Here is a 54,421-nt window from a genome sequence, read left to right as displayed (position 1 = left end):
TTCTCCCCGATGCCGAGCTGCGCCTGGTCCCCGACTGGTGCCCGCCGTCGCGCGCGGCCCAGTGGCTGGAGCAATTGCTCGAACAGACGCCCTGGGAACAGACCATCGTGCACCTGCACGGGCGCGATTACCCGGTGCCGCGCCTGGTCAACTGGTACGGCGATCCCGAGGCTTTCTATACCTATTCCGGCCAGACCCACGCGCCGCTGCCCTGGACGCCGCTGCTGGCGGAAATCCGCTCGGCGGTGGAACAGGCCGCCGGCCAGCGTTTCAACGGCGTGCTGCTCAACTACTACCGCGATGGCCAGGACTCCATGGGCTGGCACAGCGACGACGAGCCGGAACTGGGGCGCAACCCGGTGGTGGCCTCGCTGAACCTTGGCGGTACGCGGCGCTTCGATCTGCGGCGCAAGGGGCGAAACACAATCGAACACTCCATCGAGTTGTCCGGCGGATCGCTGCTGGTCATGTCTGGCGCGACACAGCATTATTGGCAACATCAGGTTGCCAAGACGCGCCGTCCGGTTGCTCCGCGCCTGAATCTGACTTTCCGCCTGGTGCACGCCCTGCCATGAGCAACGACGACAAGCTGATCGACTTCACCGCCGAGCGCGACAAGCGCATCCACGACGTGCACGAAAAGCGTCTGCAGGACGTGCGCAAGGCCTTCGAGCAGGCGCTGCCGCTGGGCAAGCCGCGCAAGAAGGGCAAGAGCAAGCCCAAGAAACGCTGATTTACCCCCTCCCAGGGCCGCAAGACCCCGCTCTGCGCGGCTTCCCGCCGCACCCGACACCCTCCGGAACTTGACCTGCGTCAGTGCTCCGGCCCTCCCCGGAAAGCGCCTGGTCGACCATTGATCCAGGTCAATTGGTCCCGCCCGGCCGCCGGTAATCTGCACACATCCCCAGACGATGTAGGCAACAGGAGGCCAGCATCATGTTCATCGACGAAGTGGTTCTCGCAGGCGTCCTTACCGTTGGCCTCATGGTTCTGTTCTTCGGTGGGGTCGGAATTTTCATCTGGAAGGACAGCCACAAGAAGGGCTGATCCTTACGGATACACAGAGCACGCAAGGCACTTCGGGCGACTTAGGTCGCCCGTTTTTTTTGCCTCGACGAAAGTCGGGATGACATATTGTTAGCCTGCTAATAATATTATCGACAACGATTCCGTCATCCCCGTTGCCGGCTATCTTTAAGCGATAGATCCGGACCCTTTCGAGAGACCGCGTGCGACCTACGCTACAGGCATTCCTCGCGCCGGATACGCTGGCGCTGAAATTCGCGATCAAGACCCTCCTGGCCGGCGGCCTGGCGCTCTGGTGCGCCTTCCGTTTCGACCTGGAGCAGCCGCAGTGGGCGCTGATGACGGTGTTCATCGTGTCCCAGCCGTTGTCGGGGATGGTCGTGGCCAAGGGCATCTTCCGGCTGATCGGGACCCTGATCGGCACGGTCATGTCGGTGGTGATGCTCGCGCTGTTCGCCCAGACGCCCTGGCTGTTCCTGCTGGCCATCTCGCTTTGGCTCGGCCTCTGTACCGCCGCTTCCACTTCCCTGCGCAACCACGTCTCTTACGCGTTCGTGCTATCGGGCTATACCGTGGCGATCATCGGTCTGCCGGCAATCAGTCACCCGCTGGATGTCTTCGACCAGGCTGTGGCGCGCAGTACGGAAATCTGCCTGGGGATTCTCTGCGCTTCGGCGGTCAGCGCCATCCTCTGGCCGCGCCGCGTCGAGGCCAACCTGGACAAGCAGGCCCACGCCACCTGGCTCACCGGCATGCAGGCCGCGCGCAGTGAGATCGATGCCGACGCGCGGCAGATAAAGGGACTGCTGCAGGCGCTGGGCAAGATCGTCGAAGTCGATGTGCAGCGTGACCACGCCTGGTTCGAGGGCTACCGCGGGCGGATGCGTTCGCGTGCGCTGCGGATTCTTTCCCGCGACCTGCTCAGCCTGCTGCGCACCGCACGCGGTGTGGCCCGCCAGCGCAGCGTGCTGGATGCCGAGGACCGCGCGCGCCTGCAACCCTGGTTCGAGGAGCTGCGCGCTACCCTGGAGGACCCGCAAGTCGAAGCCATGCGCTCGCTGCAGGAGCGGTTGCAGGAGGCCGGCCTGAATGAAAGCTACTCCAACGACCTGCGCTACTGCCTGACCCGCTGCGCGCTGCTGCTGCTCAAGGCGCTGAACTCGGAGAAGACTATGCGCGCGGTGGCGGACGGGCGGGTGGACGATGTCGCCACCGGCACCCTGTCCTGGCACCGCGACTGGCTCATGGCGCTGTTCTATGGCCTGCGCAGCGCGCTGGCGCTGCTGGGAATGTCGGCCTTCTGGATGGCCACCGCCTGGCCGGCGGCTACCGGCGGCATGTTGCTCGCGGCGGTAATCTGCAGCCTGTTCGCCAACCGCGACAACGCCGTCACCATCGGCCTGGGCTTCCTGCGCGGCATCCTCTACGCGATTCCGGCGGCCGCCATCGTCAGCCAATGGCTGCTGCCACAGTGGAACGGTTTCCCGCTGCTCTGCCTGGCGCTGGGCGTGCCGCTGTTCTTCGCCCTGCTGGGCATGGCCACGCCGGCGCTGGCGGGTACGGCGACGTCCTTCTCGATCCACTTCATCACCCTGGTGGCGCCGAGCAACGTGATGAAGTACGACCTGGCCAACCTGCTCAATTCGGCGCAGGGCATCGTCATCGGCGTCGGCTTCGCCGTGCTGGTGTTCCGCCTGCTCACGCTGCCGGCGGACTGGCTCAACCGGCGGCTGATCCAGGCCACCTGCGAAGACCTCGGACGCCTGACCCGGCGGCCGCTGGCCGAAGCCGAGAGCTGGTTCGGCGGGCGCATGGCCGACCGCCTGATCCGCCTGGCGCGGCACTACACCCTGTTGCCGAAGGAGGAGCAGCGGCGCTGGCAGGATGGTCTGTTGGCGCTGGACCTGGGCAACGAGCTGATCCATCTGCGTTCCTGCCTCAGCGGCGCCCAGGGGCAGTTGCGCAAGCGGCGCGACCAGTTCCTCGGCGCGCTGGGCAGCGTGCTGGAAAAAGGCCCCGGAGGCGGGCGCGAGCAGCGCCTGGAAAGCCTCTGCCCGCCTCTGGAAGAAGCCCTCGCGCACGATCTGCAGGGCGACAACGAACCCAACCGCCTGGCCCGTGCCGCGCTGGCGCAATTGCGCCATACCTGGCGCCAGTGGTGCCGTCTGGAGGACGCCAATGGGACTGCATGAGTTCGGCTGGGGCGGAGTGTTCCTGAGCCCGCTGTTCATCTATGCGGTGCTTGCCCTGGGCCTGACGGTCGTATTGCGCCTGCTGCTGCAGGCCACCCCCTTCGGGCGCTGGATCTGGCACGAGGCGCTGTTCGACTGCGCGTTGTTCGTGCTGATTCTCTGCGCCATCACCTGGGCGCTCAGCGCAGCGCCTTGAGAGGAGAAGCTGTATGCGCGGATACCTTCGCGTAACCGTCACCATCGTCCTGGTCATTGCCGCCGTCCTGGCCGGTACCTGGCTGTGGCGCTACTACATGCTGTCGCCCTGGACCCGAGATGCGCGCGTGCGTGCCGACGTGGTGGTGATAGCTCCGGACGTTTCCGGCTGGGTCACCGACCTCGCCGTGCAGGACAACCAGCAGGTCAAGGCTGGCGACCTGATCATGCGCATTGACCACGAGCGCTACGCGGCGAACCTGGAGCAGGCCAAGGCCCTGGCCGAGACCCGGCACCAGCAGTACCTGCTGCGCGTGAGCGAGGCTTCGCGGCGCAGCAAGCTGGGCATCGCGGCGATCAGCGCGGAGGACAAGGAAACCGCGCAGATCAATGCTTCCATCGCCAAGAGCGAATACGACGAGGCACAGGCCCAGGTGCGCCTGGCACAACTGAACCTGACTCGCAGCGAGATGCGCGCCCCGCGCGACGGGCAGATCACCAACCTGCGGCTGGCCCAGGGCAACTATGTGCAGGCCGGCCAGGCGATGATGGCGCTGGTGGATCAGAAGTCCTTCTATGTCACCGCCTACTTCGAGGAAACCAAGTTGCCCGGCATTCGCATCGGCCAGCCGGCGCGAGTGGTGCTGATGAGCGGCGACATCGCCATCGAAGGCACGGTGGAAAGCATCAGCAGCGGCATCACCGACCGCAACGCGATCCCCGACAGCCAGCTGCTGGCCAACGTCGAACCGACCTTCAACTGGGTGCGCCTGGCCCAGCGCATCCCGGTGCGTATCCACCTCGACAAGGTGCCCGAGGGCGTACATCTGAGCGCCGGCATGACCGCCAGCGTCACCGTAAAACCGTGAGCGGGGCGTCTGCCCGCTCGCGCTGCAGCCAGCAGGACAAGGACGCGCAGAAGATCGACGCGGTGACCAGCGAGACGCCCACCCAGGGCGTCCAGGCGATGCCGGCCAGGCTGATCACCGCACCGCCCAGCGCTGCGCCGAGGGCCACGCCCAGGTGCATGGCCGAGGTGTTCAGCGCCACCCCGGCGCTGCCGCTGACCGGGTCGCTGGCCAGCAGGTAGCTCTGCACCGCCGGCGAGATCATCCAGCTGATGGTGCTCCAGACCATCAGCGCACCGAGCAGCAGCCACGGGTTGCCGAGGCTCAGCGGGATTGCCAGCATCGCCAGGGCGAACAGCGCCGGCACCACCAGCAGCGCGCGGCGATGGCCGAGGTGGTCGCTCAGCCAGCCGCCCAGGTAGCCGCCACCGATGGCCGCCAGGCCGATCAGCAGCAGGGTGAGCGCGATGCCCTGGCTGTCGGTGATCCCGGCGACCTGCTGGAACCACGGGGTGATGTAGGCGAACAGGGTGAAGTGCCCGCCCAGCAGCAGGATCGACACCAGTTGTGCCAGGTTCAGCGCCGGGTTGCGCAGCTGGCGCTGGTAGGCCGCGCCATTGGCCGGGCTATCCAGCGAGCGGCGGGGCAGGGCGATCCGCAGCAGCGCGGCCAGCGGCAGCGAGTAGAGGGCAATGGCGGCGAAGATCCAGCGCCAGCCGAACCCGTCATTGACCAGCACGCCGGCCGGTACGCCGAACACCAGCGAGCCGCTGATGCCCATGAAGATCAGGCCGATGGCGCGCCCGCGCTGGGCCGGCGGCGCCAGCTCCACCGCCAGCAGGCTGGCCTGCATGATCAGCAGCCCGCAGCAGGCGGCCATGCCGATGCGCATCAGCAGCAGCGAAACGTAGCCGGGACTCAGCGCAGCGCCCGCGTTGAACGCGGCGAATACCAGCAGGGTGATGACCAGCAGCCGGCGGCAGTCGGCGCCACGGGTGAGCCAGCCGAGCAAGGGCGCGGCGATGGCGAAGCTCAGGGAGAACAGGCTGGTGAGCTGCCCGGCGAGACTGAGGGAGACGTGCAGATCGGCGGCGAGCGAGGGCAGGATGCCGGTGAGGATGGCCTCGGCGAGGCCCGCGGCGAAGGTGCAGAAGGACAGCAACAGCAGTCGAAGGTCCATGGCGGCTCCGATTCCCGGTGAGGGGTTTCGGGCACGAAGCCTTCGGTTATCCCAAATGGATGTGGTGTGACGGGGGCAGGGTAGTCGAGGGAGAAACTGTATACAAGTTTCCGGGGCCGGACGGCCGGCCCCGGAACGCGCCTCAGCCGATGGTGATCGGCGGCAGGGCGGGCAGTTCGATGTTGAGCTTCTCGGTCGGCGCCATGACTTCGGCCTCGCCTTTGACCACGGCCTTGCCGTCCTGATTGAGCACGGTGGTGCTGATGCGCACGCGGTTCTTCGGCAGTTTCTCCAGCACTTCCAGCTCTACTGTCAGTTCGTCGCCGAGCTTCACCGGGCGGGTGAAGCTCAAGTTCTGGCCGAGGTAGATGGTGCCCGGGCCGGGCAGGGTGGTGGCTATCGCTGCGCTGATCAGCGCGCCGGTGAGCATGCCGTGGGCGATGCGCTCCTTGAACTGGGTGGTGGCGGCGTACTCGGCGTCCAGGTGTACCGGGTTGCGGTCGCCGGAGACCTCGGCGAACAACTGGATGTCACGCTCGGTGACGCTGCGCTGGAAGTTGGCCTTCTGGCCGACTTCGAGTTCTTCGTAAGGGACGTTCTGCACGGAAGTCATAGGGGCTCCTCGGTTCTCTCGACCTGCGGGACGGGGCAGTGCGCCGCCAGCCAGTCGATCAGGTTGCGGGTGACCTCGTCGCGGTTGCTCTCGTTGAACAACTCGTGGCGAGCGTCGGGATAAATCTTCAGTTGGACGTCACGAACCCCGGCCCGGGTCATCGCCTGGGCAAGATCGTTCAGGCGCTTGCCCTGGCTCACGGGGTCGCGCTCACCGCCGATCACCATCACCGGCAGGTCGCTGCGGATGCGCGACAGGTGCTCGACGGGCGTTATATCCGCCAGACCGCCGAGCAGGTCCACCCATAGCTGGTTGCTGCAGCGGAAGCCGCAGAGCGGATCGGCGACGTATTTGTCGGCTTCAACGGGGTCTCGGCTGAGCCAGTCAAAGGCGGTGCGGTTGGGTTTGAAGGCCTTGTTGAACGAGCCGAAGGACAGGAAGTCGATCACCGCGCTGCGCCCCAGCGGGCCCTGGCGCCAGCGCTCGAAGCGGGCGATCACGCGGGCGCTGTTGTACAGCGCCACCGGCTGGTAGTTGGAGCCGGACAGCACCGCCGCCTTCACGCTGGCGCTGTGCTGCATCAGGTAGGCGCTGCCGATGTAGCTGCCCATGCTGTGGCCGAGCAGGATGATCGGCAGGTCCGGGTGTTCCTCGCGCACATGCTGATTCAGGGTATGCAGGTCGCCGATCACCTTGCCCCAGCCCCCACGGTCGGCGTAGTGGCCTAGCTCGCCGTTCTCGGCGGTGCGGCCGTGGCCGCGCTGGTCGATGGCGTAGAGGTGGTAGCCGGCTGCGTTCAGCGCAAGCCCCAGGCGCTCGTAGCGGCCGGCGTGCTCGGCCATGCCGTGGGACAGCATCAGGGCGCCGCGGGACGGGCCTTCCGGCGCCCAGTGGCGGGTGTAGAGCGGTGTCTCGTCGCTGGCGGCAAGCCAGTAGGCGGCGTAGGGCATGGGGTCCATCCTGTTTCTTGTTCGTCGATTCTTATTGGAATGGGGCCATGGAGCGGGCCAGACGGGGCGATTCTGCCACGCCGGGACATCTCCTGTATGGATTGCCGACAGCACACGGCCGTTGTCGTGTAAGTCCCGTCCTAGGCGGCCGTCGGCTCTATCCCGCGCCATGCCGGGATGGTGGCGCAAGATTCACGCAGTCTATGACGCCGCCTGGAGTCTTTGCGATGACCAAAGGAACTGCTAGCTTCCGTCGAATGACCGCAATGACGGTTCGGTTTCGCTCAGGTATGAGGACAAGAATAAATGCAACCTGATTTCTGGAACGACAAACGCCCGGCCGGCGTGCCCAGCGACATTGACCTGACCGCCTACAAATCGGTGGTGGAAGTCTTCGAGCGCTCCTGCAAGAAATTCGCCGACCGTCCGGCCTTCAGCAACATGGGCGTGACCCTGACCTACGCCGAGCTGGACCGCCTGTCCGCCGCCTTCGGCGCCTACCTGCAGAAGCACACCGATCTCAAGCCCGGCGACCGCATCGCCGTGCAGATGCCGAACATCCTGCAATACCCCATCGCCGTGTTCGGCGCCCTGCGCGCCGGCCTCATTGTGGTCAACACCAACCCGCTCTACACCGCCCGCGAAATGCGCCACCAGTTCAAGGATTCCGGCGCCCGTGCGCTGGTCTACGTGAACCTGTTCGGCAAGCTGGTGCAGGAAGTGCTGCCCGATACCGGCATCGAATACCTGATCGAGGCGCAGATGGGCGACCTGCAGCCCGCGCTCAAAGGGCTGCTGGTCAACACCGTGGTCAAGCACGTGAAGAAGATGGTGCCGGAGTACAACCTGCCCCAGGCCGTCTCCTTCAAGGCCGCCCTGCGCCAGGGCCGTGGCCATGGCCTGCAGCCGGTCAAGGTCGGCCTGGAAGACATCGCGGTGTTGCAGTACACCGGCGGCACCACCGGCGTGGCCAAGGGCGCCATGCTTACCCACGGCAACCTGGTGGCGAACATGCAGCAGGTGCACGCCTGTCTGCAGCAGCACGGCCCGGACGGCAAGCCGCTGATGCAGGTCGGCAACGAGGTGATGATCGCGCCGCTGCCGCTGTACCACATCTATGCCTTCACCGCGAACTGCATGTGCATGATGGTCAACGGCAACCACAACGTGCTGATCAGCAACCCGCGCGACATTCCCGGCTTCATCAAGGAGCTGAAGAAGTGGCGCTTCTCCGCGCTGCTGGGCCTGAACACCCTGTTCGTCGCCCTGATGGACCGCCCGGAATTCAAGGAGCTGGACTTCTCCAACCTGAAGGTCACCAACTCCGGCGGCACCGCGCTGGTCACCGCCACCGCTGAGCGCTGGAAGGCCATGACTGGTTGCACCGTGGTGGAAGGCTACGGCCTCACCGAAACTTCCCCGGTGGTCAGCACCAACCCCTACGGTGATGCCGCGCGCCTGGGCACCGTCGGCCTGCCGGTGCCGGGCACCGCGCTGAAAGTCATCGACGACGACGGCAACGACGTCGGTCTGGGCGAGCGCGGCGAGCTGTGCGTGAAGGGCCCGCAGGTCATGAAGGGCTACTGGCAGCGCCCGGACGCCACCGCCGAGGTCCTGGATGCCGAAGGTTGGCTGCGCACCGGCGACATCGCGGTGATCGACCCGGACGGCTTCACCCGCATCGTCGACCGCAAGAAGGACCTGATCATCGTCTCCGGCTTCAACGTCTACCCCAACGAGATCGAGGACGTGGTCATGGCCCACCCGAAAGTCGCCAACTGCGCGGCCGTCGGCGTGCCGGACGAGAAATCCGGCGAGGCCGTGAAGCTGTTCGTGGTGGCCCGCGAGGGCGGTGTGACCGTCGAGGAGCTCAAGGCCTACTGCAAGGAAAACTTCACCGGCTACAAGGTGCCCAAGCACATCGTGCTCAAGGATGCCTTGCCGATGACGCCGGTGGGCAAGATCCTGCGCCGCGAGCTGCGCGAAACCGCCTGAGGCGAGCGTGAATGAAAAAGGGGGCTGATCCACGATCAGCCCCCTTTTTTATGGGTGACGGATTGTTGGCCGGGGCCGCTCAACCACCACAGCCGCCGCAGCAGCCGTCTTTCTTGCGCAGGATTTCGTAGAGATCGTCCTTGAGCTGCAGCTTCTGCTTCTTCAGCGCCTCGATGGCGTCGTGGGAGGCAGGGGTGATGCCGGCTTCCATGTTCTTGATCTCCTGGTCGAGATCGTTGTGGCTATGGAAGAGCCTGGCGAAATGCGGGTCTTCAGCTTTCAGGCGGGTAATCTTTTCGCGGTATTCGGGAAACATGAGGGTTCTCCAGGAGAGTGCACCAGCACTTTGCGAGATCCCGACCCGGAGAGTGTTGAGGCAGATCATTGAAGACGCCGCGTGGGGCAGGGCGAAATCGCCTGATCGAACTCCGACGATATACCCTGTCACGGCGACCGGTCCGAGGAGCACTTTCCGTTCTTTTTTCCGGTTTCATTTCTCTGAAATCCACTTTGTCGGACAATCCAACAAGGCTGCGAGCCTTCTGGCACGGGCTTTTCCGACGAGTGGAGCGATGGTGACCAGAAAGCCTGTCTCTGGTCATTTTTCTTACTGACAAGGCTGTGTTTGGTGCTGGTCGCTGTTTCTCAAAGCTGCTAATCTCGGCCCGCTTTTCGCTCCCCGAGCAGGGGAAAGCGACATAAACACAACAAAGAACCGCGAACGCGGTAAAGATGAGCTGTTGCTTAGGAGTGGGCTTCCATGACCGACAATTTCTGGAAGGACAAATACCCAGTGGGGATCGCTGCCGAGATCAACGCTGACCAGTACCCGAACATCCTCGCGGTACTCAAAGAATCCTGCCAACGTTTTGCAGACAAGCCTGCCTTCAGCAACCTGGGCAAGACCCTGACCTACGGTGAGATGTACAAGCTCTCCGGGGACTTCGCCGCCTACCTGCAACAGAACACCGATCTCAAGCCCGGCGACCGCATCGCCGTGCAGCTGCCCAACGTGCTCCAGTACCCGGTCGTGGTCTTCGGCGCCATGCGCGCCGGCCTGGTCGTGGTCAACACCAACCCGCTTTACACCGCGCGGGAAATGGAGCACCAGTTCAACGACTCCGGCGCCAAGGCGCTGGTGTGCCTGGCGAACATGGCGCACCTGGCCGAGGAAGTGCTGCCCAAGACCGGCATCCGCAACGTCATCGTCACCGAAGTGGGTGACATGCTGCCGCCGCTCAAGCGCTTCATCGTCAATTTCGTGGTCAAGAACATCAAGAAGATGGTTCCGGCCTACAACATCCCCAATGCGCAGAAGCTCACCGATGTCCTGGCCAAGGGCCGTGGCAAGGCGGTGAAGGAAGTCTCGCCGCACAACGACGACGTCGCCGTGCTGCAGTACACCGGTGGCACCACCGGCGTGGCCAAGGGCGCGATGCTGACCCACCGCAACCTGGTCGCCAACATGCTGCAGTGCAAGGCACTGATGGGCGCCAACCTCAATGAAGGTTGCGAGATCCTCATCACCCCGCTGCCGCTGTACCACATCTACGCCTTCACCTTCCATTGCATGGCGATGATGCTCACCGGCAACCACAACATCCTGGTGACCAACCCGCGCGACCTGGCCAGCATGGTCAAGGAACTCTCGCAGTGGAAGTTCACCGGCTTCGTCGGCCTGAACACCCTGTTCGTCGGCCTGTGCAACAACGAAGGCTTCCGCAAGCTGGACTTCTCCGCACTGAAGCTGACCCTCTCCGGCGGCATGGCCCTGCAACAGGCCGCTGCCGAGCGCTGGAAGGACGTCACCGGCTGCGCCATCTGCGAAGGTTACGGCATGACCGAAACCAGCCCGGTGGTCTCGGTGAACCCGTTCCAGAACATCCAGATCGGCACCATCGGTATCCCGGTTCCGTCGACCCAGTGCAAGGTCATCAGCGATGACGGCCAGGACCTGCCGCTGGGCGAGCGCGGCGAGCTGTGCGTCAAGGGCCCGCAGGTGATGAAGGGCTACTGGCAGCGCCAGGAAGCCACCGACGAGATCCTCGACAAGGCCGGCTGGCTGCGTACCGGCGACATCGCGATCATCCAGGAAGACGGCTACATGCGTATCGTCGACCGCAAGAAGGACATGATCCTGGTGTCGGGCTTCAACGTGTACCCCAACGAGCTGGAAGACGTGCTCGCCACCCTGCCGGGCGTGCTGCAGTGCGCCGCCATTGGCATCCCGGACGAGAAGTCCGGCGAGGCGATCAAGGTCTTCGTGGTGTCCAAGCCGGGCGTCACCCTGACCAAGGAGCAAGTCATGCAGCACATGCACGACAACCTCACCGGCTACAAGCGTCCCAAGTCCGTGGAGTTCCGCGACAGCCTGCCGACCACCAACGTCGGCAAGATCCTGCGCCGCGAATTGCGCGACGAAGAGCTCAAGAAGATCAGGGCCTGAGCCGATAGATAAGAAACCCGCCGCAAGGCGGGTTTTTTGATGGGGCAAGGAAGCCATGTCCCTTATCTGCCTGAGGTGAACGCCTTGAACACTGCCCTCCGTTTGCGCGCCAAGGTCCTGCTCCTGGCCATCGTGCCGATCCTCCTCCTGACCCTGCTGTTGTGTGCCATTTCCACCGTTGCCCTGAAGCAGCTGGCGAGCCAGCAGGAAGCGCAGATCCGCGAGAACCTCACCCAGGACCGCGAAGCCCAGTTGAAGAACTTCGTCGACGTGGCGCTGGCCGCCATTGGCCCGGTCTACCAGGCCGCTACCCAGGGTGATGCCCAGGCGCGCGAACAGGGCATCGCGATCCTCAAACGTCTCGAATACGGCAAGGGCGGCTACTTCTGGGGCTACGACACCCGCTCCGTTCGCGTCTTCCAGGGCACCAGCGACGAGCGCCTGGGCGAGGACTTCAGCACCTATCGCGATCCCAATGGCGTCTACGCCATCCGCGAACTGGTGGCGGCGGGCCAGAGTGGCCAGCATTACGTGCGCTACAGCTTCACGCTGCCGGGCGGCAACGCCATCGTGCCGAAGATCGGCTATGCGCACTTCCTGCCCAAGTGGAACCTGGTGTTCGGCACCTCGCTGAACCTCGACGACGTCGAGCGTGAAGTGAAGGAGGCCGGCGCCGCCTTCGACGCCAAGATCGACAACCTGCTGCTGCTCATGGGCGGCGCGGCGCTGGCGCTGCTGGTGGTGATCGGCGTGCTCGCCGGGCTGTTCAGCCGCACCATCGTCCAGCCCATCGTGCAGGTGCGCGACAACCTCGACGACATGGCCGCCGGAGACGGCAACCTGACTCACCGCCTGAACCTCGGTCGCCATGACGAGCTGGGCGAGCTGGCCGGCTCGTTCAACCGCTTCGTCGAGAAGATCCACGTACTGGTCCAGCAGGTCGCCGGTACCACCCAGCAGTTGTCCGGGCTGGTGGGCGACGTGGCCCAGCAGGCGCAGCGCTCCGAGCGCGCGATGGATGGCCAGCGCCACGAGACCGACCAGGTCGCCACCGCCATCAACGAGATGACCGCCGCCGCCCAGGAAGTGGCGCGCAGCGCGCAACAGGCGGCCGATGCCGCCCAGCAGACCGATCGCGAAGGCCAGGCGGCCAAGCGCGAAGTGGACCTGTGCGTCGCGCAGATCAACGACCTGGCGGGCGAGGTGCGCAGCAGCAGCGACTCCCTCGACACCCTGCGCCAGGATGTTCAGGGCATCGTCGGCGTGCTGGAAGTGATCCGCTCCATTGCCGAGCAGACCAACCTGCTGGCGCTCAACGCCGCCATCGAAGCCGCCCGTGCCGGCGAGGCCGGACGTGGTTTCGCCGTGGTCGCCGACGAAGTCCGCGCCCTGGCCAGCCGCACCCAGCAGAGCACCGGGGAAATCCAGCAGATGATCGACCGCCTGCGCGGCACCACGGAAGGCTCGGTGAGTGCCATGCAGCGCGCCAGCGACATGGCCGAGCGCACCCGTGGCCAGGCGAACCAGGCCGGCCAGTCGCTGGATGCCATCGCCCAGCTGATCGGCACCATCAACTCGATGAACGCGCAGATCGCCAGCGCCGCCGAGGAGCAGACCGCGGTGGCCGAGGAGATCAACCGCAGCGTGCACCAGATTGCCGGGGGCGTGGACAGCGTGGCGGACGACGCGGCCAAGGGCGCGCGCACCGCGACCGAACTGAACGGACTGGGAGAGCGCCTGCGCCAGCTGGTCGGCCAGTTCCGCATCTGATCCGGCGGGGCGCAACGCCCCGCCAAACCGGGTCGCCAAGCAATCGGATTGGCGGCCCGTGCCGGTCTTTTGCGACAATTCCCGAATTGTCGCCATGACAGCCCATTCCAGGGACCGGCTCCGCACCTGCTCGCGCCGCTCCCGCCTGATGCCCGCGAAGCCGATGACCACAGACAGTACGCCGACCCCCGAACAGCTCCTGCAGCGCATGGATCACGCGATGATCCGCGACCGCCATCGCCTGCGCCGGCAGCTCCACGAACTGCGCAAGCACCCCGACGAGGCCAAGCTCGCCCAGTGGGCCGAGCGCTTCCAGGCCTCCTGCGCCAAGGCCGAGGCGCGTCGTGCGAGCATCCCGAAGATCCGCTACGACGACAGCCTGCCCATCGCCGCCAAGCGCGACGAGATCAAGGCCGCGCTGGAAAAGAGCCAGGTGGTGGTAATCGCCGGCGAGACCGGCTCGGGCAAGACCACCCAGCTGCCGAAGATCTGCCTGGAGCTGGGCCGCGGCACCCACGGCCTGATCGGCCACACCCAGCCGCGCCGGCTGGCCGCGCGCAGCGTGGCCACCCGCGTCGCCGAGGAGATCGGCACGCCGCTGGGTTCGCTGGTTGGCTACCAGGTGCGTTTCGAAGACCAGAGCGACGACAGCACACTGATCAAGCTGATGACCGACGGCATCCTGCTGGCCGAGACCCAACATGACCGTTACCTCGAGCGCTACGACACGATCATCGTCGACGAAGCCCACGAACGCAGCCTGAACATCGACTTCCTGCTCGGCTTCCTGAAGACCCTGCTGCACCGCCGGCCGGACCTGAAGCTGATCATCACCTCGGCGACCATCGACCTGGAACGCTTCTCCAAGCACTTTGGCGATGCGCCCATCGTCGAGGTCTCGGGGCGCACCTACCCGGTGGACACCTGGTACCGTCCGCTGGCGGCGGAAGTGGACGAGGACGGCGAAGCGCTGTTCGACGACCTCTCCGTGGACCAGGGCATCCTCCGCGCGCTGGACGAGATCGCCGCCCACGAGCGCGAAATCGGCAAGCGCCCCGGCGACGTGCTGGTGTTCCTCCCCGGCGAGCGCGAGATTCGCGACGCTGCCGACATGCTGCGCAAGGCCAACCTGCGCCATACCGAGGTGCTGCCGCTCTATGCGCGGCTGACGCCGGCCGAGCAGCAGAAGATCTTCGCGCCGATGCCGGGGCGCAAGATCGTGCTCGCCACCAACGTCGCGGAAACCTCGCTGACGGTGCCGGGCATCCGCTACGTGATCGACAGCGGCACCGCGCGGATCAGCCGCTACAGCTACCGCGCCAAGGTCCAGCGCCTGCCCATCGAAGCCGTTTCGCAAGCCAGCGCCAATCAGCGCAAGGGCCGTTGCGGCCGGGTCGAACCGGGCATCTGCGTGCGCCTGTACAGCGAGGAAGACTTCAACGGGCGCCCGGCCTTCACCGATCCGGAAATCCTGCGTACCAACCTCGCGGCGGTGATCCTGCAGATGCTGCACCTGCGCCTGGGTGACATCGAGGCCTTCCCCTTCATCGAGCCGCCGGACGGCAAGGCGATCAACGACGGCTTCACCCTGCTGCAGGAGCTCTCGGCGGTGAACCGCGAGGGCCAGCTGACGCCGCTGGGCCGCCAGCTGGCGCGCCTGCCCATCGACCCGCGGCTGGGCCGCATGCTGCTGGAAGCGGCGCAACTGGGCAGCTTGCCGGAAGTGCTCACCGTGGCCAGCGCGCTGTCCGTGCAGGACCCGCGCGAGCGGCCGATGGACCGCCAGCAGGCCGCCGACCAGGCACACGCGCAGTGGAAGGACCCGGACTCGGACTTCGCCGCGCTGATCAACCTCTGGCGCGGCTTCGAGGAGCAGCGCCAGGCGCTGGGCTCCAACCCGCTGCGCAACTGGTGCCGGAAGAACTTCCTGAATTACCTGCGCCTTCGCGAGTGGCGTGATGCGCACCGCCAGCTGACGCTGATCTGCCGTGAGCTGCAGCTGCCCTTCGGCTCCAAGTCGGAAGGCGCCCAGCGCAAGAGCGAGCCCGCTCGCGAACAGCCCAGGCAGCACGACAACCGTGGCCGCCAGCCGGTCGCCAAGGCGGACGAGCCAAAGGCCCGCGACATCGACTACGCCGCCGTGCACAAGGCGATCCTCTCCGGCCTGCTCAGCCAGATAGGCCAGAAGGCGGAGGAGGGCGATTACCTCGGCGCGCGCCAGAGGCGTTTCTGGATTCACCCCTCCAGCGTGATCGGCCGTAAGAAGCCGCAGTGGATTATGGCCGCCGAGCTGGTGGAGACCACCAAGCTGTTTGCCCGCATGGTCGCGAAGATCGAGCCGGACTGGCTGGAGCCGCTGGCCGGGCACCTGGTGAAGAAAAACTACCTGGAGCCGCACTGGGAAAAACGCCGTGGCCAGGTGGTGGCCTACGAACAGGTCACCCTCTACGGCCTGATCATCATCGGCCGTCGCCCGGTGAACTACGGCCCGATCGACGCGCCGGTGTCCCGCGAGATGTTCATCCGCGAGGCGCTGGTGCGTGGCGAGATCAACAGCCGCGCCAAGTGCCTGGCAGCCAACCGCCAGTTGCTGGAGAAGCTCGACGAGCTGGAAGCCAAGGCACGCCGGCGCGACATCCTCGCCGACGAGGAAACCCTGTTCGCCTATTACGACGAGCGCCTGCCGGCAGACATCTACCAGTCCGCCAGCTTCGAGAAGTGGTACGAGCGTGAGCACAGGCAGCAGCCGGACCTGCTGATCATGCGCGAGGAAGACGTCCTCGCCCGCGACGCCAGCGAAGTCACCGCCGGCCTCTACCCGGACCGCCTGCGCCTGGGCGACCTGCAGCTGCCGCTCACCTACCACTTCGAGCCCGGCCACGTGCGGGACGGCGTGACCGTGCGCGTGCCGGCTCCGCTGCTGCCGCAGCTGCCCGCCGAACGCCTGGAATGGCTGGTGCCGGGGCTGCTGGAGGCCAAGTGCATCGAGCTGGTGCGCAGCCTGCCGAAGGCGATCCGCAAGAATTTCGTGCCGGTGCCGGACTTCGTCCGCGCCGCGCTGGGCAAGATGGTCTTCGCCGAGGGCGGGTTGTCCGAATCCCTCGGCCGCGAGCTGCAGCGCATGACCGGCAGCCGCGTACCGGAAGAAGCCTGGGCGGAGGCCGAGACTCAGGTGGAAAGCCACCTGCGGATGAACATCGAAGTGGTCGACGCCCGTGGCAAGTTCCTCGGCGAAGGCCGCGACCTCGTTGAACTCACCGCGCGCTTCGCCGAGGCCAGCCAGGCCGCGCTGGCGATCCCGCAGGCGGACAAGCCGCAGAAGCCGGTGGAAGCCAAGGGCTTTGGCGAAGTCGCGGAGAAGCTCCAGCAGAAGGTCGCCGGGCTGTCGATGACGGTCTACCCGGCGCTGGTGGAAGAGGCCGGCGTGGTGAAGGAAAACCGTTTCCCGACCCAGGCCGAGGCCGACTACCAGCACCGCCGCGCCCTGCAGCGCCTGCTGCTGCAACAGCTCGCGGAGCCGGCCAAGTTCCTGCGCAGCAAGCTGCCGGGCCAGACCGACATGGGCCTGCTCTACCGCGAACTGGGCCGCGTCGAGTCGCTGGTGGAGGACATCCTGCTGGCCAGCCTGGAGAGCGCCATTCTCGACGGCGAAAGCAACCTGCCGCGCGATGGCGCCGGGCTCGCGTCGCTGGCCGAGAAGAAGCGCGGCGCCTGGACCGAACACGCCGAGCGCATCGCCCGTCTGACCCTGGAAATCCTCAAGCTCTGGCACGGCCTGCAGAAGCGCTTCAAAGGCAAGGTCGACCTAGCCATGACGGTGCCGCTGAACGACGTGAAGGGGCAGCTGGCCAAGCTGGTCTACCCAGGCTTCGTCCGCGATACGCCGCTGGAATGGCTGAAGGAATACCCGCGCTACCTGAAGGCGGTCGAGCAGCGTCTGGACAAGGTCGCCGGGCAGGTCCAGCGCGACCGCGTGTGGAGCGGCGAGATGGCCGGCTACTGGGAACAGTACTCGGCGCGCCTGGCCAAGCACGCCCAGGAAGGCAAGCGCGACCCGGAACTGGTGATGTACCGCTGGATGCTGGAGGAATACCGCGTCTCGCTGTTCGCCCAGCAATTGGGGACGAAGGTGCCGGTGTCGGACAAGCGCCTGTCGAAGCAGTGGAGCCAGGTCGAGGCCTGACCTGTGGAGTCCCCTGTAGGAGCGCGCCATGCCCGCGATTCGCGCGCATGGCGCGCTCCTACAGGAAATATTCCGAGGTCAGTCGCGCTTGGGGATGTTCAGCCCGCGCTGCACCGCCGGCCGTGCGAGGAATTTCTCCAGCACACGCTTCACGTTGTGGAAGCTGTCGAAACCCACCAGATCGCCGGCCTCGTAGAAACCGACCAGGTTGCGGATCCACGGGAAGGTGGCGATGTCGGCGATGGTGTAGCGTTCGCCCATGATCCAGTCGCGGCCTTCGAGGTGGCGGTCGAGCACGCTCAGCAGGCGCTTGGACTCGTCCACGTAGCGCTGCAGCGGGCGCTTGTCCTCGTAGTCCTTGCCGGCGAATTTGTTGAAGAAGCCGATCTGGCCGAACATCGGGCCGATCCCGCCCATCTGGAACATCAGCCATTGCAGGGTTTCATAGCGGCCGCTGGCGCCGGGGGCGATCAGCGAGTCGGTCTTGTCGGCGAGGTAGACCAGGATCGCGCCGGACTCGAACAACGCCAGGGGTTTTCCGTCCGGGCCGTTGGGGTCGAGGATCGCCGGGATCTTGTTGTTCGGGTTCAGCGAGAGGAATTCCGGGGACATCTGGTCGTTGCGCTCGAAGCTGACCAGGTGCGGCTCGTAGGGCAGGCCGAGCTCTTCCAGCATGATCGACACCTTCACGCCGTTGGGCGTGGGCAGCGAGTACAGCTGCAGGCGGTCAGGGTGTTCGGCGGGCCATTTGCGGGTGATGAGGAACGCGGAAAGGTCTGACATGCATACTCCGGTCAGGTGAGCGGGATCTTGAGTCGGCCCTCAGGATAGCCCTCCGCGCGGCCACGGTCATGACCCGTGCGCGACAAACCGGTATGGTGCGGCCCTTAGACAAGCAACCGGCCCCCGACGCGGTCACCAGACAAGGAACCCAGCATGAGCCTGCAAGGCACTTACGATCCGCAGAACATCTTCGCCCAGATCATTCGTGGCGAGGCCCCCTGCTTCAAGCTGTACGAGGACGACGACGTGCTCGCCTTCCTCGACCTGTTCCCGCAGTCCTACGGCCATGCCCTGGTGATTCCGAAGAATTCCCCGGCGCGCAACATCCTCGAAGTCGACCCCGATGCACTGGCCAAGGTGATGCGCGTGGTGCAGCGCCTGACCGGTGTGATCGTCGAGGAGCTCAATCCCGATGGCGTGCAGGTCGCCCAGTTCAACGGCGCGCCGGCCGGCCAGACGGTGTTCCACATCCACGTGCACATCGTCCCGCGCTATGCCGGCGAGGGCCTGGGCATCCACGCGGCGAACAAGGCCGATGCGGGGGAGCTGGAGAAGCTGCAGGCGCGCCTCGTTGCCCGCCTGAACGGCTGAGGCGCACCCGGGCTGGCGGTTACTCGACCGCCGGCTTGATGTCGAAACCGGTGCGGTTGTCGCTGACGATGCGGAAGGCGTTGTTGCCGCCCGGCTCGAGCGGCACCAGCAATTCACGGCGCAGCATGGCCTTGCTACAAAGGCCGTCGCCGTCCTTGTCGCCGATGATGCCGACCACGTGCTTGCCCACCGGCACGTGGAAGCTGGCCGACTCACCCTTGCCGATGCGCGCGGCTATCTCATGGTCGATGGTGAGGGCGACGAAGCAGCCGCCGCCAATGTAGCCCACGTCGCGGGTGACATCGACCTGGACGCTGTCCTTGCCCGGTTGCTGGTAGGCCAGCAGGCGGTCGGTGGGGACGGGTTGGACTTCATCGCTCTGGTACGAAGCACAGCCGGAAAGCGCGAGCAGGGACAGGACGGCAAGGATCGAACGCATAGACTTCCTCCATGGACAATGCAGCCTAGGCTAGCCCATCCGACCGGTTTCCGTCGGCTGGGCTACGCGCTGTGGGAAATTGGAGTAGTCTTCAGCACATGTGATTCGGGCTGGAGTGCCCGAGTGCCGCCATTCAGGCCGATCCGCCGGGCGGTCGAGCCAAGGAGCAGGGCTGATGCACCGCAACAGCGATCCCGACCATCTGTTCGACTCCAGTGCCGGACCTACCGGGCTGGAAGAGGCAGACCATCGCCTGCTGATGCGGCTGATCTTCGGTTGCACCGGGGCGACCCTGGGGCTGTTCTCGATCCTGCAGTACCTCGCTGGCAATCTCTGGTTGGCTGGCGCTGAACTGGTCACCTGCGGGCTGCTGCTGTGGGCGGCGCACCGGCTGCAGCGTGTGCGTCGGCTGGTGCCGTGGATCATCGCCTACCTGCTGCCGACCTTCTGTTTCATCCTCTACATCATCGTCATGCCCAACGCCTCGGCGTCGGCCTTCGTTTGGGTCTACCTGATGCCGGTGATGGCCTACCTGCTGCTGGGCAAATGGCGTGGCTTCCTGCTCGCCGTGCCGTTCATGCTGATCGCCACGCTGATGTACCTGCACGCCAACCACCTGCGCCTGGATGCACCGGGGCTGATCGACATCGGCAACGGCATCTTCTGTGGCGTGCTGGTGATTGCCTTCATGCACGTCTATGAAGAGCGCCGCGCTGCCGCCTACAAGCAACTACGGCACCTGGCGCTGACCGATGCGCTGACCGGCGTGGCCAGCCGCGAGAGCTTCCAGCGTGCGCTGAGGCGCTGTATCCAGGAGGCGGCCCGCTATGAGACACGGCTGGTGCTGGTGGTGCTGGATGTCGATCACTTCAAGAACATCAACGACCAGTGGGGCCACGATGCCGGCGACAAGGCATTGCAGCACCTGTGCAACCGCCTGCGCCACCGCCTGCGCGCCACCGACCTGATCGGCCGGCTGGGTGGCGAGGAGTTCGGCCTGTTGCTGCCCTTCACCGATCGCTTCGACGCCAAGCCGCTGGTGGAATCCCTGCGCCGCGACATCGACGAGGCGCCGCTGATGTACCACGGAGAGCGCATCGAGATTTCCGCCACCTTCGGCCTTGCCGAGTGGCCGGGCGACGGTCTGGATGCCGATGAGCTTTACCGCTGCACCGACCGCCGCCTATATCGCGGCAAGGCCGAGGGGCGCAACCGGCTGGTCTACAGCGACCCCGCCTGAGCGCGCTTCGCTACCAGCGGCTCGGTGAGGCGCGCATAGGCCGTGCGTACCTGGCGCGCCATCTTCCGCTCCACCCATTCGTAGCTCAGCCAGGACAGCAGCAGGATCGCCGGTACGGCGACGCTCAGCGTCTGGTAGGGAGTCAGGCCCAGCCGCTCATGCAGCCAGTAGGCGGCCAGCCAGAGCACGATCACATGCAGCAGGTACACCGAATAGGACCAGTCGCCCAGCGCATGCAGCACTTTGCTGCGCTCGAACAGCGGCTCCAGTGCCACGCACGCGGCCAGCAGAGCGGCGGCGGGCAGGCCCCAGGTCAGCAGGCGCCAGGGGTGATCGGCGGGGAACGCCGCGATGGTCGTCACCGCAAGGGCTGCCGTCACCAGTGCCAGCGGGCGTGGCCAGTTCAGCCAGCCACGCCGGTACAGCGCCGCCAGGCCCAGGCCGAGGAGGAACTCGAAGATGATCGGATTGCGGTAGAAGTTGCTGAGCCAGGGTTCGCGCGCCAGCACCTGCGCCACCAGCAGCACCAGGGCGGTCACCAGCCAGGGCCGCCAGCGCTCGGCGACCAGGAAGGAGAGGGCGAACAGGCCGTAGAAAAGCATCTCGAAATTCAGCGTCCAGCCCACCGGCAGCACCGGGTACAGGCCGAAACCACCGGGATTTTCGCTGGGGATGAACAGCAGCGAGAGCAGCAACGACTTGCCGCCGACGCCGTAGATCGGCATCACGTCGGCGAAGGCGTAGATGATCAGGGCGGTGATCGCCGTGTACAGCCAGTACGCCGGGGCGACACGGGCCAGGCGCTGGACCAGGAAGGTCACTGGTGACATCGGCCGGCCGGCACTGGAGAGGTGGATCACGAAGCCGCTGAGGACGAAGAAGATGTCCACCCCGACCTGGCCACGGGTGGAAAGGAGCTTGCCGCCGAGGCTGTCGGCGCGGAAGTCGAAGAACACTTGCATGAAGTGATGGAACACCACCAGCCAGGCGGCCAGTGCCCGCAGTGCCTGAAGCGAAACCAGCATGGGTGGGCGAGTCCTCCGTCGGTGGATAAAAGAAAGAGGCGCGACTTTGCGCGCCCCTTTCCTCGACAGTCGGGTGTCGCCGATCGTTCACCGGGCCTGCTGGACGGTCGCGGCCGGCATCGCCGGCTCACGTTCCAGGCGCAGGCACAGCAGCGCCGTGATGATGGCCGCCACCGGCAGCGCGGCGCCGACCCAGGGCAGCGCGGCGAGGCCGGGCCCGTGGTCGATGGTCATGCCGCCGAGCCAGGCACCCAGCGCATTGCCCAGGTTGAAGGCAGCGATATTGAAACTGGCCGCGACACTCTGGCCGGCGCCGTGGGCCTTCTCCAGCACCCACATCTGCAGAGGCGGCACGGTGGCGAACCCGGCGGCGCCGAGCAGAGCGATGAAGATGACCACGGCAACCCGGTTTTCCAGCGCGAAGCTCATCAGCCCCATGACCACCGCCAGCGCGACCAGGCTGCCGAGCAGGGCGGGCACCAGTTTGCGGTCGGCGAGCTTGCCGCCCAGCAGGTTGCCCAGCACCAGGCCGCCGCCGAACACCAGTAGCACCGGCGACACCGCACTTTCGGAGAAGCCGGCGAGACGGGTCAGCAGCGGCGACACGTAGCTGAACACGGTGAACACGCCGCCGAAGCCGAGCACGGTCGTCAGCAGGCCGAGCAGCACGGCCGGGCGCTTCAGCACGCGGAAGTCATCGCGCAGGTTGCCGGCGGCCGGCGGTGCGCTTTGGCGCGGCAGGTAGATCGCCAGGATCGCCAGGGCCAGCACGCCGATTCCGGTTACCACCCAGAACGCCGCACGCCAGCCATAGAGCTGACCGAGCCAGGTGCCCAGCGGTACGCCGAGGATGGTGGCGACAGTGAGGCCGGTGAACATCAGCGCGATGGCCGAGGCGCGGCGTTCGGCCGGCACCAGGCTGGTGGCGACCACCGAGCCGACGCCGAAGAAAGTGCCATGGGCGAAGGAGGTCAGCACCCGCGCTGCCATCAGCGTGGCGTAATCCGGCGCCAGGGCACAGGCGAGGTTGCCGAGGGTGAAGATCACCATCAGCCCGAGCAGGGTGCGGCGTTGCGGCCAGCGCGCGGTGAGAGCTGTGAGCAGCGGCGCGCCGAGCACTACGCCCAGCGCGTAGCCGGAAATCAGCAGGCCGGCGGCGGAGATGGACACGCCGAAATCATGGCCAACCTCCAGCAGCAATCCCATGATCACGAATTCGGTAACGCCGATGCCAAAGGCACCGGCGGTCAAGGCATACAAGGCAATGGGCACGTGGGCTCTCCCGGATGATTCGTAGAATGGCTGCCACCTTATCCCCGTGCGAATTACTGATATAGACTGCTTGTAAGCAAATCACCTATGAATTGAATTCAATATGGCCCGCCCTGACGTCAACCGCTTCGGCGAAATGGAAGTGTTCATCCGCGTGGTGGAAACCGGGGGTTTTACCGCCGCCGCGCAGCAGTGCGGGATGACGCCCTCGGCAGTGAGCAAGCTGGTGGCGCGCCTGGAAGATCGCCTTGGTGCGCGGCTGTTCAACCGTTCCACCCGGCGCCAGCAACTTACGGCTGAAGGCGCGGCGTTCTACGAACGCAGCCTGCGCATCCTCGCCGATCTGGACGAAGCCGAGCGCGAGGCTTCGGTCAGCGCCGAGCCGCAGGGCAGGGTGCGCATCAGTTGCAACCTGCCGGTGGGCCGGCAGTTCCTGATCCCGGCACTGCCGCTGTTCTTCGAGCGCTATCCGGGCGTCAGTCTCGACCTGCAACTGACCGATGAAGTGGTGGACCTGCTGGAAGTGCGTGCTGATGTCGCTGTGCGCAGCGGCCCACTGCGGGACTCGCGGTTGGTGGCGCGTTCGCTGGGGGAGTCCGGACACAAGATAGTCGCCGCGCCCGAGTATCTGGCGCTGCACGGTGCGCCGCAGCATCCGCGCGAGCTGGGCGAGCACAACTGCGTGGGTTTCAGCTACCGCCGCGTCGAGCCGGACTGGCCATTCCTGGACAAGCCGGCGGATGCCCCCGAACCCAGCGGCAACCTGCTGGCCAGCGACGGCGACAGCGTGCGCCACCTGGCGCTGGCCGGGTTGGGTCTGGCGCGTCTGGCAGAATTCCAGGTACGCGAGGATATCGCTGCCGGACGGCTGGTGGCGGTGCTGGAGGACTTCAATCCTGGCGACCGCAAACCCATGCACGCGCTCTACCTGGGCAAGCCGGGTCACCTGCCGGCGCGAGTGCGCGCGGTGCTCGACTTCCTCGCCGAGCACGTGCGCATCGACTGACTCAGGCGGCTTCGAGCAGCGCCAGGGTGTCTGCCGCGCCCATAATCTTTGCCGCGGCCAGCGCCGTCAGGCCGCTGGCGTCGCGGGCCTCGCGGTCGGCGCCGTGTTCCAGCAGGCAGCGCACGATCTCCGGGCGATTGAACATCGCCGCCATCATCAATGCGGTCTTGCCATCGGGGGAGACGCCTTCCACCTGCGCGCCCCGGCTGAGCAGCAGGCGCACCATCTCCAGATCGCCCTTGAAAGCGGCCCCGGCCAGCGGCGTCTGCCCGGCGTTGTTGCGCAGGTCCGGGTCGGCGCCGTGGTCGAGCAGCACGCCAACGGTGTCGTGGTGGCCGTAATAGCTGGCCAGCATCAGCAGGCTGTCGCCCTTGTGGTTGCGCAGGTTGGCCGGCAGGCCCTGCTGCAGCAGTTCGGTCAGGCGCGGGGTATCACCCTGGCGGGCCAGGTCGATCACCTGGTTGGCGAATTCCAGGGTCTGTTCGTCCATTTCCGGGCGGTTCGCGGCACTCATCCTGAAGTCTCCTTGGCAAAGTCGGGAATGCACTGAAGGATAAGGACTGGCGCGCTTCGGCGCGCCAACACTGTGCCTATGGTGACGGTGGAAAATTTCAATCCGTTGCTCCAGGGCAGGCGTGGCGTGATTTATGTCCATGATCTTGCGCAAATGCCGCCCTCGCACGGCGACTTTTCGGCGAAAATTGCAGCATAATCAGCGATCAGCGGTTGCACCTGGGGTGAAACCGCAAACCGCCGGGCGGGCAAAGGTGCCCACCGTCGGTGGGAGTGGCACACTGCCCTGTTGCGGGGATCGCCATCCCTAAGCCTTCGCGCCAGGACGCGGAGCGACGAATATCCAGTGCCGGCCAATGGGCGGGCACCTTGATGCCTAACCTTGCCGCCCGGCCCGGCGGCGCAGATTGAGAAGAGGATTGACCGTGCATAAAGTCGTGATCAGCGGAACCGGCCTGTATACCCCGCCGTTCAGCATCTCCAACGATGAACTGGTGGAATCCTTCAACAGCTACGTCCGCAGTCACAACGAGCAGAATGCCGAAGCCATCGCCAGGGGCGAAGTCGAAGCGCTGTCCGAGTCCAGCTCGGCGTTCATCGAAAAGGCTTCCGGTATCAAGAGCCGCTTCGTGGTGAACAAGGAAGGCATCCTCGATCCGCAGCGCATGGCGCCGCGCATTCCGGAGCGCTCCAACGAAGACTGGGGCATCCTCTGCGAGATGGCGACTGCCGCCGCCAAGCAGGCCCTGCAGCGTGCCGGCCGCACCCCCGAAGACATCGACGGGGTGATCGTCGCCTGCTCCAACCTGCAGCGCGCCTACCCGGCCGTGGCCATCGAAGTGCAGGCTGCCCTCGGCATCCAGGGCTTCGGCTACGACATGAACGTCGCCTGCTCCTCGGCCACCTTCGGCATCCAGGCCGCCGTGAACAGCGTGCAACTGGGCCAGGCCCGCGCGATCCTCATGGTCAACCCGGAGATCTGCACCGGCCACCTGAACTTCCGCGATCGCGACAGCCACTTCATCTTCGGCGACGCCGCCACCGCCGTGGTCATCGAGCGTGCCGACCAGGCCACCAGCGAGCACCAGTTCGACGTGGTCAGCACCAAGCTGCTGACCCAGTTCTCCAACAACATCCGCAACAACTTCGGCTTCCTCAACCGCGCCGCGGAAGAGGGCATCGGCAGCCGTGACAAGCTGTTCGTGCAGGAAGGCCGCAAGGTGTTCAAGGACGTCTGCCCGATGGTGGCCGAGCTGATCGGCGAGCACCTGGCGCAGAACGACATCCCGGTCAGCGACGTGAAGCGCTACTGGCTGCACCAGGCCAACCTGAACATGAACCTGCTGATCACCCGCAAGCTGATCGGCCGCGATGCCGAGGCCCACGAAGCACCGGTGATCCTCGATACCTACGCCAACACCAGCTCCGCCGGTTCGGTCATCGCCTTCCACAAGTACCAGGACGACCTGCCCGCCGGCTCCATCGGCGTGCTGAGCTCCTTCGGCGCCGGCTACTCCATCGGCAGCGTGATCCTGCGCAAGCGCTGATCGTGCCCGCCGACGACAGCGAGCTGTTGTCGCGCCTGCTGGCCGGTGACCAGCAGGCCTTCCGCACCCTGGTAGCCACCTACCAGGGTGCGATGCGCGCCGTGGCCATTGCCATCATCGGCGCCGCCCATGCCGATGAAGTGGTGCAGGATGCCTGGCTGGCCGCCGTGCGCAACCTCGATGGCTTCCAGGGGCGCTCCAGCCTCAAGACCTGGCTGCTGACCATCACCGCCAATACCGCCAAATCGCGCCTGCGCAAGGTCCGCCGCGACGTTTCGCTTGACGACCTGCCCGCGCCCCACGGCAGCCTCGACGAAACCCGCTTCGCCGCCGACGGCCACTGGAGCCCGGCGCCGCTGGCCTGGCACGAGGACTCGCCCGAAGCCCTGCTGGCCGAGGACGAACTGCGCCTGTGCCTGGAAAAGACCCTGCTCAGCCTCTCCGAACTGCAGCGCAGCGTATTGCTGCTGCGCGAACGCCAGGGGCTGGAGTTGGAAGAGATCTGTAATCTGCTGGAGGTTTCGCTCTCCAATGTCCGGGTGCTGCTGCACCGTGCGCGACTGAAGGTGTTTGCCACCGTGGAGCACTTCGAGGAGACCGGGGAATGCTGACCTGCAAGGAACTGGTGGCACGCTCCAGCGACCTGCTGGACGAACAGCTGGGCTGGCGCGAGAAACTTGCGCTGCGCCGGCATCTCCTGCTGTGCCGCAACTGCCGGCGCTATCTGCGACAGATGCGTCTGGCCCAGGCCACCCTGCGCCTGCTGCCGGAACCGCCGCGCCCCGACTCGGAACGCCTGGCCGACCACCTCGCCGAGCTGCGCCGCGACAGCTCGCGGCGCTGAATCATTCGGACCTGTGCAGTCGGCGCGGGATGAGCACCTCGTAGCGTTTGCCGGATACGTCCGTGCGATGACGGTCCTGCAGCCGAATCCTCAGCCCAGACTTTGCGCTCGCCACGCATCCAACCCGCCCGACAGTGCCCACGTCCGCGGGTGTCCGAACGCCTGCAGCCGCTCCGCCAGCATCGCCGCGGAAAGCTCGTGGGGACAGGCGCAATAGATCACCACGTCCTTGTCCTCCAGGCTGCCACGCAGCTCGTCCAGCGCCCCGTCTAGGCGGAAGGCGATGGAGCCGGGAATCGCCTCGTCGTCGAACTGCGCACGTACATCGAGAATCAGTGGCGGCTCGCCCGCGTCCAGGCGCGCCCGCAGCTCGTCGACGCTGATGCGCGGAATCCGCGAGGTGCGCTTGAGCAGGCTGAAGCGCTGCCAGAGCTTCCAGGCGATGAACAGCGTGAAGCCGCCGAGCAGTGCCGCGACGCCAACACTGGCGTACTCGGTGAGCAAGTCGATGATGCGGTCCACCGCGCTGCTGAAAATACTCCCGAGCAACAGCGCGGAGCCCGCCCAGAGTGCCGCGCCGGCGCAGTCGTAGGCGAGGAAGCGCGGTAGCGGCGTGCGCGTCATGCCGGCCATGGTGGTGGTCAGCGCGCTGGCGCCGGGGAGGAAGCGCGAGATCAGCAGCGCGCGCGGCCCGACACGCAGGTAAAGGCTCTGGCTCTGACGAATGCAACTGTCCGGCGACAGCGAGACCTTGCACACGCTGCGCAGCATGAAGCCGCCATAGCGCCGCCCGGCGCAGAACCAGATCAGGTCGGCGATCAGGCAGGCGCAGACGGCCACTGCCAGTGCCTGGCCCAGCGGCACGCCGCTGCCTTGCAGCGCCAGAGCGCCAGCGACGATCAGCGCCGGGTAGGCCGGGATCGGCAGGCCCAACTGCTCGAGCAGGACGTTGAAGAACAGCAAGGTGAGGCCGTGCTGCTGGATCAGGGGTTGCAGTTCGTGCATGGGAAAGCCTGAGCGGGAACGGTCTTCCTGGGGAAGTCGACAGCATACCGGTAAAGCGGACTTCAGAAAGGCCTGAAGGCCTAGTGGGACATGGCTTAGGACCTTTATGCCATAAGGAAATCAAAAGTTCCTTTGTAATAAAAGTTTTATCTACGAGCAACTGATCTGAAATAACCCCTCGCCAAGATTCCCAGCAACACAAACGGGGGCCGCCAGAACGGCCTGTGCGAGTCCTTGGGGGGCGCGCAGCAGCCAGGCACTCGGCGTGTTCAACGCAAATACCATTAAGGGGAATCTTCGATGATCCGTAAGCACTTCGCCGGTTACGCCGCCACTGCCCTGGCACTGGCCGTTTCCGCCCAGGCTTTCGCAGGCACAGTCACCACCGATGGCGCCGATATCGTAATCAAGACCAAAGGCGGTCTTGAAGTCGGCACCACCGACAAGGAATTCAGCTTCAAGCTTGGTGGCCGTCTGCAAGCGGATTACAGCCGCTTCGATGGTTTCTACACCAAGAACGGCAACAACGGTGACGGCGCCTACTTCCGCCGCGCCTACCTGGAACTGGGCGGCACTGTCTACAAAGACTGGAAATACCAGATCAACTACGACATGTCCCACAACTCCGGTAACGCTGACAACGGTTACTTCGACGAAGCTTCCTTCAGCTACACCGGCTTCAGCCCGGTCACCCTGAAGTTCGGCCGCTTCGACCCGGACTTCGGTCTGGAAAAAGCTACCAGCTCCAAGTGGGTCACCGCCACCGAGCGTACCAGCGCCTACGAACTGGCTGACTGGATCAACACCCACCAGGACGGTATGGGTGCCCAGGTTGGCGGCGTCGTCGCCAACATGGCTTACCTGGACGCCGGCGTTTACGCCAAGGACGCCGACGACACCGACGGCGACAGCGTCAAGCAGTTCAACTTCCGTGGCGTGTTCGCTCCGCTGAACACCGACGGCAACGTCCTGCACGTTGGTGTGGACTACGCCTACCGTGACTTGGATGACACCGCCTTCGACTCCCGCATCCGTCCGCGTCTTGGCATGCGTGGCATCGCCACCAACGGCGGTAACGACGCTGGCGACAACGGCAACCGCGCTACCTTCGGCGGCGCCACCCTGAGCCCGGCCGGTTCCTACAAGGACGACTCCACCTGGGGTGCTGAATTCGCCTACGCCATCGGCCCGTTCTCCGCTCAGGCCGAATACCTGAAGCGCAAGCTGAAGGCTGATGCCGACGCTTACGAAGACATCAAGGCTGACGGTTACTACGGCCAACTGGCCTACACCATCACCGGTGAATCCCGCGTGTACAAGCTCGATGGCGCCAAGTTCGACACCATCAAGCCGTCCAACAAGGAAATCGGTGCCTGGGAAGTCTTCTACCGTTACGACCACATCAAAGTTGATGACCCGAACGTGGTCGTGGCTACCGCCACCCGCGACGTGGGCGACACCAAGGCCAGCACCAACACCATCGGTGTGAACTGGTACGCCAACGAAGCCGTGAAGGTCTCCCTGGACTACGTTCACGTCAGCACCGACGGCATCCGCAATGCCAACGGCGACGACGACGGCAACGGTGTCGTGACCCGTCTGCAGTACGTGTTCTAAGAACGACCGCTCTACCGTTTGACTCCTTTGTGTAAACCCCGCCTCGGCGGGGTTTTTTTATGGGAGTTGGACAGTCAATCTGTAGGAGCGAGCTTGCTCCTGCAGGGGTTGCCTCAGCGGAAACCGGGCCCCGCTGACCGTCGGCGGAATTCGAACTCGAGCAGCTCATCGAACGGATTGCCCATTTCCAGCCGCGTCCAGCCCAGCTTGATGAGAAAAGCCAGTGCCGTCGGGTTGTCCGGCCTCACGCTGGCCCGCCACAAGGGGCAGCCCTGCAGTTCCGGCCGGCTCATCACCAGGGTCATCACCGCGCGCCCGACACCCGAGCCGCGTAACTCCGGGCGCACGGCAAGATCGGTGACGAAGTAGTACGGATGCGCCGCAGTGGGCAGGCAAACCCCCACCACCGCGATCAGTTGGCCGCCACGCAGAATGCTGTACTGGGCCTTGTCCGCATCCTTCAGCACCTGTTCCAGCCAATAGCGGTCCATCGGGCCCAGTTGTGCATCGAGCAGCGGATCCTTGAACCAGCTTTCGTACGGCGGGATGTCACCCAGCTGGAAAGGGCGAATCTGCATGCGGGCGCTCTCCGGTGCACCTTTGGGAAGTTTCACACTCGCATCTGCTGGGCGATTGCGTCAATCGACCCTGAGCGCTCGCGTCATTGAGGCCGCGCGCAGCCAGCACCTACCCTGCGGGCACTCAACCCACCGGGAGTCGACCATGCTGCGCAATCACTTCGAGACCGAGCACAACCTGTTCCGCGATGCCTTCCGATCCTTCCTCAACAAGGAGGTGGTGCCTCACCAGGATGAATGGGAGGAAGCCGGCGTGGTGGACCGCAGTGTCTGGCGCAAGGCGGGGGAGATGGGCTTCCTGCTGCCCTGGGCGGAAGAGGAGTACGGCGGAACCGCTCTGAAGGATTTCCGCTACGAACAGATCATGTGTGAGGAACTGGCCGCCATCAACGAGCCGGGCTTCATGATCCCGCTGCACTCGGCGCTGTGCGGTCCCTACATCGCCGAGTACGGCAACGCCGAGCAGAAGGCCCGCTGGCTGCCGGGGATCATCCGTGGCGAAAGCATCCTGGCGGTGGCGATGACCGAGCCGTCCGCCGGCTCCGACCTGGCCGGCATGCGCACCACGGCGGTGGACAAGGGCGACCACTTCGTCCTCAACGGTTCCAAGGTGTTCATCTCCAACGGCCTGCTGGCGGACCTGGTGATAGTCGCGGCCAAGACCGACCCGGCGAACAAGCACGCCATGGGCCTGTTCGTGGTCGAGCGTGGCATGGAAGGCTTCGAGCGAGGGCGCAACCTGAAGAAGCTGGGCATGAAGAGCCAGGACACCGCCGAACTGTTCTTCAACAACGTGAAAGTGCCGAAGGAGAACCTGCTGGGTGATGCCAAGGGCGGCTTCTTCTACCTGATGAACATGCTGGCCCAGGAGCGCCTGACCAACGCCTGCGGCGCGGTGGCCGGCGCCGAGGCGGCGCTGAACGCGACCGTCGACTACGTGAAGGAGCGCAAGGCCTTCGACCGCCCGGTGGCGCACTTCCAGAACACCCGCTTCAAGCTCGCCGAGATGCGCACGCAGATCGACGTGGCACAGGTCTTCACCGATCGCTGCGTGATGGACCACAACCAGAAGAAGCTCACCCCCGAAGTGGCCGCGGAGGCCAAGCTGTTCACCACCGAGCTGCTGTGCAAGGTGGTCGATGAAGGCGTGCAACTGCACGGCGGCTGGGGTTACATGTGGGAGTATCCGATCTGCAAGATGTACGCGAACGCGCGCATCCAGCGCATCTTCGCCGGTACGTCGGAGATCATGAAAGAGATCATCAGCCGCGGCATGAAGCTCTGAGGCGCGGCGCCCACGCATCGTTTGAGCGAAACAGGAGTACCCATGAACGGCCCGCTCGCCTCACTGAAGATCCTCGATTTTTCCACCCTGCTGCCGGGGCCGTTCGCCTCGCTGCTGCTGGCCGACATGGGCGCCCAGGTGCTGCGCGTGGAATCCCCTTCACGCATGGATCTGGTCCGCGTTCTGCCGCCGCATGTGGACGGTACCTCCGCCAGTCACGCCTACCTCAACCGCAACAAGCGCTGCATCGCGCTGGACCTGAAGCAGGCCGAGGCGGTGGAGGTGGTGAAGCAACTGGTGCAGGAATACGACATCGTCCTGGAGCAGTTCCGCCCCGGCGTGATGGACAAGCTGGGCGTGGGCTACGAGGCGCTCAAGGCGATCAACCCGAAGCTGATCTACGTATCGATCACCGGCTACGGCCAGACCGGGCCGCTGCGCGACCGCGCCGGGCATGACATCAACTACCTGGCCCTGGCCGGCGTCGCCAGCTACACCGGCCGCCGCGAGAGCGGCCCGCTGCCGCTGGGCGTGCAACTGGCGGACATCGGCGGCGGGTCGCTGCACGGCGTGATGGGCTTGCTCGCGGCGGTCATCCAACGGCAGCAGACGGGGGAGGGGCAGCAGGTCGATGTGAGCATGACCGACTGCGCCTTCAGTCTGCATGGCATGGCTGGCGCGGGCTATCTCGCGGCGGGGGTGGAGCCGGAGATGGAAGGCCTCGCGCTCAATGGCGGCAGCTTCTACGACTACTATCGGACCCGCGATGGCCGCTGGTTCTCGGTGGGTAGCCTGGAGCCGCAATTCATGCAGCAGTTCTGCGCCGCCATCGGTCGCCCGGAGCTGGCTGCGCGTGGATTGTCGCCCAGGCCGGAAGAGCAGCAGGCGCTCAAGCGCGAGATTGCCATCGAGTTCGAGAAGCACGATTTCGCCCAGTGGCAGGAGCGCTTCGCCGCGCTGGATGCCTGCGTCGAGCCGATGCTGTCGCTGGCCGAGGCGGTGGAGCATCCGCAATTGATCGAGCGCGGCGTGGTCACCCGGGTGCCCAACGGCATGGGTGGCGAGCAACGGCAGATGGCTTGCCCGATCCGTTTCTCCGCTGGCCTGCCCGAGCCGCGCCATATTGGCGCTGCGCTGGGGGCGCATACGGCAGAAGTGATGGCGGAACTGGGTTATACCGACGAGCAGGTCGCAGCGCTAAAGGTCGCGAAGGTCATTGCCTGAACCACCTCACTCGCGGCGGGTTTCACCGGTGAAGATCAGCGTCGCTCGGCAGCGCCGACAGTAGTAGCGGCGGCCCTGGGCGACCAGGTTGTGGCGCTGGGCGGAGAAGGGGAATTCATTGCCTTCGCCGCAGTGGCAGCGATACAGGTAGCGGGTGGAGCGGCGGCGCTTGATCTCGTAGGTATGGCAGCGATCGGGGGGCAGGCCGTAGATGCCGCGCATGATCAGCTGCCATTCCTCGCCATGCGGGCGAATGCGCGGGCCGAACATCTGGTGGGCAATCAGGTGCGCCACTTCATGGGCCACGGTCTGCTGCAGGAAGTGTTCGTGGTTTTCCCGGTACAGCTGCGGGTTGAAGCGCAGCAGGTTTTCATCCAGGTGGGCGACGCCGGCCTTCTGGCCGCGTAGCCGGAAGCTGACTTCCGGGCGGGGAAAGCGCCGCTGGAAGAAGGCTTCGGCCTGCTGGTAGCAGGCTTCGACGCGAGCGTTGAGCTGTTCAGGCATACAGTAGTTCTCCGACGGGGGCAGATTATGCCGCAGTCGGAGCACGGGTGGAGGATTTCTCGCGGCCACTCGTCCGGGGTGCAGGTTCAGGCAAGCCGGGCGAGTTTCAGGCAAGCACGCAAAAGAAAACCGGGCCGCTGGGGCCCGGTTTTCCGTTCGTGTCGCGCAATCAGGTGTATTCCGGGCCGACGCCGCTGCCCCAGAGGATGACCGACAGGGCCATCATCGCCACCAGCACCACCAGTCCCACCGCCAGCACCGAGCTGGAGAACAGGAACCCTTCATCCTTGTGAATGTTCATGAAGGTCGGGATGCCGACGTAGAGCAGGTAGACGGTGTAGCAGATCGCGGCGGTGCCGATGATCATGCCCAGCCACAGGTGCGGGTAGAGCGCCGCCAGGCCGCCGATGAACAGCGGGGTAGCGGTGTACGCGGCGAAAACTATGCATTGGGTCAGCGATGGCGATGCGTCGTAGGTACGTGCCATCCAGTGAATGAAAGCGCCCATGATGGCGACGCCGGCGAGCATGGCGATGTAGGTCATGATGGTCAGCTGGATCGCACTGGCAGCCGTCAGCTTGACCGGTCCCGCATTGCCTAGAACCCAGCCGACCTGCGTGGTGCCGATGTAGGCGGAAATGACCGGGATGGCAGCGAGGATCAGGACGTGCGTCAGGTACATGTGGCTGATGGATTCTTCTTCGCCACGGATGTCCTGCCATTCCTGATCGGGATGGGTGAAGAGCCCCCACACATGATGGATCATGTCAGCATTCTCCTCTTCTTATAGAAGGTCGCCCCCCAGCGAGGCGCCGAATGCGCGTAGCCAGCGTCATCCGGTGCCCGGCCGACCTATGCGACCTTAAGTCGCAGTATAGGAATGGCTGCAGACCACGTCGTCCGTGGGGTTAGAGCAAATGGAAGTTTCACGGGCGGCTGTAATAGCGCTCCAGAATTTCCATGGCCTTGTTGATCGACTGCAGGCGCGTCGTGCTGCCGCCCCGGTCGGGGTGGTGCTGGCTGACCAACTGGCGGTAGCGCAGCTTGATCAGCGCGTAGTCCACCGGGCCGTCTTCCAGTTCGAACAGGGCCAGCGCTGCGGCCTTTTCCTCGTTGCCCTGCATGCGCGTCCAGAAGCTTTCCAGCAACTTCTCCACGTCGCGCTCGGTGGTTTCCTTCAGGTGTTTCTCGTCGAGGTAGTAGGCGCGCAGGGTGTCTTGCTCGCCGAGTGCCTGTACACCGCTCACATAAGGAGAGAGACGAATCTGCAACGGGCCGATCTCCAGGTGCGCGGCGTTTTCCTCCCAGAGCCGGTCGCGCAGACGATACAGCGCGTTGAACACCAGGAAATGGGTGCGGAACAGCACCAGCTTGTCGGTCAGTGGCAGGTTGGGCACATGGGTGGAATGCCGAGCCTTCAATTGCTGGATCAGCAGGAACTCGGAGATTCCTTCAGGCGCTTCCCGCAGCAGTTGCAAGAGCTGGTCTGTCAGGTCGAGGGAAGGGTCGAGATCGGGTGTCATGCTGTCAGATTAGCAGTAGCCCGATAGAGGGGCTGGGGTACGCGTCGCTTTGCGCGTAAAATGACCGGCTTTTCGTCTTGCCCTTCGGATTCCAGAGCACCATGGCCAGCACCCTTTCGGTCAACCAGAACAAACTGCAGAAACGCCTGCGCCGCCAGGTTGGCGAAGCGGTCACCGACTTCAACATGATCGAGGACGGTGACAAGGTGATGGTCTGCCTGTCCGGCGGCAAGGACAGCTACACGCTGCTGGACATCCTGCTGTACCTGCAGAAGGTGGCGCCGATCCAGTTCGAGATCGTCGCGGTGAACATGGACCAGAAGCAGCCGGGCTTCCCCGAGCACGTGCTGCCGGCGTACCTGGAGTCCGTCGGCGTGCAGTACCACATCATCGAGAAGGACACCTACTCGGTGGTGAAGGAGAAGATCCCGGAGGGCAAGACCACCTGCTCGCTGTGCTCGCGCCTGCGCCGTGGCACCCTCTATACCTACGCCGACGAGATCGGCGCGACCAAGATGGCGCTGGGGCACCACCGCGACGACATCCTGGAAACCTTCTTCCTTAATATGTTCTACGGCGGCACCCTCAAGGCCATGCCGCCCAAGCTGCTGTCCGACGATGGCCGCAACGTGGTGATCCGTCCGCTGGCGTACTGCAATGAGAAGGACATCGAGGCCTACTCGGTGCTCAAGGAATTTCCGATCATCCCGTGCAACCTGTGCGGCTCGCAGGAAAATCTGCAGCGGCAGGTGGTCAAGGAAATGTTGCTGGACTGGGAGCGCAAGTCGCCGGGCCGCACCGAAATCATGTTCCGCGCCCTGCAGAACGTGGTGCCGTCGCAACTGGCCGATCGTAACCTGTTTGACTTCAACAGCCTGCGCATCGACGAGAGCGCCACCCCGCGCTTCCTCGACGTGATGAACCTGTAAGACCTTGCAAGGACGCTCGATGCGCGATTACCAGTGGCTGTACGAATACTGCCTGAATCGCTTCGGCTCGGTCGAAGCGCTGGAAGCTCGCCTGCCACACGCCAGGTCGCCAGCGGAGCTGGCGGCGGTCGGCGATGATCGTTATCTGTCGCTGATCAGCCTGCGCATCTTCCGCGCCGGGCTCAAGCACAGTCTGGTGGACGCCAAGTGGCCGGCCTTCGAGGAAGCCTTCTTCGGCTTCGATCCGGAGAAGGTCGTGCTGATGGGAGGCGAGCGCCTGGAAAACCTGATGCAGGACACCCGGCTGATCCGTCACCTGGGCAAGCTCAAGAGCGTGCCGCGCAATGCCCAGTTCGTCCTCGACATCGCCCGCGAACACGGCAGCTTCGGCAGACTGATGGCCGACTGGCCCTCCTGCGACATCGTTGGTCTGTGGAAGCTGCTGGCCAAGCGGGGCAATCAGTTGGGTGGCATGTCCGCGCCGAGATTCCTGCGCATGGCCGGCAAGGACACCTTCGTTCTGAGCGATGATGTGGTCGCGGCGCTCAAGGCCCAGGAAATCGTCGACAAGACGCCGACCAGCCTGAAGGACCTGGCGCTGGTACAAACTGCGTTCAATACGTGGCAGGAACAAAGTGGCCGTCCGCTGTGCCATATCTCGATGATGCTGTCGTACACGGTCAACCACTGACGCGCGGCCCGGCCGCGGAGGAAGGGCGCATGGATTCGGCCATCGAACGCACCGGCGCGGCACTGGCTCGCGCCGAGCGCATCCTGGTGATCACCGGTGCAGGACTCTCCGCCGATTCGGGAATGCCGACCTATCGCGGCCTGGGCGGTCTTTACAATGGACGCACGGCAGAAGGGATACCCATCGAGGTGGCGATCTCCGGTCCAATGCTGCGAAAGGATCCCGCGCTGTGCTGGAAATACCTGGCGGAACTGGGCAAGGCCTGCCTGAATGCGCAACCCAACGCCGGCCACGATGCCATCGCGGAACTGCAACGGCTCAAGCCGGAGTGCTGGGTGCTGACGCAGAACATTGATGGCTTCCACCGCCGCGCCGGCTCGCCCCCGGAGCGGCTGATCGAGATCCATGGCGAGCTGGCGCCGCTGTACTGCCAGTCGTGCGGATTGGAGAGCACCGAACTGGCCGGACATTTGGATGCCCCGCTACCACCGAAATGCGCGCGCTGTGCAGGCGTATTGCGCCCGCCGGTCGTGCTGTTCGAAGAGATGCTGCCGGAAGAGGCGATCGACACGCTCTATGCGCAATTGCGCAAGGGATTCGACGCCGTTCTGCTGGTAGGAACCACTGCGAGCTTTCCCTATATCATCGAGCCGGTGCTGCGCACGCGGGATGCGGGAGGCTTTACCGCCGAGGTAAATCCGGGTCTGACCGACCTCAGTTCGGTGGTCGAAGAAAGAATGGTTGGTCGAGCCTTAGACATTATGCCGCGCCTGCTAAGTCACATTCCTCGATAAAAAACTTGCATTGCCCCCATTGAGCGGGCAAATTAGCCCGCTAATAAATGGAGCTAATGAGACACGGTCGTGCCCATGCTTAAACGCTTAGCACCCCTCGTGCCCATGAGTTTCGTTCTGCTGCTGGCAGCTTGTGCCAGCCATTCGCCGGAATCGCAGCCGAACCAGGTCGCTTCAGTGCCTGCTACTCGAGCAGCGTTCCAGGTCAATCAGCACAACATAGCGCTGATGAATGAGTCGCAGGACGAGGGGGCCAAAAACGATAACGGCAGTTCGACTGCCCATGTATCCGACATTCTGGACCGCGCGTTTTCGCTGATCGGTACTCCCTACCGCTTTGGTGGGAAGTCGGAGCGGACCGGCTTCGACTGCAGCGGCTTCGTGGGCTATCTGTTCCGCGAAGAAGCAGGCATCAGCCTGCCGCGCTCCACGCGTGAGATGATCAACATGGACGTCCCGCTGGTCTCGAAAGCAGACCTGCAGCCGGGCGACCTGATCTTCTTCAACAACCGTGGTCGTGGTCGAGTCAGCCACGCCGGCATCTACATCGGTGACGGACAGTTCATCCACTCCGCCAGCCGCCGTGGCGGTGGTGTGCGGGTTGATAGCCTGGACGAGAGCTACTGGCGCTTGAGCTACATGGAAGCCAAGCGTGTACTCGAGCCCGGCTACGAGCCGAAGACGGTGACCCGCTGAACTTAAAGTTTCACTTTAAGTATTGCGCTCAAGTTACTGTTGGTACAAAGTGATGGCACTCCTTGACGGGATGCCATCACATGCTCGTTCCTCAGCGCATCATTCTCCTTGCTGCTCTCGCTTCGCTGGCCGCCTGCGCCAGTCGCACTCCGCCGTCGCCGCCTCCGGTGGTGAACGCGCCCGCTGCTCCCGTCTACAACACGCAGGCTGCTGACGATGTCCTGATCCGTGCCATTGGCCTGGTCGGTACTCCGTATCGCTGGGGCGGCAACACGCCCGACGGCGGATTCGATTGCAGCGGCCTGATCGGCTACGTCTACCGCGATGCCACCGGCCTGATGCTGCCGCGTTCTACCCGCGAGATGATCACCCTGCGCGCGCCCACCGTCGGCCGCGAGTCCCTACAGAGTGGCGATTTGGTGTTCTTTGCCACCAGCGGTGGACGTGGCGTCAGCCATGCGGGTATCTATGTCGGGGAAGGGCGCTTCGTTCATGCGCCCAGAACGGGCGGGACCGTACGCCTGGACAGCCTCGACAGCGCCTATTGGCAGAAAGCCTTCCTGGAAGCCAAGCGCGTCCTTGCCGTGCAGAGTCTCGCCCTCCATCCCTGATCCTCAGGAGGGCCCATGACCACCCGCACGCTGAACCTGGACGACTCGCTTTACCAATACCTTCTCGACGTTTCCCTGCGTGATACACCCGTCAAGGCGCGCCTGCGCGCCGAGACCGCCAGTCTGCCGATGTCCCGTTGGCAGGTCGCCCCGGAGCAGGGGCAGTTCCTTGCCCTGCTGGTCAGGCTGACCGGCGCCAAACGCATCCTCGAGATCGGCACGTTCACCGGCTACAGCGCCTTGTGCATGGCCGAAGCTTTGCCAGAAGGCGGCCACATCCTCTGCTGTGATCTTCCTGGTGAGTACAACGAAATCGCTCGAGGTTACTGGCGTGACGCTGGCGTCGATTCGCGCATCGAACTGTGCCTCGGCCCCGCTCTGGCCACGTTGGAGGCCCTGGTGGCTGGCGATCAGCAAGGCAGCTTCGACCTGGTCTTCATCGACGCGGACAAGGCGAACTATCCCGCCTATCTGGAGCACGCCCTCACCCTGCTGCGCGAGGGCGGCCTGGTGATCTTCGACAACGTGCTGTGGAGTGGACGGGTGCTGGAGGCGAGTCCTGAAAGTGCGGACACGCGGGCGATCCAGCAACTCAACCTGGCGCTGAAGATGGATGAGCGTGTGGATTACTCGCTGGTGCCGATTGGCGATGGCATGAGCCTCTGCCGCAAGCGCTGAAATCCAGGCAGAAAAGGCACGCCAGTTGGCGTGCCTTTTTCATTTCCAGCGCCTGAATCAGGCTACGTCGACCAGAATCACTTCGCTGTCTTCCAGCGCCGTGACCTTCACCACCACCTCGTCGGCGATGGCGGCACCGTCGCGGGCCAGCAGTTCGACGCCATTGACCTCGACCTTGCCGGTTGCCGGTACCAGGTAGGCGCGGCGACCGTTGCCCAGTTCATACTCGGCGGTCTGGCCGGCCTTCAGGGTGGCGGCGACCATACGGCCTTCGGCACGGATGCGCAGGGCGTCGGCGTCGTTCTCATAGCCGCTGGCCAGGGTCACGAAGCGCCCGGCGCGGTCGCCCTTCGGGAAGGGTTTGGCGCCCCAGGACGGCGTGCCCCCGCGTACCGAGGGGATGATCCAGATCTGGAAGATCTTGGTGACATCCTTCTCCAGGTTGTACTCGGAGTGCACGATGCCCGAGCCAGCGCTCATCACCTGCACATCGCCCGCTTCAGTACGGCCCTTGTTGCCCAGGCTGTCCTGGTGGGTGATCGCACCCTGGCGGACGTAGGTGATGATTTCCATCTCGCGGTGCGGGTGTGGCGGGAAGCCGGTGCCGGCGGCGATTTCGTCATCGTTCCAGACGCGGAGGTTGCCCCAGTCCATGCGCTCGGCGTCGTAGTATTCGGCGAAGGAGAAGTGGTGCTTGGCGTTGAGCCAGCCGTGGTTGGCGCCGCCGAGTTGCTGGAAGGGTCTGCGTTCGATCATGACTTAGTCCTCGTGGGGCGCGGCTGGCCGGTGGGCCAGTCCGCGCGGTTCATGGGACTATCTTCTCTCGCACTCGATCGATAAAAAAGCGCAAATATCGGCGTATATTAATCGAATAATTTGATTTTATTCGGCTGCGCGCTTCTCGCCCTGATCGAGGAACTTGCTGAGGAACTGGCGGGTGCGTTCTTCCCTGGGGTGAGCGAACAGTGCCTTGGCGTCGCCCTGTTCGACGATCACGCCCTTGTCGATGAAGATCGCCCGGTTCGCGACGTCGCGGGCGAAGCTCATCTCGTGGGTGACGATGACCATGGTGCGCTTTTCCTGGGCCAGGCCTCGGATGGTGGCCAGGACCTCACCGACCAGTTCCGGGTCCAGCGCCGAGGTGGGTTCGTCGAACAGGATGACGTCTGGTTGCATGGCCAGGGCGCGGGCGATGGCGACGCGCTGTTGCTGGCCGCCGGAGAGACGCTTGGGGTACGAGTCCTCCTTGCCGGCCAGGCCGACTTTCGCCAGCAGCTGGCGGGCGCGCTCGATGGCCTGGGCGCGCGGCTCCTTCTTCACGATGATCGGACCTTCCACCACGTTCTCCAGCGCGGTGCGGTGGGGGAACAGGTTGAAGTTCTGGAAGACGAAGCCTACATGTTGGCGCAACTTGCGGATCAATCCTTGCTGGCTGCTGAGCGGCCTGGATGCATCGATGAGGATCTCGCCGACCTTGATCGTGCCGCCGTTAGGCACCTCCAGCAGGTTCAGGCAGCGCAGCAGGGTGGTCTTGCCCGAGCCGCTGGGGCCGATGATCGCGACCACTTCGCCGGCCTCGACGGTCAGGTCGATGCCCTTGAGCACCTCCTGGCCGCGGAACTGCTTGGTCAGCTGGCGTACTTCGATCATGCGTCGTGCTCCTGGTCATGACGGTTGACCCGGTCTTCCAGGCGGTTCTGCAGGTGCGACAGGATGCTCGCAAGGATCCAGTAGATCAGTGCGGCAGCGAGGTACATGGTGAAGACCTCGAAGGTGCGTGCAGTAATCAGCTGGGCCTGGCGGAACAGTTCCGGGACCTGGATGGTGGCGGCCAGGGCGGTGTCCTTGACCAGCGAGATAAAGCTGTTGCCCAGCGGCGGCAAGGCAGTGCGCGCGGCCTGCGGCAGGATCACCCGGCGCAGAGTCTCGGCGCGGGTCATGCCGATACTGGCGGCAGCTTCCCACTGGCCCTTGTCGATTGAGCCGATGGCGGCGCGGAGGATTTCGCAGACGTAGGCGGCCATGTTCAGCGAGAAGCCGATCAGCGCCGCCGGCAGCGGGTCAAGTTCGATGCCGGCCTGGGGCAGGCCGTAATAGATCATGAAGAGCTGGACCAGCAACGGCGTGCCGCGGAAGAACGACACATAGATGCGCGCGATCCAGCGCATGGGGGTGAAACCGTACAGGCGCATCAGCGCCAGAACGAATCCGAGCAGCAGTCCGAAGAACATGCCGCCTACGCTGAGGACTACCGTGAAGACCGCGCCCTTCAACAGGAAGGGCGCGGAATCCAGCGCAAGCTGCAGGCTTTCTTCGATCATTGGGTGACGTCAGCCTGGAACCACTTCTCCGACAGTTTTTTCAGCGTGCCGTCGGCCCGGAACTTCTCGATGGCCTTGTTCAGCGCCGCGAGCAATTCGGGGTTGCCCTTGCGCAGGGCGATGCCGGCTTCCTGGCGGGCGAAGGGGGCGCCGGTCAGCACCATGGCGCCCTTGGTCTTGTTGACCATGTCGAAGGCCGCCAGGCGGTCCACCAGGATCACGTCGATGCGGCCGCTGCGCAGGTCCTGGAACTTGGTCGGGTCGTCTTCGTAGGTACGCACGTCAGCCTGCGGCACGTGTTCGCGCAGCCACTGTTCGTAGTTGGTGCCCAGACCCACGCCGACTTTCACGCCTGCCAGTTTCTCCGGCGCGTCGTACTTGCCTTCGTCACCCTTGCGCACCAGCGCCTGGATGCCGGAAACGGTGTAGGCGTCGGAGAAGTCGTACTTCTTCTTGCGCTCCTCGGAGATGGTCACCTGGTTGATCACCAGGTCCAGGCGCTTGGATTCCAGCGCGGCGAGGATGCCGTCCCACTTGGTGGGCTGGAGCTTGGCGGTGACACCCAGTTCCTTGGCGATCAGCTGGGAGAGGTCCACTTCGAAGCCGGCAAGTTGGCCGTTCTCGTCCTGGAAGCTGAAGGGTGGGTAGGTGCCCTCGAGGCCGACGCGGACTTCGCCTTTTGACTTGATCTGGGCGAGCAGGTCGTCGGCGGCCTGGGCCTGGCCGAAGAGGCTGGCGCCGAGGGAGAGGGTCAGGCTGGCAAGCAGGAAATGACGTCGTAGTGCGGAGAAGGTCATGGTGGTCCCCGTTTTTGGTGTTTTAAGCAGGTTAGTCAACGTGTGGCGACTATATGGGCAGAATCGTTATGCAATAAAATAATAAAAAATTACATACCTAGTTCTGATTATCAGCCTGTCCACTTTGCCGGATGGTAAGCAAATAGCGCCGGCGAACCGCCGGTGTGCAGGAACAGGATAGGCCCGGGTTTTACGAAGCGATCACGGCGAATGCCGTCGAGCAATCCGGCCATGGCCTTGCCGGTGTAAACCGGGTCCAGCAGCAGGCCTTCCTGGCTTGCCAGCAGTTGCACCGCCTCCAGCGTGCCGGCATTGGGTTCGCCGTAGCGCGGGCCGAAGTACTCGTCCCACAGTTGTACCTTCGGCAGGGCCTGCGCGTCGCGGCCGAGCAGTTCCAGCGTGCGCTCGACGAGCCCTTCGACCTTCGGCCGTTGAGCCGCGTCGGTCCGCGAGACGGTTACGCCGATGACGTCCAGTTCCGGCAGGGCGTCGGCCAGGGCGATCACCAGGCCCGCATGGGTGCCGGCGCTACCGGAGGCGAGCACCACGGCGGAGAATTCCTGGCCACTGCCATGAATTTGCTCCGCCAGTTCCAGCCCGGCGCGCACGTAACCCAGGGCGCCCAATGCATTGGAACCGCCGATGGGCACGATGTAGGGTTTGCGACCTTCGTGGCGCAGGCGCTCGCCGGTTTGCGCCAGCATCTCGTCCGCGGTATCGAGGTTGGGTACGAGTTCGACTTCGGTGCCGAACAGGTCCAGCAGCAGGCGGTTGCCGTTGCTCAGGTAGTTGCGGTCATCGGTGCCGATGGGGTTTTCCAGCAAGGCCACGCAGCGCAGGCCGAGCTTCGCCGCGACGGCGGCGGTCTGGCGTACATGGTTGGACTGGATCGCCCCGGCGGTAACCAGCGTGTCGGCGCCGGCCTTCAGGGCATCGGCGGCGAGGAATTCCAGCTTGCGTACCTTGTTGCCGCCCAGGGCGAAGGGCGTCGTGTCGTCGCGCTTCACGTACAGCTCGCGGCCCAAGAGTGTGGACAACCGCTCCAGCTTGTCCAGTGGGGTTGGGCCACCCACGAGGTCGAGGCGGGGGAGGCGGGCGAGGGCGTTGCGAATACCGTTCATGGAACTCCTCACGTGGAAGGTGGCGAGAATAATCGTTTGATTCTGGGCGTGTCAGTGCTGAGTCAGCGGCCGTTCCAAAAAATACGCCGCGATGGGTGGTGGCCTTTTAGCACCCCTGTTGGCTCTGGATTTTTGCTGTACCAAATAGGGCACGGTGTGTCGGATTAAGGTGAAATTCGGTGTAGCATCAAGGGCTTCGCCCTCCATGAGGGAGGCTCGCTTTCTTCCAAGGGTACACATGGTTTCCACGACTGAGCCGCAGCGAAAACTGATCATTCAGATTCCCTGCTTCAATGAGGCAGACTCCCTGCCGGTCTGCCTGGCCGAGCTGCCGCGTGAAGTGAGTGGGTTCACCCAGGTCGAATGGCTGATCATCGATGATGGCAGCAGCGATGCGACGGTCGAGGTAGCGCGGGCTCACGGTGTCGATCATGTAGTGCGGCATGCTGGCAACAAGGGCCTGGCGCGTGCGTTCATGTCCGGATTGGACGCCTGCCTGCGTCTCGGGGCGGATGTGATCGTCAATACGGATGCCGACAATCAATACTGCGCGGCCGATATCCCCGCCTTGACCTTGCCGATTCTCGAACATCAGGCCGATCTCGTCATCGGCGCAAGGCCAATCAGTGCGATCGAGCATTTCTCCCCGGTGAAAAAAGCCCTGCAACGGTTGGGCAGCTGGGTGGTGCGTGTCGCCAGCAAGACCGATGTTCCGGATGCCCCGAGCGGTTTCCGGGCGATCAGCCGGGCCGCTGCGCAACGGATGATGGTGTTCAGCGATTACACCTATACGCTGGAAACAATCATCCAGGCGGGGCAGAAGAACCTGACGGTGGTCTCGGTGCCGATCCGGGTCAATGCGGACCTGAGGCCGTCCCGACTGGTAAAGAGTATTCCGTCGTACATTCAGCGCAGCATTGTCACCATCATCCGGATTTTCATCGTCTACCGTCCTTTCCGGTTCTTCGGCAGCATTGGCATCGCACTCTTTTCGGTGGGCGTGCTGATTGGCCTGAGGTTCCTCTGGAAGTATGTTTCCGGCGACGGAGAGGGGCATGTTCAATCGCTGATCCTGGCCGGGGCGTTGTTGGGAATGGGGTTCCAGACCCTGCTGATCGCTTTCGTGGCGGACCTGCTGTCGGCCAACAGAAAGCTCCTGGAAGATATGCGCGTCAAGGTAGCCGAGCTGAGCAAAGATGACTGACGAGACGGGTTTCAAGGCGCTGCGCGGAGCGCTGGCGGCAGGCCTCCAGAAGGAGACCTCATGGGCATCAAGGTAGCTGGCGGCGTTCGGGAGAACGGCGTTGTCGTTGGTAATGCCTATGACAAGTACGGTTCCCGGAACTGGCTGGTCAAGCGGATCATGGCCGGTTTCGAATTCGCCCTGTCCGGCCTGGTGGAGCGGGCGGCGCCAAAGTCGATCCACGAAATCGGCTGCGGTGAGGGGTACTGGGTCTTGCGCTGGCTCGAGGAGGGGCGTCAGGCCAGGGGGTGCGACTTTTCCACCCATGCTATCGACCTTGCCAGACAGAATGCCGACGCGCGGGCGCTCGATTCCGAGCGTGTCTTCGACGTCAGAAGCATCTATGACTTGCAGTCCGCGGAGGATTCCGCCGATCTGGTTGTCTGTTGTGAAGTGCTTGAGCATCTGGAGGATCCCGACGCCGGCATGCGCGCTCTGCAGCGCGTGGCGACGGGCCACCTGATTCTGAGCGTGCCCCGGGAGCCGCTCTGGTGCGTTTTGAATCTTGCTCGTGGAAAGTACATCGGTAGCCTGGGCAATACGCCGGGCCATCTGCAGCACTGGTCCGCCCGTGGTTTCGTGAGATGGGTCGAGCAGTATTTCGAGGTCATCGAGGTCCGCTCGCCATTGCCCTGGACCATGCTGCTCTGCCGTCCCCGCCGCTGAGATGGCGTTCTCCTGGCGCAAGCTGCTGCACTGGGGCGGCAGTTTCCTGGCTGTGCTCAGCCTGCTGTTCGTGGCTCTGCGCCTCAGGCAGTACGGTACTCAGTTCGATCCGGCGGCAATCTCTTTCTCGCACTGGTTGATCATTGCCGGGCTGGCTCTGACCTACGCGCTGGCCAATGGGCCGCTCGTGCTGGCCTGGCACTGCCTGTTGCGGCGCTTTGATATCCGCGCGTCCCGGCGCTGGGCGGTCAGGGCTTACGGGCTCTCGCAACTGGCCAAGTATCTGCCGGGGAACATCCTCCATGTCGCTGGCCGACAGGCGCTGGGGATGGCCGCGGGTTGGCCGGGCCGCGGGCTGGCCAAGTCCATCGCTTTTGAGCTTGCGCTACTGGCGGGGGCGGGCGGGTTGTTCGTTGTCTTGCTGGTCCCGGTACTTTTACCCGCGCTGCCCTGGCTGCTGGGGCCGGTGATCTGGTGCCTGGCCGTTGTGCTCGGAATGTACGGCGTGTATCGCTTCCTGGGCCGGGACGGAGTCCTGGCGCTGGCATGGCAGATTCTGTTTTTGCTGATCTCCGCGTCGATCTTCGTTGTGCTGGTGGAGCTGACCGCTTTGCAGACCGTACTCCCTGCCCATGAATGGCCCATTGTTGCGGGGGCCTTCGTCGTAGCCTGGCTGGTCGGACTGGTCACGCCTGGCGCACCGGCCGGCGTCGGCGTGCGGGAGTTGGTCCTGCTGGTCGTACTCAAGTCTATGGTGGCTGAAGCGGACTTGCTCCTGGCGGTGGTGCTGGGGCGAGTGGTGACGGTCTGCGGGGATCTGCTGTTCTTCTGCGCTGCGTTGGTCGTGCGGGATCTGGATTCAGGAAAGCATTGATGAACTGGTTGTCCAAGAGTGGTTTCAGTCGGTACCTGGTGCTGTGCCTTGCAATAGCCTTTGTGTGCCTGTTGAACAATGCCGTGCCGGGCCTTCTGACCCCGACGCTGGGCCAGGCTGTCTGGACCACGGGGTTCGCCCAGTCGTTGGCCAATCATGGGCTGGGCTCGCTATATGCCCAGGACATTGGTGTACCCAGCAGCGCTGCCATTGCCTTCGGTCTGGCCGGCGCCTGGCCGGTGAACATCCTGTTGCGGCTCGGGCTGCAGCCCGCCGATGCCTATTCGATGATGGTCGCGCTCTGGCTGATCGTGGCGTTTCTGGCCGCGCGGCAGATTGCGCTGCGATTGGGTTGCACGCCAAACCTGGCCACACTGGGCGCGGTGGTGTGGGCGACCCAGCCGGTCATTTGGGCACATGCCGGCTATAGCATGCTCTCCCTGGGAATCGCGCTGCTTCCTTTCTATTTCTGGTCGCTGATGCGCCTGCTAGATACCACAGTCAAGCCTTTGGCCGGTGCTGCGGGGTATCTGGTTGCGGCCTTCATTGCGGTGTTCATGGACGGATACACCTTTGTGATGTTCGCCGTCGGCTCCAGCCTCGCACTGTGCTACGCCTTGGTTTTCCAGGTGCTGCCGCGCGCCAGGGTACTCTTCTGGGCGATGCCTGTTCATCTCGCAGGCTTCGCGTTGGCCTATTGGTCCTACACCCGCTACGTCGGAGTTGCCGAGTTTTCCAAGTCGCCGCTTGAATTCTTCCGGGGGTGGGGGCTGGATCTGAGCTACCTTGTCGCGCCCAGTCGAGGCGTCTTGTGGATTCCGGATCTCCTGGGCCTCAGTGAGTATCGTTCTGCCGAGCGCTTCTATGGCGATGTATCGACCTGGCAGACCACCTTCGCCTTGCCATTGCTGTTGGCCGCAGGAGTGGCAACAGCTCTGTCTCGTCGTCGCCGGGCATTGACCGTGACGCTGATTGGCGCACTGCTGTTGGCCTACTATCTGGCGCTCGGGCCTTCGCTCAAGGTTCACTCGATCAAGCCGCAGGGTGTGCCGGACCAGCGCGCCGAAACACTTGCGCCCTTGATGCCGGCAGAGCGCGCACTCGCTCCGACGGGGACCGCCTGGGTCTGGGAGCATTTGCCGGGCTTCAATTCCATGCGCGCGGTTTATCGCTGGGCTGCGCTGGGTGTTTTTGCTGCCTGGCTTCTCCTCATGCTGCACGCGCCAGACATGCATAGGCGCCGCCTTGGCTGGGTATTGTTGGGCAGCCTGACCCTGCTCAACCTTCCGCACATGATTGCGCATTGGCGATGGGGAGAGGACTCTCGCTCTATGTTCGCCCTCATGGACGGGCAGATGGTCGAGCCGCTGGGTAAACAGTTGTATCCGGGGGAATTGGTGGCCTTTGTCCCCTGGGGCAACGATTTCATGGCGAATTACATGGCGTCCAGGCTCAAGGTTCGCACTTTCAATATCGGCGGCGACAAGAACCTTGAAAAGGCCTACCAGCGGTGGCCCCCGGCGTTTCAAGCCATGGGCGCCGGGGCCCCAGCCGCCCTGGATGTCGAATCGCTGACCCGCCTGCTGCTGACAAAAGATGCGGACGCGCTCGTATTCCCCTACATCGACATGCTCTGGGCGGTGCGTGTTTGGCCCTGTCTCGAGCAGACCAGCATGCGCCTTGCTGTGGAGCAGAGGGCGGACCTCGAACTGGCCCCCCACTTCTCCTGCCCTGCGGATATCCGACAGCAAAGGCATGATCTTGTGCAGCGGCTGGCCCAATCGCCCTGGCTGCAGGTCGAGGACGGTGAATGGTTCGCCACCGTACGCCTGAAGTCTCCCGCTCAGATGCAGCAGGCGCTCGGCCAATGGGCGGAGAAGATCCAGTTCCCCATCGTGATTCGTCAGGGCTTCAGTGAGCTGGATTCCGTGCTCGCCGCGGGATGGTATCCGGTGGAATCCGGACATGTCTGGTCCGGGAGCAAGGCTCGCTTGCAGCTGCCGATTCCCCGTGGTTGTCAGGACCGTCTTTGTGAATTCCAGCTCACCCTGGGGGCATTCGCCGCCAGTGCGGACAGGCACGTAGGCGTCAGCTTGAGGCAGAGTTGCCGTGGTATCGACTGGAGCGAGTCGCACCAGAGCGTCACTCCTGACCCGCGGATCTACAGTGTGCCGGTTTGCACCGAAGGTTCCGTGCAGAGTGTCTGGGTCGAGGTCGACAAGCCTGAGTCGCCTCAGCGGCTTTACGGCTCCCAGGACGTCCGGGTGCTGGGCGTCTCCCTGACGCGCATCGAATTGCATGAAGTGAAGTAAAGGCGTAACGGAGTTTTCCACCGCGGCGCCTCCCTGCAGCAGTAGGTGCCGTTGTCTGCAAGGGCTGTGAATCAATGTGCGGACAGCGGCGCGGCGAACCGCTACGCTCCACGCTCAGATCCGGAAGCCATAACCGGGCGATAACGAAAACAGGAAAACCAGGGCGGGAAATCCGATGACATCAGCAGTACCTTCACGCGCTTCGCTGCAACGCTGGACGCTTCAGCTGCTCGGCGCACTGGCCCTGATACTGGGGCTGAGCAGCCCGGCGCTGGCCGACCGGGTGATTCCTTCGGGGATGATGGTGGGTTTCGTCGACAGTGCGGTTTATCCGGTGATCACCCTCAAGCGGCCGAAGCCGAGCCTGCTGCGCCAGGTGATCACTATCGGGTTGTACCAGAAGACCATCAGCTATCCGCTGTCGGTCAGCATCCGCATCCGTGATGAGGACAACCGCTTCATGGTCTACGGCATGCTGCCGAAGATCGCCGGCAAGTTCGTCGGTATCAAGATGGGCCTGGATAGCCGAATCAGCCAGATCTGGGTGATGACCGAAGCCGAAGCGACCGAGTACGTGACCCGCCCGGACACGCTGTTCCCGCCGAGCTGATGGCTTTGCGTGCCGGTTGAAGGCCCGGCCCGCGCCGTTCGTGCGGGCGGGCAGCCGGCAGAGGGCGACTTCGGCTATCATGTGCACCGATTCAAACCTTTCAGAACCGGTCTACCCATGACGTCCTCTCAGCAGCCGCCCCGCGACGAAAGCGCCGACAACGCGCAGGAACAACCCAAACTCTCCCTGGCCGAGCTGGCCAAGGCCGCACTGGCTGCGCAGCAGCAGGCGAAAACCGCCTACCAGCATCGCAAGCCTCACGACCAGGCCGAGTACCGCCCGCCGCACCCGCGCGGCTCGCGTCGCTCGATGGGCAAGCGCTGAAGTAGCCTCTCGTCTGAAACACCGTCAGCCGGCGCTCTTGTGGGGGCGCTGGCTGAACTGCGGCGACCGGTATCGGTCGTATCCGCATCGGCCTTGCCATGCTGGCTGGCCATTCCCGCTCTCGCGAACCCGTCACGGATAGACACCTGCGCCCTATGCCCCGGCAGAAGGGGCGCCTCGCGTCCAAGGAGAATCCATGAAAGTCCTCGTTCCCGTCCTTTCCCTGCTGGCCCTCGCCGGCTGCATCACCATGACCGGCAATTACGAAGTCAGTGCCCGTGACGAATCCGGCAAGGCCCTGAGCAACGGCAAGTTCCTCGCCCATGGCAGCGGCATCTATACGGTGCGCAACTCACTCTGCTCGGTCTATCCGAAGGCCATCGTCACCATCAAGGACGTGGAAACGGATCAGGAGCTGGAAGGCGAAAGCCCCTACCACTGTCGCTGAGCCCTCTTACGGGGCAGGCGGCGTGAACTTTTGCTGCTGCCCCTGCTGCAACGTCCACTCCACCACCTGCGCGGAAAGCTGGTCGGCCGCCTTGCCGAAGGCGCTGACCACTTCGGGCACCTGCTTGCCGTCCACCGGCTGGCGGACCTCGAAGGTGTGCGAGGCAACGATGCGCTGGCCGAGGGTGCGCACCAGGCGCGCGTCGTAGCGGATGTGGATCACCGGCTGGCCGTTCTGGTACTCGCTCTGGAAGGCGCGCAGCTCGCCGGTCAGGTCGAGGTCGGCCTGCAGGCTGGCTTCGTCGCTGCTCAGGGCGTGTACGCTGCTGTTGGCGGTGAAGGCGTCGAGCAGACGGTCACGCAGCAGGCCCGGTGCACGGTTGCTCCAGCGCGCGCCCTGGTAGCTGCTCAGCTGGTTGCCCTGCGGGACCACGGCGATGCGGTTGCTGTCCAGTGCCAGGCTGGCGTTGGGGGCGCTGACGCGCAGCGACCAGTTGACCGCCGCATTGCTGCGCGCGGGTTGCTGGGTGGCGGGCAGCAGGTAGAAGTCCGGGCTCTCCGCTTCCGGGAGGATCGAGCAGGCGCCCAGCAGGCTGACCAGGGCGGCGACACCGAGCAGGCGGGGAAGGGCGGTCATGGCTGGAACTCCTTGTTGCGCTCGCGGCCGAGCAGGTAGCCGGTGGGGTTCTCCTGCAGGCGGCGGGTGACGCCGCGCAGGTCTTCCAGGGTGGAGCGCAGTTCGCGGATCGCCGGGCCGATCTCGCCCAGGCCATTGAGGCCGCCATTCACCGAGTCGTAGTTGCTGCCCAGCAGTTGTTCCACGCGCTCGCTGCTGGTGCGCAGGGAGGCGAGGGTCTTCTGGGTGTCGTCGAGGATGTCCTGGCCCTTGCCGCCCAGGGTCTGGTTGGCCCGTTCGAGCAGCTGGCTGGCGTTGGCCAGGGTGATGCGCGCCTGCTCGCTGGCGGCGGCCAGTTCCTTGAAGGTCTGGCGGATGTCGTCGCGTTGCTCGGCTACCACGCCGGTGGCCTGGTCGATGTGGTCCAGGGTGCGGCTGATGCGGTCGACATTCTCCTGGGAGAACATGCGGTTCACGTTGTTGATCAGGTTGTTGATGTTGGTCGCGATGTCCTCGCCGTTGGCCAGCAGTTTGGCGAAAGGCGAAGGGATGGTCTTGATCACCGGCACCTCGCCGTCCTTGCTGGCCAGCGGTGGGCTGTCCTGGGCGGCGCTGGAGAGCTGGATGATGGCCTGGCCGGTGACGCCGGTGAGGGCCAGCTTGGCGCGCGTGTCTTCGCGGATCGGTGTGCTGTCGTAGACGCGGATGCGTGCGCGGACCTTGCGCGGGTCGTTCGGGTCCAGGCGCAGGGACACCACGTCACCCACGCGGATGCCGCTGTACTGCACGGTGCCGCCCTCGGACAGGCCGGTCACCGCCTCGTTGAAGATCACGTCGTAGATCTTGTACTTCTGGTCGTTGCTCGACTGCGCCAGCCACAGAGCGAAGAGCAGCGCGCCGATCGACACGACCAGGGTGAACAGGCCGATCAGCACGTGATGGGCACGGGTTTCCATTCAGTTTTCCTCCCGCAGGTGTTCGGTGGCCTGCAGCGCAGCACGGCCGCGCGGGCCGTGGAAGTAGTCCTGCACCCAGGCGTCGTCGGTCCGGGCGACCTGCTCCAGCGGCCCCACCACCAGCACGCGCTTCTGCGAGAGCACGGCGACGCGGTCGCAGATGGTGTAGAGAGTGTCCAGGTCGTGGGTGACCAGGAACACCGTGAGGCCGAAGGCGTCGCGCAGGGTCAGGATGAGTTGGTCGAAAGCCGCCGCGCCGATGGGGTCGAGGCCGGCGGTGGGTTCATCGAGGAACAGGATGTCCGGGTCCAGCGCCAGGGCGCGGGCCAGGGCCGCGCGCTTGACCATGCCGCCGGAAAGCTCGGCGGGGTATTTGCCGCCGGCGTCCGGCGGCAGGCCGGCGAGGGAAATCTTCACCTTGGCCATGAACTGCGCATCGGCGCGGGACAACCCGGCATGCTCGATCAGCGGCAGGCAGATGTTTTCGCTCACGGTCAGCGAAGAGAACAGCGCGCCATTCTGGAACAGTACGCCGAAGCGCCTTTCCAGCTTCGAACGCTCGAGCGTGGACAGCGCTGGCAGGTTCTGCCCGAACACATGCACGCTGCCTTCGCTGGGCTGGCGCAGGCCGATGATGCTGCGCAGCAGCACTGACTTGCCGGTGCCCGAACCGCCGACCACGCCGAGGATCTCGCCCTTCATCACGTCGAGGTCCAGATGCTCGTGCACGGCATGGGTGCCGAAGCGGTTGGCGAGGTCGCGGACGACGATGATCGGTTCGCTCACCAGCCCATCTCCATGAAGAACAGTGCGAAGACCGCATCCAGCAGGATCACCACGAAGATCGACTGGACGACGCTGGAGGTCGTGTGCTCTCCCACCGACTGCGCACTGCCGCTGACGCGGAAGCCTTCCAGGCAGCCGATCACGGCGATGATGAAGGCAAACACCGGGGCTTTGACGATGCCGACCAGGAAGTGCTGCACGGCGATATCGTTCTGCAGCATGTAGAGGAACATGCGCGGCGAGATATCCAGGGCGAGGGCACAGACCACGCCGCCGCCGAAGATGCCGGAGATCATCGCCAGGAAGGTCAGCATTGGCAGGGTCAGCAGCAGGGCCAGCACCCGCGGTAACACCAGCAGTTCCACAGGGTCCAGGCCCAGGGCCTGGATGGCGTCGATTTCCTGGTTGGCTTTCATCGAGCCGATCTGCGCGGTGAAGGCACTGGCGGTACGGCCGGCAAGCAGGATCGCGGTGAGCAGCACGCCGAATTCGCGCAGGAAGGAGAAGCCCACCAGGTCGACGGTGTAGATCTGTGCGCCGAATTTCTGCAGCACCGTGGCGCCAAGGAAGGCCACCACCGCGCCGACCATGAAGGTCAGCAGGGCGACGATGGGCACGGCGTCCAGCCCGGTTTCCTCCATGTGCGCGGCCAGCGAGGTGAGCCGCCAGCGTCTTGGGCGCAGCAGGTTGCGCAGGAGCGTCTGCAGGGTCAGGCCGATGAAGCCGAGCAGGCCGACCAGGTGCTCGCGGAAGGTCAGGGTGGCGATGCCGATGCGTTCCAGCACGTCGACCAGCGCGTTGCCCGGCTCCGGCGCCTTTTCGTCCAGGCGGCACTGGGTGATGGCGCTGCCGACGGCGCGCAGCAATGCCTGGCGTTCGGCGGAGAGGTTGCGGGCGATCTGTTCCAGCTGGCTCATGCGCGCGCCGCCGATGATCTCGGCGAGCAGGGCGGCGCCGGCGGTGTCCAGCGCGCCGAGGCCGGCGAAGTCCAGCGCGGCGGGGGACTCGGCGTGACGCTGGGCGGCTACCTGGGCTTCCAGCGCGGAGAAATGCGCGAGCGTCCAGTCGCCGCTGACGTGCATCAGCGGTGGGCTGGCGGAGGTGTCGAGCTGAAGCTGGCCGGGCTGGGCGGTCATCGTCATGGTTCGCATTCTAGCGGAGTTACACAGTGCCATGATTGGACAGGTGTGTCGCATTGTAGAGCGGCCGCCTGCTGCTGGGACAAGCCCGGCGATATCCTGTTCAATTGACGCCCCAGGTCGCCAGCCACTAAGCTGCGCGCCTGCTTCAGGTGCTCCCGGCGCAAGCCGCGAGTGAAACAGGGAAGCCGGTGAAATCGATGCGCAATCGACCATTCCGGCGCTGCCCCCGCAACGGTAAGCGAGCTTCGAACCGCAGACAGCCACTGTGCCACGGCATGGGAAGGCGCGGTTCATCGACAGCCTCACGGCGTCACTCGCAAGCCCGGAGACCGGCCTGCTGCATCGCATGGCATCGCGGGAGGCGCTGCCGACGTCGGCGCTGCGCGCCGCGCGTTGCCGTCCTCCGCCTGCCCCGACTGGTCAGTGCCGCGCGGGTGAGAGCGGCGGAGAATCCTTCAGGTGAAATCCCTATTCCCCAGGTCGACAGCCTCTGTGCTGGGCGACCTCTGCCGCATGGCGCTTCTGCGCGCCTGTGGTTCATCCCTGCCTGTTCCATTCCTCGTTCGCTGCCACCCGGCCGGCAGCCTGACGCCTGCGCAATTCGTTTCAGGAGCAACCACCCATGACTGAATCCCCGGAAAAGGACGAGCGCCATCGCTCGCGCATGCAGCGCAAGAAGGCAGTGATCGACGAGAAGATCGCCCAGGCCCAGGGGGAGCGCGGCGTGTTCCTGGTCAACAGCGGCAACGGCAAGGGCAAGAGCAGCTCGGCCTTCGGCATGGTCGCCCGCGCACTGGGCCACGGCATGAAGGTGGGCGTGGTGCAGTTCATCAAGGGTGCCGCGACCACAGGCGAGGAGGCGTTCTTCCGCCGTTTCCCCGAGGAAGTCAGCTTCCATGTGATGGGCGAAGGCTTTACCTGGGAAACCCAGGACCGCCAGCGCGACATCGCCAAGGCGCAGTTCGCCTGGGACGTGGCGCGCCAGCTGCTGGCCGACCCCGAAGTCGGCCTGGTGGTGCTGGACGAGGTGAATATCGCCCTCAAGCACGGCTACCTGGAGCTGGACACCGTGCTGGCCGACATCGCCGCCCGTCCGCCCATGCAGCATGTGGTCGCCACCGGCCGTGGCGCGCAGCCGGCGATGCTCGAGGCCGCCGACACCGTGACCGAGATGGGCCTGGTGAAACACGCCTTCAAAGCCGGCATCAAGGCGCAGAAAGGGGTGGAGTTCTGATGCATCCCGTTGTGGCGGAGCGCGTCGTATGACCTCGCGCCAATGCCCCGCATTGCTGATCGCCGCCCCCGCTTCCGGGCAGGGCAAGACCACCGTGACCGCCGCCCTGGCACGCCTGCACACACGCCTCGGGCGCAAGGTGCGGGTGTTCAAGTGCGGCCCGGACTTCCTCGACCCGA

57 protein-coding genes and 1 riboswitch (2 of these 58 cut by a window edge) are annotated in these 54,421 nt (G+C 64.7%); of the genes, 34 read left to right on the top strand and 23 right to left on the bottom strand.

Translation table 11 applies throughout. The features are described from left to right. From IB275_RS23495 to IB275_RS23470, 6 genes are all read left to right on the top strand, one after another. Window positions 1-575, top strand: the 3' portion of a protein-coding gene (locus IB275_RS23495; protein ID WP_192291478.1) for an alpha-ketoglutarate-dependent dioxygenase AlkB family protein. Its footprint begins 25 nt before the window's first position; 575 of the gene's 600 nt are visible here — the last part of the coding sequence; its start codon lies off the left edge, out of view; it ends in the stop codon at window positions 573-575. After that, window positions 572-733: a hypothetical protein gene (locus tag IB275_RS23490; RefSeq protein ID WP_088419735.1), complete on the top strand. Its 162-nt coding sequence runs from the start codon at window positions 572-574 to the stop codon at window positions 731-733. Before IB275_RS23495 ends, IB275_RS23490 begins: the two co-directional genes overlap by 4 nt. Window positions 734-936: 203 nt before the next feature. Next, on the top strand, window positions 937-1,047 hold the full coding sequence (gene ccoM / locus IB275_RS23485) for a cytochrome c oxidase subunit CcoM (RefSeq protein ID WP_277873429.1): 111 nt from the start codon (window positions 937-939) through the stop codon (window positions 1,045-1,047). 182 nt (window positions 1,048-1,229) lie between these two features. Further along, window positions 1,230-3,218: an FUSC family protein gene (locus tag IB275_RS23480; protein ID WP_192291476.1), complete on the top strand. Its 1,989-nt coding sequence runs from the start codon at window positions 1,230-1,232 to the stop codon at window positions 3,216-3,218. Then, complete coding sequence (locus IB275_RS23475; protein ID WP_037010214.1) at window positions 3,205-3,414, top strand: DUF1656 domain-containing protein; 210 nt, start codon at window positions 3,205-3,207, stop codon at window positions 3,412-3,414. The genes IB275_RS23480 and IB275_RS23475 overlap by 14 nt, the downstream gene beginning before the upstream one ends. A gap of 13 nt (window positions 3,415-3,427) precedes the next feature. Further along, window positions 3,428-4,282 (top strand): efflux RND transporter periplasmic adaptor subunit, encoded by an 855-nt coding sequence (locus IB275_RS23470; protein WP_192291474.1) that lies wholly within the window; start codon window positions 3,428-3,430, stop codon window positions 4,280-4,282. On the opposite strand, the gene IB275_RS23465 is transcribed toward IB275_RS23470, so the two are convergent. The 3 genes from IB275_RS23465 to IB275_RS23455 all read right to left on the bottom strand — a co-directional run bounded on the left by IB275_RS23465 (window position 4,266) and on the right by IB275_RS23455 (window position 7,004). After that, the gene (locus IB275_RS23465) at window positions 4,266-5,441 is read right to left on the bottom strand and encodes an MFS transporter (RefSeq protein ID WP_192291472.1); all 1,176 of its coding nucleotides are present in this window, start codon (window positions 5,439-5,441) and stop codon (window positions 4,266-4,268) included. The two genes, IB275_RS23470 and IB275_RS23465, sit on opposite strands and share 17 nt — an antisense overlap. Before the next feature lie 142 nt (window positions 5,442-5,583). Beyond that, window positions 5,584-6,054: a MaoC family dehydratase gene (locus IB275_RS23460; RefSeq protein WP_138215376.1), complete on the bottom strand. Its 471-nt coding sequence runs from the start codon at window positions 6,052-6,054 to the stop codon at window positions 5,584-5,586. Beyond that, the gene (locus IB275_RS23455; protein WP_192291470.1) at window positions 6,051-7,004 is read right to left on the bottom strand and encodes an alpha/beta hydrolase; all 954 of its coding nucleotides are present in this window, start codon (window positions 7,002-7,004) and stop codon (window positions 6,051-6,053) included. Before IB275_RS23455 ends, IB275_RS23460 begins: the two co-directional genes overlap by 4 nt. Window positions 7,005-7,310: 306 nt before the next feature. Between IB275_RS23455 and fadD2 the strand changes: the two genes are divergently transcribed. Further along, window positions 7,311-8,999, top strand: a complete 1,689-nt coding sequence (fadD2, locus tag IB275_RS23450) for a long-chain-fatty-acid--CoA ligase FadD2 (protein WP_138215374.1) — start codon at window positions 7,311-7,313, stop codon at window positions 8,997-8,999. Between the two features lie 79 nt (window positions 9,000-9,078). Here fadD2 and IB275_RS23445 read toward each other — a convergent pair whose 3' ends face one another. After that, window positions 9,079-9,315 carry an HP1242/YdcH family protein gene (locus IB275_RS23445; RefSeq protein ID WP_192291468.1) on the bottom strand — a complete coding sequence of 79 codons (237 nt, stop codon included), beginning with the start codon at window positions 9,313-9,315 and terminating at the stop codon, window positions 9,079-9,081. A gap of 444 nt (window positions 9,316-9,759) precedes the next feature. On the opposite strand from IB275_RS23445, the gene fadD1 reads away from it, so the two are divergent. The 3 genes from fadD1 to hrpA all read left to right on the top strand — a co-directional run bounded on the left by fadD1 (window position 9,760) and on the right by hrpA (window position 17,398). Further along, a complete protein-coding gene (fadD1, locus tag IB275_RS23440; RefSeq protein WP_192291466.1) occupies window positions 9,760-11,445 on the top strand; it encodes a long-chain-fatty-acid--CoA ligase FadD1 in 1,686 nt (561 codons plus the stop codon). Window positions 11,446-11,484: 39 nt separating this feature from the next. Beyond that, on the top strand, window positions 11,485-13,215 hold the full coding sequence (ctpM, locus tag IB275_RS23435) for a methyl-accepting chemotaxis protein CtpM (RefSeq protein ID WP_494514418.1): 1,731 nt from the start codon (window positions 11,485-11,487) through the stop codon (window positions 13,213-13,215). A gap of 163 nt (window positions 13,216-13,378) precedes the next feature. Then, window positions 13,379-17,398: an ATP-dependent RNA helicase HrpA gene (hrpA, locus tag IB275_RS23430; RefSeq protein ID WP_192291462.1), complete on the top strand. Its 4,020-nt coding sequence runs from the start codon at window positions 13,379-13,381 to the stop codon at window positions 17,396-17,398. A 78-nt stretch (window positions 17,399-17,476) separates the two neighbouring features. On the opposite strand, the gene IB275_RS23425 is transcribed toward hrpA, so the two are convergent. Continuing rightward, window positions 17,477-18,181: a glutathione S-transferase N-terminal domain-containing protein gene (locus tag IB275_RS23425; RefSeq protein WP_192291460.1), complete on the bottom strand. Its 705-nt coding sequence runs from the start codon at window positions 18,179-18,181 to the stop codon at window positions 17,477-17,479. Window positions 18,182-18,334: 153 nt separating this feature from the next. Here IB275_RS23425 and IB275_RS23420 point away from each other — a divergent pair, with 153 nt between their 5' ends. Further along, window positions 18,335-18,772 (top strand): HIT family protein, encoded by a 438-nt coding sequence (locus tag IB275_RS23420; RefSeq protein ID WP_192291458.1) that lies wholly within the window; start codon window positions 18,335-18,337, stop codon window positions 18,770-18,772. A gap of 19 nt (window positions 18,773-18,791) precedes the next feature. Here the strand turns inward: IB275_RS23420 and IB275_RS23415 are convergent, their stop codons facing one another. Continuing rightward, window positions 18,792-19,211, bottom strand: a complete 420-nt coding sequence (locus tag IB275_RS23415; protein ID WP_138215369.1) for a 3-isopropylmalate dehydratase — start codon at window positions 19,209-19,211, stop codon at window positions 18,792-18,794. 175 nt (window positions 19,212-19,386) lie between these two features. On the opposite strand from IB275_RS23415, the gene IB275_RS23410 reads away from it, so the two are divergent. Further along, complete coding sequence (locus IB275_RS23410) at window positions 19,387-20,451, top strand: GGDEF domain-containing protein (protein WP_081515850.1); 1,065 nt, start codon at window positions 19,387-19,389, stop codon at window positions 20,449-20,451. Here the strand turns inward: IB275_RS23410 and IB275_RS23405 are convergent. Further along, window positions 20,433-21,476 (bottom strand): acyltransferase family protein, encoded by a 1,044-nt coding sequence (locus IB275_RS23405; protein WP_192291456.1) that lies wholly within the window; start codon window positions 21,474-21,476, stop codon window positions 20,433-20,435. The two genes, IB275_RS23410 and IB275_RS23405, sit on opposite strands and share 19 nt — an antisense overlap. An 87-nt stretch (window positions 21,477-21,563) precedes the next feature. Further along, a complete protein-coding gene (locus tag IB275_RS23400; protein WP_192291454.1) occupies window positions 21,564-22,748 on the bottom strand; it encodes an MFS transporter in 1,185 nt (394 codons plus the stop codon). A gap of 103 nt (window positions 22,749-22,851) precedes the next feature. Here IB275_RS23400 and IB275_RS23395 point away from each other — a divergent pair, with 103 nt between their 5' ends. Continuing rightward, the gene (locus IB275_RS23395; protein ID WP_192291452.1) at window positions 22,852-23,754 is read left to right on the top strand and encodes a LysR family transcriptional regulator; all 903 of its coding nucleotides are present in this window, start codon (window positions 22,852-22,854) and stop codon (window positions 23,752-23,754) included. Between the two features lies 1 nt (window position 23,755). Here IB275_RS23395 and IB275_RS23390 read toward each other — a convergent pair whose 3' ends face one another. Next, window positions 23,756-24,268 (bottom strand): ankyrin repeat domain-containing protein, encoded by a 513-nt coding sequence (locus IB275_RS23390; RefSeq protein WP_192291450.1) that lies wholly within the window; start codon window positions 24,266-24,268, stop codon window positions 23,756-23,758. Window positions 24,269-24,692: 424 nt separating this feature from the next. On the opposite strand from IB275_RS23390, the gene IB275_RS23385 reads away from it, so the two are divergent. The 3 genes from IB275_RS23385 to IB275_RS23375 are packed head-to-tail and all read left to right on the top strand — an operon-like array spanning window position 24,693 to window position 26,658. Further along, on the top strand, window positions 24,693-25,814 hold the full coding sequence (locus IB275_RS23385) for a beta-ketoacyl-ACP synthase III (protein WP_138215363.1): 1,122 nt from the start codon (window positions 24,693-24,695) through the stop codon (window positions 25,812-25,814). A gap of 2 nt (window positions 25,815-25,816) precedes the next feature. Beyond that, the gene (locus IB275_RS23380) at window positions 25,817-26,425 is read left to right on the top strand and encodes an RNA polymerase sigma factor (protein WP_192291448.1); all 609 of its coding nucleotides are present in this window, start codon (window positions 25,817-25,819) and stop codon (window positions 26,423-26,425) included. Further along, a complete protein-coding gene (locus IB275_RS23375; RefSeq protein ID WP_192291446.1) occupies window positions 26,419-26,658 on the top strand; it encodes an anti-sigma factor family protein in 240 nt (79 codons plus the stop codon). The genes IB275_RS23380 and IB275_RS23375 overlap by 7 nt, the downstream gene beginning before the upstream one ends. 90 nt (window positions 26,659-26,748) lie before the next feature. Here IB275_RS23375 and IB275_RS23370 read toward each other — a convergent pair whose 3' ends face one another. Then, complete coding sequence (locus IB275_RS23370; RefSeq protein WP_192291444.1) at window positions 26,749-27,663, bottom strand: DedA family protein/thiosulfate sulfurtransferase GlpE; 915 nt, start codon at window positions 27,661-27,663, stop codon at window positions 26,749-26,751. Between the two features lie 300 nt (window positions 27,664-27,963). Between IB275_RS23370 and IB275_RS23365 the strand changes: the two genes are divergently transcribed. Beyond that, window positions 27,964-29,280, top strand: coding sequence for an OprO/OprP family phosphate-selective porin (locus IB275_RS23365; RefSeq protein ID WP_081515835.1), 1,317 nt, complete (start codon window positions 27,964-27,966; stop codon window positions 29,278-29,280). Between the two features lie 113 nt (window positions 29,281-29,393). Here IB275_RS23365 and IB275_RS23360 read toward each other — a convergent pair whose 3' ends face one another. Beyond that, window positions 29,394-29,858 (bottom strand): GNAT family N-acetyltransferase, encoded by a 465-nt coding sequence (locus IB275_RS23360; protein ID WP_192291442.1) that lies wholly within the window; start codon window positions 29,856-29,858, stop codon window positions 29,394-29,396. 145 nt (window positions 29,859-30,003) lie between these two features. On the opposite strand from IB275_RS23360, the gene IB275_RS23355 reads away from it, so the two are divergent. Both IB275_RS23355 and IB275_RS23350 read left to right on the top strand, forming a co-directional pair. Then, window positions 30,004-31,143 (top strand): acyl-CoA dehydrogenase family protein, encoded by a 1,140-nt coding sequence (locus IB275_RS23355; protein WP_192224039.1) that lies wholly within the window; start codon window positions 30,004-30,006, stop codon window positions 31,141-31,143. A 42-nt stretch (window positions 31,144-31,185) separates the two neighbouring features. Then, window positions 31,186-32,367, top strand: coding sequence for a CaiB/BaiF CoA transferase family protein (locus tag IB275_RS23350; protein ID WP_192291440.1), 1,182 nt, complete (start codon window positions 31,186-31,188; stop codon window positions 32,365-32,367). Window positions 32,368-32,373: 6 nt separating this feature from the next. On the opposite strand, the gene IB275_RS23345 is transcribed toward IB275_RS23350, so the two are convergent. The 3 genes from IB275_RS23345 to IB275_RS23335 form a co-directional block, all read right to left on the bottom strand. Continuing rightward, window positions 32,374-32,871 carry a SprT family zinc-dependent metalloprotease gene (locus IB275_RS23345; RefSeq protein ID WP_138525106.1) on the bottom strand — a complete coding sequence of 166 codons (498 nt, stop codon included), beginning with the start codon at window positions 32,869-32,871 and terminating at the stop codon, window positions 32,374-32,376. Between the two features lie 169 nt (window positions 32,872-33,040). Further along, a complete protein-coding gene (locus IB275_RS23340; RefSeq protein WP_138215354.1) occupies window positions 33,041-33,637 on the bottom strand; it encodes a Yip1 family protein in 597 nt (198 codons plus the stop codon). 160 nt (window positions 33,638-33,797) lie between these two features. After that, complete coding sequence (locus IB275_RS23335) at window positions 33,798-34,394, bottom strand: DNA-J related domain-containing protein (protein WP_192291438.1); 597 nt, start codon at window positions 34,392-34,394, stop codon at window positions 33,798-33,800. 101 nt (window positions 34,395-34,495) lie between these two features. Here IB275_RS23335 and ttcA point away from each other — a divergent pair, with 101 nt between their 5' ends. The 6 genes from ttcA to IB275_RS23305 all read left to right on the top strand — a co-directional run bounded on the left by ttcA (window position 34,496) and on the right by IB275_RS23305 (window position 38,793). After that, complete coding sequence (ttcA, locus tag IB275_RS23330; RefSeq protein WP_054907441.1) at window positions 34,496-35,323, top strand: tRNA 2-thiocytidine(32) synthetase TtcA; 828 nt, start codon at window positions 34,496-34,498, stop codon at window positions 35,321-35,323. Between the two features lie 19 nt (window positions 35,324-35,342). After that, the gene (locus IB275_RS23325; RefSeq protein ID WP_192291436.1) at window positions 35,343-36,014 is read left to right on the top strand and encodes a DNA-3-methyladenine glycosylase I; all 672 of its coding nucleotides are present in this window, start codon (window positions 35,343-35,345) and stop codon (window positions 36,012-36,014) included. 29 nt (window positions 36,015-36,043) lie between these two features. Further along, window positions 36,044-36,808, top strand: coding sequence for an NAD-dependent deacylase (locus IB275_RS23320; RefSeq protein ID WP_192291434.1), 765 nt, complete (start codon window positions 36,044-36,046; stop codon window positions 36,806-36,808). 69 nt (window positions 36,809-36,877) lie between these two features. Further along, a complete protein-coding gene (locus IB275_RS23315; RefSeq protein ID WP_192291432.1) occupies window positions 36,878-37,504 on the top strand; it encodes a C40 family peptidase in 627 nt (208 codons plus the stop codon). 80 nt (window positions 37,505-37,584) lie between these two features. Beyond that, a complete protein-coding gene (locus IB275_RS23310; RefSeq protein WP_192291430.1) occupies window positions 37,585-38,115 on the top strand; it encodes a C40 family peptidase in 531 nt (176 codons plus the stop codon). Window positions 38,116-38,130: 15 nt separating this feature from the next. After that, a complete protein-coding gene (locus IB275_RS23305) occupies window positions 38,131-38,793 on the top strand; it encodes an O-methyltransferase (protein ID WP_192291428.1) in 663 nt (220 codons plus the stop codon). Between the two features lie 57 nt (window positions 38,794-38,850). Here the strand turns inward: IB275_RS23305 and IB275_RS23300 are convergent, their stop codons facing one another. From IB275_RS23300 to IB275_RS23280, 5 genes are all read right to left on the bottom strand, one after another. Beyond that, a complete protein-coding gene (locus IB275_RS23300) occupies window positions 38,851-39,549 on the bottom strand; it encodes a pirin family protein (protein ID WP_192291426.1) in 699 nt (232 codons plus the stop codon). 126 nt (window positions 39,550-39,675) lie between these two features. Beyond that, window positions 39,676-40,443, bottom strand: a complete 768-nt coding sequence (gene tcyN, locus IB275_RS23295) for an L-cystine ABC transporter ATP-binding protein TcyN (protein ID WP_192291424.1) — start codon at window positions 40,441-40,443, stop codon at window positions 39,676-39,678. Further along, the gene (tcyL, locus tag IB275_RS23290) at window positions 40,440-41,111 is read right to left on the bottom strand and encodes a cystine ABC transporter permease (RefSeq protein WP_192292527.1); all 672 of its coding nucleotides are present in this window, start codon (window positions 41,109-41,111) and stop codon (window positions 40,440-40,442) included. The genes tcyN and tcyL overlap by 4 nt, the downstream gene beginning before the upstream one ends. Beyond that, on the bottom strand, window positions 41,111-41,911 hold the full coding sequence (gene tcyJ / locus IB275_RS23285; RefSeq protein ID WP_192291422.1) for a cystine ABC transporter substrate-binding protein: 801 nt from the start codon (window positions 41,909-41,911) through the stop codon (window positions 41,111-41,113). Before tcyJ ends, tcyL begins: the two co-directional genes overlap by 1 nt. A gap of 110 nt (window positions 41,912-42,021) precedes the next feature. Next, entirely contained in the window at window positions 42,022-43,032 is a 1,011-nt protein-coding gene (locus IB275_RS23280) for a D-cysteine desulfhydrase (RefSeq protein WP_192291420.1), read from the bottom strand. 238 nt (window positions 43,033-43,270) lie between these two features. On the opposite strand from IB275_RS23280, the gene IB275_RS23275 reads away from it, so the two are divergent. From IB275_RS23275 to IB275_RS23245, 7 genes are all read left to right on the top strand, one after another. Next, the gene (locus tag IB275_RS23275) at window positions 43,271-44,236 is read left to right on the top strand and encodes a glycosyltransferase family 2 protein (protein WP_192291418.1); all 966 of its coding nucleotides are present in this window, start codon (window positions 43,271-43,273) and stop codon (window positions 44,234-44,236) included. A gap of 60 nt (window positions 44,237-44,296) precedes the next feature. After that, the gene (locus tag IB275_RS23270; protein ID WP_225601587.1) at window positions 44,297-44,941 is read left to right on the top strand and encodes a class I SAM-dependent methyltransferase; all 645 of its coding nucleotides are present in this window, start codon (window positions 44,297-44,299) and stop codon (window positions 44,939-44,941) included. A gap of 1 nt (window position 44,942) precedes the next feature. Further along, window positions 44,943-45,815, top strand: coding sequence for a hypothetical protein (locus IB275_RS23265; protein WP_192291416.1), 873 nt, complete (start codon window positions 44,943-44,945; stop codon window positions 45,813-45,815). Continuing rightward, window positions 45,815-48,127, top strand: coding sequence for a hypothetical protein (locus IB275_RS23260; protein ID WP_192291414.1), 2,313 nt, complete (start codon window positions 45,815-45,817; stop codon window positions 48,125-48,127). Before IB275_RS23265 ends, IB275_RS23260 begins: the two co-directional genes overlap by 1 nt. A gap of 175 nt (window positions 48,128-48,302) precedes the next feature. Next, entirely contained in the window at window positions 48,303-48,737 is a 435-nt protein-coding gene (locus tag IB275_RS23255; RefSeq protein WP_225601588.1) for a hypothetical protein, read from the top strand. Window positions 48,738-48,854: 117 nt separating this feature from the next. Next, window positions 48,855-49,061 (top strand): hypothetical protein, encoded by a 207-nt coding sequence (locus IB275_RS23250; RefSeq protein ID WP_045210393.1) that lies wholly within the window; start codon window positions 48,855-48,857, stop codon window positions 49,059-49,061. A 196-nt stretch (window positions 49,062-49,257) separates the two neighbouring features. Next, on the top strand, window positions 49,258-49,509 hold the full coding sequence (locus tag IB275_RS23245) for a hypothetical protein (protein ID WP_151188007.1): 252 nt from the start codon (window positions 49,258-49,260) through the stop codon (window positions 49,507-49,509). A 6-nt stretch (window positions 49,510-49,515) separates the two neighbouring features. Here the strand turns inward: IB275_RS23245 and IB275_RS23240 are convergent, their stop codons facing one another. From IB275_RS23240 to IB275_RS23225, 4 genes are read right to left on the bottom strand one after another with little or no spacing between them, the layout of a single operon-like run. Continuing rightward, the gene (locus tag IB275_RS23240; protein ID WP_192291413.1) at window positions 49,516-50,145 is read right to left on the bottom strand and encodes an ABC-type transport auxiliary lipoprotein family protein; all 630 of its coding nucleotides are present in this window, start codon (window positions 50,143-50,145) and stop codon (window positions 49,516-49,518) included. Continuing rightward, the gene (locus IB275_RS23235; protein WP_081520119.1) at window positions 50,142-51,080 is read right to left on the bottom strand and encodes an MlaD family protein; all 939 of its coding nucleotides are present in this window, start codon (window positions 51,078-51,080) and stop codon (window positions 50,142-50,144) included. Before IB275_RS23235 ends, IB275_RS23240 begins: the two co-directional genes overlap by 4 nt. Further along, window positions 51,081-51,866 carry an ABC transporter ATP-binding protein gene (locus IB275_RS23230; RefSeq protein WP_192291411.1) on the bottom strand — a complete coding sequence of 262 codons (786 nt, stop codon included), beginning with the start codon at window positions 51,864-51,866 and terminating at the stop codon, window positions 51,081-51,083. Further along, window positions 51,863-53,008, bottom strand: a complete 1,146-nt coding sequence (locus IB275_RS23225; protein ID WP_192291409.1) for an ABC transporter permease — start codon at window positions 53,006-53,008, stop codon at window positions 51,863-51,865. The genes IB275_RS23230 and IB275_RS23225 overlap by 4 nt, the downstream gene beginning before the upstream one ends. Before the next feature lie 130 nt (window positions 53,009-53,138). Then, a riboswitch (cobalamin riboswitch) is annotated at window positions 53,139-53,360 on the top strand. A gap of 270 nt (window positions 53,361-53,630) precedes the next feature. Here IB275_RS23225 and cobO point away from each other — a divergent pair. Continuing rightward, window positions 53,631-54,242: a cob(I)yrinic acid a,c-diamide adenosyltransferase gene (gene cobO, locus IB275_RS23220; RefSeq protein WP_081520122.1), complete on the top strand. Its 612-nt coding sequence runs from the start codon at window positions 53,631-53,633 to the stop codon at window positions 54,240-54,242. Window positions 54,243-54,270: 28 nt separating this feature from the next. After that, window positions 54,271-54,421: the start of a cobyrinic acid a,c-diamide synthase CobB gene (locus IB275_RS23215; protein WP_192291407.1), read on the top strand. 1,142 nt of this gene lie beyond the right edge of the window; only the first 151 of its 1,293 coding nucleotides appear in the window; the start codon lies at window positions 54,271-54,273; its stop codon lies off the right edge, out of view.

It is taken from the genome of Pseudomonas sp. PDM21 (assembly GCF_014852505.2).
GTDB lineage: Bacteria > Pseudomonadota > Gammaproteobacteria > Pseudomonadales > Pseudomonadaceae > Pseudomonas.
Note: the sequence above shows the minus strand (reverse complement) of the source record. Positions and strands in the feature narration are given on the sequence as shown.

What these genes read in the sequence shown, in the direction of transcription:
- IB275_RS23490 (WP_088419735.1), top strand. Translation starts at nt 572, where the DNA reads ATGAGCAACGACGACAAGCTGATCGACTTCACCGCCGAGCGCGACAAG.
- ccoM (WP_277873429.1), top strand. Translation starts at nt 937, where the DNA reads ATGTTCATCGACGAAGTGGTTCTCGCAGGCGTCCTTACCGTTGGCCTC.
- IB275_RS23475 (WP_037010214.1), top strand. Translation starts at nt 3,205, where the DNA reads ATGGGACTGCATGAGTTCGGCTGGGGCGGAGTGTTCCTGAGCCCGCTG.
- IB275_RS23470 (WP_192291474.1), top strand. Translation starts at nt 3,428, where the DNA reads ATGCGCGGATACCTTCGCGTAACCGTCACCATCGTCCTGGTCATTGCC.
- IB275_RS23465 (WP_192291472.1), bottom strand. Translation starts at nt 5,441, where the DNA reads ATGGACCTTCGACTGCTGTTGCTGTCCTTCTGCACCTTCGCCGCGGGC.
- IB275_RS23460 (WP_138215376.1), bottom strand. Translation starts at nt 6,054, where the DNA reads ATGACTTCCGTGCAGAACGTCCCTTACGAAGAACTCGAAGTCGGCCAG.
- IB275_RS23455 (WP_192291470.1), bottom strand. Translation starts at nt 7,004, where the DNA reads ATGCCCTACGCCGCCTACTGGCTTGCCGCCAGCGACGAGACACCGCTC.
- fadD2 (WP_138215374.1), top strand. Translation starts at nt 7,311, where the DNA reads ATGCAACCTGATTTCTGGAACGACAAACGCCCGGCCGGCGTGCCCAGC.
- IB275_RS23445 (WP_192291468.1), bottom strand. Translation starts at nt 9,315, where the DNA reads ATGTTTCCCGAATACCGCGAAAAGATTACCCGCCTGAAAGCTGAAGAC.
- fadD1 (WP_192291466.1), top strand. Translation starts at nt 9,760, where the DNA reads ATGACCGACAATTTCTGGAAGGACAAATACCCAGTGGGGATCGCTGCC.
- ctpM (WP_494514418.1), top strand. Translation starts at nt 11,485, where the DNA reads ATGGGGCAAGGAAGCCATGTCCCTTATCTGCCTGAGGTGAACGCCTTG.
- hrpA (WP_192291462.1), top strand. Translation starts at nt 13,379, where the DNA reads ATGACCACAGACAGTACGCCGACCCCCGAACAGCTCCTGCAGCGCATG.
- IB275_RS23425 (WP_192291460.1), bottom strand. Translation starts at nt 18,181, where the DNA reads ATGTCAGACCTTTCCGCGTTCCTCATCACCCGCAAATGGCCCGCCGAA.
- IB275_RS23420 (WP_192291458.1), top strand. Translation starts at nt 18,335, where the DNA reads ATGAGCCTGCAAGGCACTTACGATCCGCAGAACATCTTCGCCCAGATC.
- IB275_RS23415 (WP_138215369.1), bottom strand. Translation starts at nt 19,211, where the DNA reads ATGCGTTCGATCCTTGCCGTCCTGTCCCTGCTCGCGCTTTCCGGCTGT.
- IB275_RS23410 (WP_081515850.1), top strand. Translation starts at nt 19,387, where the DNA reads ATGCACCGCAACAGCGATCCCGACCATCTGTTCGACTCCAGTGCCGGA.
- IB275_RS23405 (WP_192291456.1), bottom strand. Translation starts at nt 21,476, where the DNA reads ATGCTGGTTTCGCTTCAGGCACTGCGGGCACTGGCCGCCTGGCTGGTG.
- IB275_RS23395 (WP_192291452.1), top strand. Translation starts at nt 22,852, where the DNA reads ATGGCCCGCCCTGACGTCAACCGCTTCGGCGAAATGGAAGTGTTCATC.
- IB275_RS23390 (WP_192291450.1), bottom strand. Translation starts at nt 24,268, where the DNA reads ATGAGTGCCGCGAACCGCCCGGAAATGGACGAACAGACCCTGGAATTC.
- IB275_RS23375 (WP_192291446.1), top strand. Translation starts at nt 26,419, where the DNA reads ATGCTGACCTGCAAGGAACTGGTGGCACGCTCCAGCGACCTGCTGGAC.
- IB275_RS23370 (WP_192291444.1), bottom strand. Translation starts at nt 27,663, where the DNA reads ATGCACGAACTGCAACCCCTGATCCAGCAGCACGGCCTCACCTTGCTG.
- IB275_RS23365 (WP_081515835.1), top strand. Translation starts at nt 27,964, where the DNA reads ATGATCCGTAAGCACTTCGCCGGTTACGCCGCCACTGCCCTGGCACTG.
- IB275_RS23360 (WP_192291442.1), bottom strand. Translation starts at nt 29,858, where the DNA reads ATGCAGATTCGCCCTTTCCAGCTGGGTGACATCCCGCCGTACGAAAGC.
- IB275_RS23355 (WP_192224039.1), top strand. Translation starts at nt 30,004, where the DNA reads ATGCTGCGCAATCACTTCGAGACCGAGCACAACCTGTTCCGCGATGCC.
- IB275_RS23350 (WP_192291440.1), top strand. Translation starts at nt 31,186, where the DNA reads ATGAACGGCCCGCTCGCCTCACTGAAGATCCTCGATTTTTCCACCCTG.
- IB275_RS23345 (WP_138525106.1), bottom strand. Translation starts at nt 32,871, where the DNA reads ATGCCTGAACAGCTCAACGCTCGCGTCGAAGCCTGCTACCAGCAGGCC.
- IB275_RS23340 (WP_138215354.1), bottom strand. Translation starts at nt 33,637, where the DNA reads ATGATCCATCATGTGTGGGGGCTCTTCACCCATCCCGATCAGGAATGG.
- IB275_RS23335 (WP_192291438.1), bottom strand. Translation starts at nt 34,394, where the DNA reads ATGACACCCGATCTCGACCCTTCCCTCGACCTGACAGACCAGCTCTTG.
- ttcA (WP_054907441.1), top strand. Translation starts at nt 34,496, where the DNA reads ATGGCCAGCACCCTTTCGGTCAACCAGAACAAACTGCAGAAACGCCTG.
- IB275_RS23325 (WP_192291436.1), top strand. Translation starts at nt 35,343, where the DNA reads ATGCGCGATTACCAGTGGCTGTACGAATACTGCCTGAATCGCTTCGGC.
- IB275_RS23320 (WP_192291434.1), top strand. Translation starts at nt 36,044, where the DNA reads ATGGATTCGGCCATCGAACGCACCGGCGCGGCACTGGCTCGCGCCGAG.
- IB275_RS23310 (WP_192291430.1), top strand. Translation starts at nt 37,585, where the DNA reads ATGCTCGTTCCTCAGCGCATCATTCTCCTTGCTGCTCTCGCTTCGCTG.
- IB275_RS23305 (WP_192291428.1), top strand. Translation starts at nt 38,131, where the DNA reads ATGACCACCCGCACGCTGAACCTGGACGACTCGCTTTACCAATACCTT.
- IB275_RS23300 (WP_192291426.1), bottom strand. Translation starts at nt 39,549, where the DNA reads ATGATCGAACGCAGACCCTTCCAGCAACTCGGCGGCGCCAACCACGGC.
- tcyN (WP_192291424.1), bottom strand. Translation starts at nt 40,443, where the DNA reads ATGATCGAAGTACGCCAGCTGACCAAGCAGTTCCGCGGCCAGGAGGTG.
- tcyJ (WP_192291422.1), bottom strand. Translation starts at nt 41,911, where the DNA reads ATGACCTTCTCCGCACTACGACGTCATTTCCTGCTTGCCAGCCTGACC.
- IB275_RS23280 (WP_192291420.1), bottom strand. Translation starts at nt 43,032, where the DNA reads ATGAACGGTATTCGCAACGCCCTCGCCCGCCTCCCCCGCCTCGACCTC.
- IB275_RS23275 (WP_192291418.1), top strand. Translation starts at nt 43,271, where the DNA reads ATGGTTTCCACGACTGAGCCGCAGCGAAAACTGATCATTCAGATTCCC.
- IB275_RS23270 (WP_225601587.1), top strand. Translation starts at nt 44,297, where the DNA reads ATGGGCATCAAGGTAGCTGGCGGCGTTCGGGAGAACGGCGTTGTCGTT.
- IB275_RS23265 (WP_192291416.1), top strand. Translation starts at nt 44,943, where the DNA reads ATGGCGTTCTCCTGGCGCAAGCTGCTGCACTGGGGCGGCAGTTTCCTG.
- IB275_RS23260 (WP_192291414.1), top strand. Translation starts at nt 45,815, where the DNA reads ATGAACTGGTTGTCCAAGAGTGGTTTCAGTCGGTACCTGGTGCTGTGC.
- IB275_RS23255 (WP_225601588.1), top strand. Translation starts at nt 48,303, where the DNA reads ATGACATCAGCAGTACCTTCACGCGCTTCGCTGCAACGCTGGACGCTT.
- IB275_RS23250 (WP_045210393.1), top strand. Translation starts at nt 48,855, where the DNA reads ATGACGTCCTCTCAGCAGCCGCCCCGCGACGAAAGCGCCGACAACGCG.
- IB275_RS23245 (WP_151188007.1), top strand. Translation starts at nt 49,258, where the DNA reads ATGAAAGTCCTCGTTCCCGTCCTTTCCCTGCTGGCCCTCGCCGGCTGC.
- IB275_RS23240 (WP_192291413.1), bottom strand. Translation starts at nt 50,145, where the DNA reads ATGACCGCCCTTCCCCGCCTGCTCGGTGTCGCCGCCCTGGTCAGCCTG.
- IB275_RS23235 (WP_081520119.1), bottom strand. Translation starts at nt 51,080, where the DNA reads ATGGAAACCCGTGCCCATCACGTGCTGATCGGCCTGTTCACCCTGGTC.
- IB275_RS23225 (WP_192291409.1), bottom strand. Translation starts at nt 53,008, where the DNA reads ATGACGATGACCGCCCAGCCCGGCCAGCTTCAGCTCGACACCTCCGCC.
- cobO (WP_081520122.1), top strand. Translation starts at nt 53,631, where the DNA reads ATGACTGAATCCCCGGAAAAGGACGAGCGCCATCGCTCGCGCATGCAG.